The organism is Streptomyces sp. NBRC 109706 (genome assembly GCF_000974485.1).
GTDB lineage: Bacteria > Actinomycetota > Actinomycetes > Streptomycetales > Streptomycetaceae > Streptomyces.
The window spans coordinates 57,672-112,594 of the sequence record NZ_BBOM01000004.1; the positions used below are offsets into that span (position 1 = coordinate 57,672).

Annotated in this window: 55 protein-coding genes, 1 tRNA gene and 1 pseudogene (2 of these 57 cut by a window edge); 35 read left to right on the plus strand and 22 right to left on the minus strand. The window is 71.8% G+C overall.

Annotated elements, in window-relative coordinates; all coding sequences use genetic code 11:
* The 4 genes from AOM46_RS00230 to AOM46_RS00245 all read left to right on the plus strand — a co-directional run.
* Positions 1–579: the end of a UvrD-helicase domain-containing protein gene (locus AOM46_RS00230; RefSeq protein WP_234313569.1), read on the plus strand. Its footprint begins 1,734 nt before the window's first position; only the last 579 of its 2,313 coding nucleotides appear in the window; its start codon lies beyond the left edge, outside the window; its stop codon occupies positions 577–579.
* 108 nt (positions 580–687) lie between these two features.
* Positions 688–1,161, plus strand: a complete 474-nt coding sequence (locus AOM46_RS00235; protein WP_062203785.1) for a carboxymuconolactone decarboxylase family protein — start codon at positions 688–690, stop codon at positions 1,159–1,161.
* Between the two features lie 423 nt (positions 1,162–1,584).
* Complete coding sequence (locus AOM46_RS00240) at positions 1,585–2,988, plus strand: NAD-dependent malic enzyme (RefSeq protein WP_062203788.1); 1,404 nt, start codon at positions 1,585–1,587, stop codon at positions 2,986–2,988.
* A gap of 305 nt (positions 2,989–3,293) precedes the next feature.
* A complete protein-coding gene (locus AOM46_RS00245; RefSeq protein WP_062203791.1) occupies positions 3,294–3,575 on the plus strand; it encodes an HU family DNA-binding protein in 282 nt (93 codons plus the stop codon).
* Between the two features lie 128 nt (positions 3,576–3,703).
* On the opposite strand, the gene murA is transcribed toward AOM46_RS00245, so the two are convergent.
* Entirely contained in the window at positions 3,704–5,023 is a 1,320-nt protein-coding gene (gene murA, locus AOM46_RS00250) for a UDP-N-acetylglucosamine 1-carboxyvinyltransferase (protein ID WP_062203795.1), read from the minus strand.
* 131 nt (positions 5,024–5,154) lie between these two features.
* On the opposite strand from murA, the gene AOM46_RS00255 reads away from it, so the two are divergent.
* From AOM46_RS00255 to AOM46_RS00295, 9 genes are all read left to right on the plus strand, one after another.
* A complete protein-coding gene (locus AOM46_RS00255) occupies positions 5,155–5,712 on the plus strand; it encodes a YqgE/AlgH family protein (protein WP_062203798.1) in 558 nt (185 codons plus the stop codon).
* Between the two features lie 11 nt (positions 5,713–5,723).
* Positions 5,724–6,023: a DUF3039 domain-containing protein gene (locus tag AOM46_RS00260; protein ID WP_062203801.1), complete on the plus strand. Its 300-nt coding sequence runs from the start codon at positions 5,724–5,726 to the stop codon at positions 6,021–6,023.
* Between the two features lie 318 nt (positions 6,024–6,341).
* The gene (locus AOM46_RS00265; RefSeq protein ID WP_062203815.1) at positions 6,342–7,244 is read left to right on the plus strand and encodes a xanthine dehydrogenase family protein subunit M; all 903 of its coding nucleotides are present in this window, start codon (positions 6,342–6,344) and stop codon (positions 7,242–7,244) included.
* Positions 7,241–8,410 carry a (2Fe-2S)-binding protein gene (locus AOM46_RS31295; RefSeq protein WP_067225783.1) on the plus strand — a complete coding sequence of 390 codons (1,170 nt, stop codon included), beginning with the start codon at positions 7,241–7,243 and terminating at the stop codon, positions 8,408–8,410. The genes AOM46_RS00265 and AOM46_RS31295 overlap by 4 nt, the downstream gene beginning before the upstream one ends.
* Positions 8,410–10,767 (plus strand): xanthine dehydrogenase family protein molybdopterin-binding subunit, encoded by a 2,358-nt coding sequence (locus tag AOM46_RS00275; RefSeq protein WP_078856338.1) that lies wholly within the window; start codon positions 8,410–8,412, stop codon positions 10,765–10,767. Before AOM46_RS31295 ends, AOM46_RS00275 begins: the two co-directional genes overlap by 1 nt.
* 92 nt (positions 10,768–10,859) lie before the next feature.
* Entirely contained in the window at positions 10,860–12,356 is a 1,497-nt protein-coding gene (locus AOM46_RS00280; RefSeq protein WP_062203818.1) for an MFS transporter, read from the plus strand.
* A 678-nt stretch (positions 12,357–13,034) separates the two neighbouring features.
* A complete protein-coding gene (locus tag AOM46_RS00285) occupies positions 13,035–14,840 on the plus strand; it encodes a DEAD/DEAH box helicase (RefSeq protein WP_062206153.1) in 1,806 nt (601 codons plus the stop codon).
* A 268-nt stretch (positions 14,841–15,108) separates the two neighbouring features.
* A complete protein-coding gene (locus tag AOM46_RS00290) occupies positions 15,109–15,753 on the plus strand; it encodes an IclR family transcriptional regulator (protein ID WP_062203820.1) in 645 nt (214 codons plus the stop codon).
* A gap of 21 nt (positions 15,754–15,774) precedes the next feature.
* The gene (locus tag AOM46_RS00295) at positions 15,775–16,614 is read left to right on the plus strand and encodes a hypothetical protein (protein WP_234313570.1); all 840 of its coding nucleotides are present in this window, start codon (positions 15,775–15,777) and stop codon (positions 16,612–16,614) included.
* Between the two features lie 70 nt (positions 16,615–16,684).
* Here the strand turns inward: AOM46_RS00295 and hppD are convergent, their stop codons facing one another.
* The gene (gene hppD, locus AOM46_RS00300) at positions 16,685–17,818 is read right to left on the minus strand and encodes a 4-hydroxyphenylpyruvate dioxygenase (protein ID WP_062203823.1); all 1,134 of its coding nucleotides are present in this window, start codon (positions 17,816–17,818) and stop codon (positions 16,685–16,687) included.
* Positions 17,819–17,960: 142 nt separating this feature from the next.
* Here hppD and AOM46_RS00305 point away from each other — a divergent pair, with 142 nt between their 5' ends.
* Positions 17,961–18,581 (plus strand): Lrp/AsnC family transcriptional regulator, encoded by a 621-nt coding sequence (locus tag AOM46_RS00305; protein WP_078856339.1) that lies wholly within the window; start codon positions 17,961–17,963, stop codon positions 18,579–18,581.
* Between the two features lie 111 nt (positions 18,582–18,692).
* Here the strand turns inward: AOM46_RS00305 and AOM46_RS34490 are convergent.
* Positions 18,693–19,118: pseudogene (locus AOM46_RS34490) on the minus strand (SsgA family sporulation/cell division regulator); the annotation flags it as partial.
* 458 nt (positions 19,119–19,576) lie between these two features.
* Here AOM46_RS34490 and AOM46_RS33735 point away from each other — a divergent pair.
* Positions 19,577–21,706 carry an RDD family protein gene (locus AOM46_RS33735; protein WP_158920156.1) on the plus strand — a complete coding sequence of 710 codons (2,130 nt, stop codon included), beginning with the start codon at positions 19,577–19,579 and terminating at the stop codon, positions 21,704–21,706.
* Positions 21,707–21,762: 56 nt separating this feature from the next.
* Positions 21,763–22,437 carry an RDD family protein gene (locus tag AOM46_RS00320; RefSeq protein ID WP_062203831.1) on the plus strand — a complete coding sequence of 225 codons (675 nt, stop codon included), beginning with the start codon at positions 21,763–21,765 and terminating at the stop codon, positions 22,435–22,437.
* 71 nt (positions 22,438–22,508) lie between these two features.
* On the opposite strand, the gene AOM46_RS00325 is transcribed toward AOM46_RS00320, so the two are convergent.
* A complete protein-coding gene (locus AOM46_RS00325) occupies positions 22,509–22,808 on the minus strand; it encodes a hypothetical protein (protein WP_062203834.1) in 300 nt (99 codons plus the stop codon).
* 306 nt (positions 22,809–23,114) lie between these two features.
* Between AOM46_RS00325 and AOM46_RS00330 the strand changes: the two genes are divergently transcribed.
* Positions 23,115–25,529, plus strand: coding sequence for an immune inhibitor A domain-containing protein (locus tag AOM46_RS00330; protein WP_078856341.1), 2,415 nt, complete (start codon positions 23,115–23,117; stop codon positions 25,527–25,529).
* A 217-nt stretch (positions 25,530–25,746) separates the two neighbouring features.
* On the plus strand, positions 25,747–26,067 hold the full coding sequence (locus AOM46_RS00335) for a hypothetical protein (RefSeq protein ID WP_062203837.1): 321 nt from the start codon (positions 25,747–25,749) through the stop codon (positions 26,065–26,067).
* A gap of 20 nt (positions 26,068–26,087) precedes the next feature.
* On the opposite strand, the gene AOM46_RS00340 is transcribed toward AOM46_RS00335, so the two are convergent.
* A complete protein-coding gene (locus AOM46_RS00340) occupies positions 26,088–26,678 on the minus strand; it encodes an isochorismatase family protein (protein WP_062206163.1) in 591 nt (196 codons plus the stop codon).
* A 73-nt stretch (positions 26,679–26,751) separates the two neighbouring features.
* Positions 26,752–28,092 carry a nicotinate phosphoribosyltransferase gene (locus tag AOM46_RS00345; RefSeq protein ID WP_062206166.1) on the minus strand — a complete coding sequence of 447 codons (1,341 nt, stop codon included), beginning with the start codon at positions 28,090–28,092 and terminating at the stop codon, positions 26,752–26,754.
* Positions 28,093–28,215: 123 nt separating this feature from the next.
* Here AOM46_RS00345 and clpS point away from each other — a divergent pair, with 123 nt between their 5' ends.
* The 11 genes from clpS (at position 28,216) to rdgB (ending at position 36,877) form a co-directional block, all read left to right on the plus strand.
* Positions 28,216–28,509 (plus strand): ATP-dependent Clp protease adapter ClpS, encoded by a 294-nt coding sequence (gene clpS / locus AOM46_RS00350; protein ID WP_062203840.1) that lies wholly within the window; start codon positions 28,216–28,218, stop codon positions 28,507–28,509.
* Positions 28,509–29,114, plus strand: coding sequence for a DUF2017 domain-containing protein (locus AOM46_RS00355; protein ID WP_062203843.1), 606 nt, complete (start codon positions 28,509–28,511; stop codon positions 29,112–29,114). Before clpS ends, AOM46_RS00355 begins: the two co-directional genes overlap by 1 nt.
* Positions 29,115–29,172: 58 nt before the next feature.
* Entirely contained in the window at positions 29,173–30,807 is a 1,635-nt protein-coding gene (locus AOM46_RS00360) for a sodium:alanine symporter family protein (protein WP_062203845.1), read from the plus strand.
* Between the two features lie 69 nt (positions 30,808–30,876).
* Complete coding sequence (locus tag AOM46_RS00365) at positions 30,877–31,344, plus strand: Mov34/MPN/PAD-1 family protein (RefSeq protein WP_062203848.1); 468 nt, start codon at positions 30,877–30,879, stop codon at positions 31,342–31,344.
* Between the two features lie 249 nt (positions 31,345–31,593).
* Positions 31,594–31,872, plus strand: coding sequence for a MoaD/ThiS family protein (locus AOM46_RS00370; RefSeq protein WP_062203851.1), 279 nt, complete (start codon positions 31,594–31,596; stop codon positions 31,870–31,872).
* Positions 31,872–32,822, plus strand: a complete 951-nt coding sequence (locus AOM46_RS00375; protein ID WP_062203854.1) for a PLP-dependent cysteine synthase family protein — start codon at positions 31,872–31,874, stop codon at positions 32,820–32,822. Before AOM46_RS00370 ends, AOM46_RS00375 begins: the two co-directional genes overlap by 1 nt.
* 65 nt (positions 32,823–32,887) lie before the next feature.
* Complete coding sequence (gene rodA / locus AOM46_RS00380; RefSeq protein ID WP_062203857.1) at positions 32,888–34,087, plus strand: rod shape-determining protein RodA; 1,200 nt, start codon at positions 32,888–32,890, stop codon at positions 34,085–34,087.
* A gap of 136 nt (positions 34,088–34,223) precedes the next feature.
* Positions 34,224–34,979 carry an MBL fold metallo-hydrolase gene (locus AOM46_RS00385; RefSeq protein WP_062203860.1) on the plus strand — a complete coding sequence of 252 codons (756 nt, stop codon included), beginning with the start codon at positions 34,224–34,226 and terminating at the stop codon, positions 34,977–34,979.
* A 70-nt stretch (positions 34,980–35,049) separates the two neighbouring features.
* A complete protein-coding gene (gene rph, locus AOM46_RS00390; RefSeq protein ID WP_062203863.1) occupies positions 35,050–35,778 on the plus strand; it encodes a ribonuclease PH in 729 nt (242 codons plus the stop codon).
* Between the two features lie 57 nt (positions 35,779–35,835).
* Positions 35,836–36,210, plus strand: coding sequence for a hypothetical protein (locus AOM46_RS00395; RefSeq protein WP_067225788.1), 375 nt, complete (start codon positions 35,836–35,838; stop codon positions 36,208–36,210).
* A gap of 67 nt (positions 36,211–36,277) precedes the next feature.
* Positions 36,278–36,877, plus strand: a complete 600-nt coding sequence (rdgB, locus tag AOM46_RS00400; protein ID WP_062203869.1) for an RdgB/HAM1 family non-canonical purine NTP pyrophosphatase — start codon at positions 36,278–36,280, stop codon at positions 36,875–36,877.
* Between the two features lie 36 nt (positions 36,878–36,913).
* On the opposite strand, the gene AOM46_RS00405 is transcribed toward rdgB, so the two are convergent.
* The 4 genes from AOM46_RS00405 to bcp all read right to left on the minus strand — a co-directional run bounded on the left by AOM46_RS00405 (position 36,914) and on the right by bcp (position 39,811).
* A complete protein-coding gene (locus AOM46_RS00405; RefSeq protein ID WP_062203872.1) occupies positions 36,914–37,594 on the minus strand; it encodes a class F sortase in 681 nt (226 codons plus the stop codon).
* Positions 37,591–38,439 carry a hypothetical protein gene (locus AOM46_RS00410; protein ID WP_062203875.1) on the minus strand — a complete coding sequence of 283 codons (849 nt, stop codon included), beginning with the start codon at positions 38,437–38,439 and terminating at the stop codon, positions 37,591–37,593. Before AOM46_RS00410 ends, AOM46_RS00405 begins: the two co-directional genes overlap by 4 nt.
* Positions 38,440–38,550: 111 nt before the next feature.
* Positions 38,551–39,330 carry an HAD-IIA family hydrolase gene (locus AOM46_RS00415; RefSeq protein WP_062203877.1) on the minus strand — a complete coding sequence of 260 codons (780 nt, stop codon included), beginning with the start codon at positions 39,328–39,330 and terminating at the stop codon, positions 38,551–38,553.
* A 13-nt stretch (positions 39,331–39,343) separates the two neighbouring features.
* Positions 39,344–39,811, minus strand: a complete 468-nt coding sequence (bcp, locus tag AOM46_RS00420) for a thioredoxin-dependent thiol peroxidase (protein ID WP_062203880.1) — start codon at positions 39,809–39,811, stop codon at positions 39,344–39,346.
* Between the two features lie 219 nt (positions 39,812–40,030).
* Here bcp and AOM46_RS00425 point away from each other — a divergent pair, with 219 nt between their 5' ends.
* Both AOM46_RS00425 and AOM46_RS00430 read left to right on the plus strand, forming a co-directional pair.
* Positions 40,031–40,354 (plus strand): DUF3618 domain-containing protein, encoded by a 324-nt coding sequence (locus AOM46_RS00425; RefSeq protein ID WP_062206169.1) that lies wholly within the window; start codon positions 40,031–40,033, stop codon positions 40,352–40,354.
* Between the two features lie 73 nt (positions 40,355–40,427).
* A complete protein-coding gene (locus AOM46_RS00430) occupies positions 40,428–40,730 on the plus strand; it encodes a co-chaperone GroES (RefSeq protein ID WP_062206172.1) in 303 nt (100 codons plus the stop codon).
* Here AOM46_RS00430 and AOM46_RS00435 read toward each other — a convergent pair.
* Together AOM46_RS00435 and AOM46_RS00440 are read right to left on the minus strand one after the other, a co-directional pair.
* Positions 40,727–43,162, minus strand: coding sequence for a transglycosylase domain-containing protein (locus tag AOM46_RS00435; RefSeq protein WP_062203883.1), 2,436 nt, complete (start codon positions 43,160–43,162; stop codon positions 40,727–40,729). The two genes, AOM46_RS00430 and AOM46_RS00435, sit on opposite strands and share 4 nt — an antisense overlap.
* A 227-nt stretch (positions 43,163–43,389) precedes the next feature.
* Positions 43,390–44,661 carry an SGNH/GDSL hydrolase family protein gene (locus tag AOM46_RS00440; RefSeq protein WP_234313571.1) on the minus strand — a complete coding sequence of 424 codons (1,272 nt, stop codon included), beginning with the start codon at positions 44,659–44,661 and terminating at the stop codon, positions 43,390–43,392.
* 205 nt (positions 44,662–44,866) lie between these two features.
* Here AOM46_RS00440 and AOM46_RS00445 point away from each other — a divergent pair, with 205 nt between their 5' ends.
* Positions 44,867–46,204: a DUF445 domain-containing protein gene (locus tag AOM46_RS00445; RefSeq protein ID WP_078856344.1), complete on the plus strand. Its 1,338-nt coding sequence runs from the start codon at positions 44,867–44,869 to the stop codon at positions 46,202–46,204.
* 79 nt (positions 46,205–46,283) lie between these two features.
* A tRNA-Leu gene (locus AOM46_RS00450) sits at positions 46,284–46,368 on the plus strand.
* Between the two features lie 61 nt (positions 46,369–46,429).
* Here the strand turns inward: AOM46_RS00450 and AOM46_RS00455 are convergent.
* The gene (locus AOM46_RS00455; protein WP_062203890.1) at positions 46,430–46,858 is read right to left on the minus strand and encodes an OsmC family protein; all 429 of its coding nucleotides are present in this window, start codon (positions 46,856–46,858) and stop codon (positions 46,430–46,432) included.
* Between the two features lie 140 nt (positions 46,859–46,998).
* On the opposite strand from AOM46_RS00455, the gene AOM46_RS00460 reads away from it, so the two are divergent.
* The gene (locus AOM46_RS00460) at positions 46,999–47,313 is read left to right on the plus strand and encodes an antibiotic biosynthesis monooxygenase (protein WP_062203892.1); all 315 of its coding nucleotides are present in this window, start codon (positions 46,999–47,001) and stop codon (positions 47,311–47,313) included.
* 22 nt (positions 47,314–47,335) lie between these two features.
* Here the strand turns inward: AOM46_RS00460 and AOM46_RS00465 are convergent, their stop codons facing one another.
* The 7 genes from AOM46_RS00465 to AOM46_RS00495 all read right to left on the minus strand — a co-directional run bounded on the left by AOM46_RS00465 (position 47,336) and on the right by AOM46_RS00495 (position 53,247).
* On the minus strand, positions 47,336–48,124 hold the full coding sequence (locus AOM46_RS00465) for an IclR family transcriptional regulator (RefSeq protein ID WP_062203895.1): 789 nt from the start codon (positions 48,122–48,124) through the stop codon (positions 47,336–47,338).
* A gap of 144 nt (positions 48,125–48,268) precedes the next feature.
* Positions 48,269–49,090: an ectoine/hydroxyectoine ABC transporter ATP-binding protein EhuA gene (gene ehuA / locus AOM46_RS00470; RefSeq protein ID WP_062203898.1), complete on the minus strand. Its 822-nt coding sequence runs from the start codon at positions 49,088–49,090 to the stop codon at positions 48,269–48,271.
* Complete coding sequence (gene ehuD / locus AOM46_RS00475; RefSeq protein WP_062203901.1) at positions 49,074–49,727, minus strand: ectoine/hydroxyectoine ABC transporter permease subunit EhuD; 654 nt, start codon at positions 49,725–49,727, stop codon at positions 49,074–49,076. The genes ehuA and ehuD overlap by 17 nt, the downstream gene beginning before the upstream one ends.
* Positions 49,724–50,470 carry an ectoine/hydroxyectoine ABC transporter permease subunit EhuC gene (gene ehuC, locus AOM46_RS00480; RefSeq protein WP_062203904.1) on the minus strand — a complete coding sequence of 249 codons (747 nt, stop codon included), beginning with the start codon at positions 50,468–50,470 and terminating at the stop codon, positions 49,724–49,726. The genes ehuD and ehuC overlap by 4 nt, the downstream gene beginning before the upstream one ends.
* Positions 50,470–51,381, minus strand: coding sequence for an ectoine/hydroxyectoine ABC transporter substrate-binding protein EhuB (ehuB, locus tag AOM46_RS00485; RefSeq protein ID WP_062203908.1), 912 nt, complete (start codon positions 51,379–51,381; stop codon positions 50,470–50,472). The genes ehuC and ehuB overlap by 1 nt, the downstream gene beginning before the upstream one ends.
* A gap of 61 nt (positions 51,382–51,442) precedes the next feature.
* Positions 51,443–52,663 carry a Na+/H+ antiporter NhaA gene (nhaA, locus tag AOM46_RS00490; protein WP_062203910.1) on the minus strand — a complete coding sequence of 407 codons (1,221 nt, stop codon included), beginning with the start codon at positions 52,661–52,663 and terminating at the stop codon, positions 51,443–51,445.
* A 95-nt stretch (positions 52,664–52,758) separates the two neighbouring features.
* Positions 52,759–53,247, minus strand: a complete 489-nt coding sequence (locus tag AOM46_RS00495; protein ID WP_062203914.1) for a MarR family winged helix-turn-helix transcriptional regulator — start codon at positions 53,245–53,247, stop codon at positions 52,759–52,761.
* Between the two features lie 53 nt (positions 53,248–53,300).
* Here AOM46_RS00495 and AOM46_RS00500 point away from each other — a divergent pair, with 53 nt between their 5' ends.
* On the plus strand, positions 53,301–53,690 hold the full coding sequence (locus tag AOM46_RS00500; protein WP_062203917.1) for a hypothetical protein: 390 nt from the start codon (positions 53,301–53,303) through the stop codon (positions 53,688–53,690).
* Between the two features lie 18 nt (positions 53,691–53,708).
* On the opposite strand, the gene AOM46_RS00505 is transcribed toward AOM46_RS00500, so the two are convergent.
* A complete protein-coding gene (locus AOM46_RS00505; RefSeq protein ID WP_078856345.1) occupies positions 53,709–54,449 on the minus strand; it encodes a TrkA family potassium uptake protein in 741 nt (246 codons plus the stop codon).
* A 29-nt stretch (positions 54,450–54,478) separates the two neighbouring features.
* Positions 54,479–54,923 carry the 3' end of a TrkH family potassium uptake protein gene (locus AOM46_RS00510; RefSeq protein ID WP_234313572.1) on the minus strand. Its footprint extends 926 nt past the window's final position, so only the last 445 of its 1,371 coding nucleotides appear in the window; the start codon falls outside the window, past its right edge — the gene reads right to left on this strand; it ends in the stop codon at positions 54,479–54,481.

Genomic DNA, 54,923 nt, shown 5'->3' on the forward strand with positions numbered 1-54,923 from the left:
CCGGCGCAGAGCTCCTGGTCGGCGCCGGACGAGGCGGCCGAGGAGCAGCGGGCCGCGCTCGGCGGACGCTCCCGGCGCAGGTTCGAGCTGACCGTCAACTACCGCAACCCGGCCGAGATCGCCCGGGTCGCCGACGGCGTGCTGACCCGCGCCCTGCCCGGCGCCACGCCGCCCCGCGCGGTCCGAGCCACCGGCGTCGAGCCGCGCTTCGCGGTCGCCGAAACGGCCGAGGCGCTGCCCGAAGCGGTGCGCGCCGAGGCGGAGCGGCTGCTCGCCGAGGTGACGGGCACGGTGGGCGTGGTGGTCGCGATGGGGCTGCGGGCCACCGCCGGACGCTGGCTGGAAGGCGCCGACGACCGGCTGGTGGTGCTGGGCAGCCTGGAGGCCAAGGGCCTGGAGTACGACGCGACGCTGGTGGTCGAGCCGGCCGGGATCGCCGGCGAGTCCCCGGCCGGACACCGGGTGCTCTATGTCGCCCTGACCAGGGCCACCCAACGGCTGACCGTCCTCGCCGGCCCGAACGACGCCCCGGACCAGGACGGCGTCCCCGCGCTGCTCCGGCCGGCGGACGCCCCCTGACGGGGAGACGCGGATCACAGCGCGGCCGCGTCACATCGGGGACCCGTTCGCGCATCCCATGTGTGTCACCGATGTGTGTCACCGAAAGCAACGGCGTAGGAGCACTCCATGAACGCTCGACTGAACCTCTTCTCCACCCCGGACGGGGCCAGGGCCCTCCGGCATCTGACCTCGGCGGGTCAGGTGGTCACGGAATCGACGCTGCCCGCCGCGACCCAGGAGCTGGTGAAGATCCGCGCCAGCCAGATCAACGGCTGCGGCTTCTGCACCGATATGCACACCAAGGAGGCGGCCGAGGCCGGCGAGACCCCGGTGCGGCTCAACCTGATCGCCACCTGGCGGGAGGCCACGGTCTTCACCGAGGCCGAACGGGCCGCCCTGGAGCTGACGGAGCAGGGCACCAGGATCGCCGACGCCGCCGGCGGCGTCCCGGACGAGGTGTGGGAGAACGCGGCCAAGCACTTCGACGAGGACGAACTCGGCGCCCTCGTTTATCTGATCGCGGTCATCAACGCCTTCAATCGGCTGAACGTCATCGTCCGCAACCCGGCCGGCCACTACCGGCCGGGACAGTTCGGCTGAGCGGCCCCCGAGCGGTGCCGCCGACGCCCCCCGGGTGCCGGCGGCGCCCCCGCCGCACCGCGCTGACCTGCGCCAAGACACCGGTTGACCCTCGGGCTCAGTGCGGTAGCCTGGATAACGACACCGGCCCGTTCCATGCCCCCGGGCCCAACCATTGTCGCTACGAGCGACCACTTGCCGCGAGGCGAGCTGGCGGGTCGGTGTCCTTGATCCTCCCCGTTCCTCGCCGATCCTCCCCGCTGCGCTCTCTGACTTTCCGGGATCTCTTCCCGAGCTCTTGACAGCGCTGTTAGCGTCAGGCCGGTCAGCGTGGTCCTGGCTTTGGCCGCTCCGGGCGCCTTTCGTAAGGTGACAGCGGCCGAGCCGGCGGGCGGCCCGTCCCTCGGCCCCCGCGCGGACCAGGAAAGTGAAGGAAGTTCGGCCATGGCAACGGCGCCCAGTGTCTCGTATTCGATGACGGTCCGGCTGGAGGTGCCAGCGAGTGGCACGGCCGTCAGTCAGCTCACCACCGTGGTGGAGTCCTCCGGCGGGTCGGTCACCGGCCTCGACGTGACCGCCTCGGGGCACGAGAAGCTGCGGATCGACGTGACCATCGCGGCCAGTTCCACGGCGCACGCCGACGAGATCGTGCAGAAGCTCCGCGGCATCGACGGCGTCTCGCTGGGCAAGGTCTCGGACCGGACGTTCCTGATGCATCTCGGCGGCAAGATCGAGATGACCTCCAAGCACCCGATTCGCAACCGTGACGATCTGTCGATGATCTACACCCCCGGCGTGGCCCGGGTGTGCACCCAGATCGCCGCGCATCCGGAGGACGCCAGGCGGCTGACCATCAAGCGCAACAGCGTCGCCGTGGTCACCGACGGGTCGGCCGTGTTGGGGCTCGGCAACATCGGCCCGCACGCCGCGCTGCCGGTGATGGAGGGCAAGGCGGCGCTCTTCAAGCGGTTCGCCGGCATCGACGCCTGGCCGCTCTGCCTGGACACCCAGGACCCGGACGCCATCGTGGAGATCGTCAAGGCCATCGCCCCCGGGTTCGCCGGGATCAACCTGGAGGACATCTCCGCGCCCCGCTGCTTCGAGATCGAGGCCAGGCTGCGGGAGGCGTTGGACATTCCGGTCTTCCACGACGACCAGCACGGCACCGCGATCGTGGTGCTGGCCGCGCTGCACAACGCGCTGCGCGTGGTCGGCAAGGAGTTGGGCGACGTCCGGGTGGTGATGTCGGGGGCCGGCGCCGCCGGAACCGCCATCCTCAAGCTGCTGTTGGCGGCCGGCGTCAAGCACGCGGTGGTGACCGACCTCTACGGGGTGGTGCACGCGGGCCGCGACGACCTGGTCGGCGCCGACGGGGACTCCCCGCTGCGTTGGATCGCCGACAACACCAACCCCGATGGTGTGACGGGCACGTTGGGCGAGGCGATCGTGGACGCCGATGTGTTCATCGGGGTTTCCGCTCCCGACGTGCTGACCGGGGACGATGTGGCGACGATGGCAGACGGCGCGATCGTCTTCGCCCTCGCGAACCCGGACCCGGAGATCGACCCGGCGGTCGCCCGGCAGACCGCGGCCGTGGTGGCCACCGGACGCTCCGACTTCCCCAACCAGATCAACAACGTCCTGGTCTTTCCCGGGGTGTTCCGGGGGCTGCTGGACGCCCAGTCGCGCTCGGTCTCCACGGCGATGATGTTGGCCGCCGCGCGGGCCCTCGCCGATGTGGTCGGGGCGGACGAGTTGAACGCCAACTACATCGTGCCCAGCGTCTTCAACGAGCGGGTCTCGGGCGCCGTGGCCGAGGCCGTGCGGCAGGCCGCGGGTTCACGCTGACGTCAACTCCCCGTGCGGGGAGAGCCGCCCCGCGGCGCGCGGGGCGGCGAGTCGGTTGCCGGCGGGCTCCGACTGCCCCTTAGGGTGACCGGGAGGCACGGCCTCGGGCACGTCGCACCTGCGGACTTGGGCGCTCAACAGGCGTCCGACCGGGGGCCTCGGATTGGCCTTCCCGCCACTGGTGAGGGCAGGATGCGTACCCGGGCGTCAGGGAGGACCCCTGGTCCTGGCAGTGTCAGTGGGTCCTGGCAGCATCGGCTTCGATCTCACGCCTCATTGGCAAGATGAACTTGGGAGTACGTAATATGAACCGCAGTGAGCTGGTGGCCGCTCTGTCCGAGCGCGCCGAGGTGACTCGGAAGGACGCCGACGCCGTCCTGGCGGCCCTCGCCGAGACGGTGGGGGAGGTCGTGGCCAAGGGCGACGAGAAGGTCACCATCCCCGGTTTCCTGACCTTCGAGCGCACCCACCGCGCGGCTCGCACCGCCCGCAACCCGCAGACCGGCGAGCCCATCCAGATCCCGGCCGGGTACAGCGTGAAGGTGTCCGCGGGCACCAAGCTGAAGGAAGCCGCCAAGGGCAAGTGACCGTCGGATGACGACCACTAAGGGGTGGCCCCTCCATGGGGGGCCACCCCTTTCACATGTTCGTTCACTCTTCGGTCATCCGTGCCACTCTCGCGTGCCCCGGCGGCGCCGGGGGCGCGGGGAGACCGTCAGGGGCGCTCGACCTTGGCGCCCAACTCCTCAAGTTTGTTGAGGAAGTTCTCATATCCACGGTTGATCAGCTCGATGCCGTGCACCCGTGAGGTGCCCTCGGCCGCCAACGCCGCGATCAGATAGGAAAATCCCCCGCGCAGATCGGGGATGACCAGATCGCCGCCCTGGAGCGTGGTCGGCCCCGAGACCACCGCCGAGTGCAGGAAGTTCCGCTGGCCGAAGCGGCAGGGCGTGCCGCCCAGACATTCCCGGTAGAGCTGGATATGCGCGCCCATCTGGTTGAGCGCGCTGGTGAAGCCCAACCGGGACTCGTAGACCGTCTCGTGCACGATGGAGAGCCCCGATGCCTGCGTCAGGGCCACCACCAACGGCTGCTGCCAGTCCGTCTGGAAGCCGGGGTGCACATCCGTCTCCAGCGCGATCGCGTTCAACGGGCCGCCGGGGTGCCAGAACCTGATCCCCGACTCGTCCACCTCGAACGCGCCGCCGACCTTGCGGTAGACGTTCAGGAAGGTCAGCATCTCCCGCTGGCTGGCGCCGCGCACATAGACGCTGCCCTTGGTGGCCAGCGCCGCGCTCGCCCAGGAAGCGGCCTCAAGCCGGTCGGGCAGCGCCCGGTGGGTGTAGCCGCCGAGGCGGTCGACGCCGGTGATCCTGATGGTGCGGTCGGTGTCCAGGGAGATGATCGCGCCCATCTTCTGCAGCACGCAGATCAGGTCCTCGATCTCCGGCTCCACGGCGGCGTTGGTCAGCTCCGTCACACCCTCCGCCAGCACCGCGGTGAGCAGCACCTGCTCCGTGGAGCCGACCGAGGGGTAGGGCAGCCTGATCTTGCAGCCGCGCAGCCGCTGCGGGGCCTCCAGATACTGGCCGTCGGCCCGCTTCTCGATCACGGCGCCGAACTGGCGCAGCACGTCGAAGTGGAAGTCGACCGGCCGGCCGCCGATGTCGCAGCCGCCGAGGCCGGGGATGAACGCGTGCCCGAGGCGGTGCAGCAGCGGGCCGCAGAACAGGATGGGAATGCGCGAGGAGCCGGCGTGGGCGTCGATGTCGGCCACGTTCGCGCTTTCCACATGCGAGGGGTCGAGCACCAGCTCGCCCGGCTCCTCGCCGCTGCGCACCGTCACCCCGTGCAACTGGAGCAGGCCGCGCACCACCCGCACGTCACGGATCTCCGGCACGTTGCGCAGCCGGCTCGGCGCGCTGCCCAGCAGGGCCGCCACCATGGCCTTGGGGACCAGGTTCTTCGCCCCTCTGACCCGGATCTCGCCCTCGATCGGGGTGCCGCCGTGAACAAGGAGTACGTCGTCGGTCATGGAACTCGCGATCTGTTCGGGAGGGGTGCGGGGGACCACTTCGAATGGTAATGGCCGCATGCCGCCCGGCCCCCGCACCCCGGCCGGGGCCGCCCCTCCCCCCTGGGTCCCGAATACGGAATCATGGGCCCATGCCCGAGGTCTCCTCGTTCACCGGGCGGCTGCTGGTGGCCACCCCAGCCCTGTCCGATCCCAACTTCGACCGGTCCGTCGTCCTGCTGCTCGACCACGACCGGGAGGGCGCCCTCGGCGTGGTGCTCAACCGGCCCACGCCGGTCGGCGTGTCCGAGGTGCTGGAGCCCTGGGCGGCGCTCGCCGGTGAGCCGGGCGTGGTCTTCCAGGGCGGCCCTGTCGCGCTGGACGCCGCCCTGGCGCTGGCCGTGGTGCCGGGCGTCGGGCCGCTGGGCTGGCGGCGGGTGCACGGCTCGATCGGCCTCGTCGACCTGGAGGCCCCGCCCGAGGTGCTGGCCGCCGAGGTGGGCTCGCTGCGGGTCTTCGCCGGCTACGCGGGCTGGGGCCCGGGACAGCTGGAGCGCGAGCTGGAGGAGGGCGCCTGGTATGTCGTGGACTCGGAGCCGGGCGACGTCTCCGCGCCCCGCCCAGAGAGCCTGTGGCGGGCGGTGCTGCGGCGGCAGCACGGCAGTCTGGCGATGCTCGCCACATATCCGGACGACGCCTCGCTCAATTAGGCTAGGTACTCATGAGCACTGTTGAGGAGCCCGAGCGCGGAGCGGGCACCGGCACCATCGTCGAGCCCACCCCGCAGACCACCCACGGTGACGGCGATCACGAGCGGTTCGCCCACTATGTCCAGAAGGACAAGATCATGGCGAGCGCGCTGGACGGCACGCCCGTCGTCGCGCTCTGCGGCAAGGTCTGGGTCCCCGGGCGCGACCCGAAGAAGTATCCGGTCTGTCCCACCTGCAAGGAGATCTACGAGTCCATGGGCTCGTTCGGTGGCGGCAACGACGGAAAGGGCGGCAAGGGCGGCAAGAAGTAGCCCGCGCGAGGCCCCGCCGGGGCCGCGAGGGACCGAGGCGCGACGCCCTGGGATTCGGCCGGGGCGGCGTCCGGTCGTGCCCGCGCGGGCGGCGGTCGGGCGGTGGGTCGGCGGCGTGTTCCCCGGTGTCCCGATCCTCGTGTGCCCTGATCGTGTGAGCCTGTTCCCAACCCGCCTCGAAGCGCCCGCCGTTCCTCGGCCGAGTTGACCGCCCCGCGCGTCTGCGGAGGCGAAAAATGTGCCAGAGTTGCCACCTCCGGGCCCGGAGCACGTACCGTACGGCTCGGCAGCCGGGACAACCGGAAAGGGGCAGCTGGATTGAGCACGCACGCACCGGCACCACGGACGGCCCAGCTCGTCGCGCTGCCGGCCACGCTGGATGACGCGGTGGCCGCGCTGGCCGATGTGCCGGCGGCCGTGCCGGTCGCCGGCGGCACCGATCTGATGGCGGGCGTCAACGCCGGGCTGCTGCGCCCGGCGGCCCTGGTGGGGCTCGGCCGGCTTGCCGAGCTGCGTGGCTGGGCGTACCAGGACGGTCACGCGCTGTTGGGCGCCTGTCTCACCCACTCCCGGATGAGTCGCCCCGACTTCGCCGCGCTGATCCCCGCGCTGGCCACCGCCGCCCGCTCCGCCGGCCCTCCGCAGGTGCGCAACGCCGGCACGCTGGGCGGGAACATCATCTCCGCCGCACCTTCGGGTGACACGCTGCCGGTGCTGGCCGCGCTGGAGGCCACGCTGCTGATCGCCGGCCCGGGGGGCGAGGGCAGACAGATCCCGGTCAGCCATCTGCTGGCCGGCCGCGACCGGTTGAACCCCGGCGAGCTGGTCGCCCATGTGCGGGTGCCGCTGCTGCACGCCCCGCAGACCTATCTCAAGGCCACCGCGCGCACCGGCCCCTCGCGCGCGGTCGCCTCGGTCGCCGTGGTGCTCGACCCGCTGCGCCGCGAAGTGCGTTGCGCGGTGGGCGCGGTGGCCCCGATGCCGCTGCGCCCGTTGGACGCCGAACGCTGGGTGGCCTCGCTGGTCGACTGGGACGGTCAACGCGGGCTGGCGCCCGAGGCGCTGGCCGCCTTCGGGGACTATGTCGGCATGGCGTGCATCCCGGACCCCGCGCCCGCCAAGGAGGGCGCCGAACCTGCCCAACTCCCGCGCGCCCTACTGCACTTGCGGCGTACCGTGGCAGCACTGGCCCGCCGTGGACTCGGAAGGGCTCTTCGATGAGCAACGAGCAGCAGCCCGACCCCAACGCCCAGGCGCCGCAGCCCAACTGGGGCGGCGAGTACGACGCGGAGGCCACCGGCTTCCTGGAGCTGCCGGGCGACTTCCCCCGGCAGGGCGGGAGCGAGCCGCTGGCCGCGCCGGGCCAGGGGTACCAGCCGCCGGTGATCGAGCCGAGCGCGCCGCCCGCCACCGCCGAGCCCAGCGTCGACCCCGGCGCCACCGGGCAGTGGACGATGCCGTTCGCCTTCGGCGAGGCGCCGGCCAGGCCCGAGGGCGCCGAGCCGCCCACGCCGGCCGAGACTCGGCACGCAGCCCTGGGGCAGGGCGCGGCGGCCGCGCTGGCCGGCTCCTTCGAGGGCCGCTCCGAACTGCGCGAGCCGACGGACGGCCATCAGGCCGAGCCCTGGCGGCCGCCGGCCGACGAGCCGGGCGAGCCGGCGGCGCCCGCGCCCTGGTCCGCGCCGGCGGCGGGCGAACCGCATCCGGCGGAGCCCGAGGCGGCGGCCGACGCGCCGGACGGCGATCCGGCGCCTGTGGTCAGCAGCAGCGAACACCCCGAGGTCTCCTATGTGTTGCGGGTGAACGGGGTCGAGCGGCCGGTGGCCGGCGCCTGGATCGGCGAGTCCCTGCTCTATGTGCTCCGCGAACGGCTCGGCCTGGCCGGCGCCAAGGACGGCTGCTCGCAGGGCGAGTGCGGCGCCTGCTCGGTGCAGGTGGACGGCCGGCTGGTGGCGGCCTGTCTGGTGCCGGCGGCGACGGCGGCCGGCAGCGAGATCCGCACCGTCGAGGGCTTGGGCACCGCCGAGGAACCGTCCGATGTGCAGCGGGCGTTGGCCGGCTGCGAGGTGCAGTGCGGGTTCTGCCTGCCGGGCATGGCCATGACGGTGCACGATCTGCTGGAGGGCAACCACGCCCCCACCGAGCTGGAGACCCGACGCGCGCTGTGCGGCAACCTCTGCCGTTGCGGCGGCTACCGGGGGGTGTTGGACGCGGTTCGCGAGGTGGCGGCCGAGCGCGGCGCGCGGGCCGCCAGGGCGGCGGCCGAGGCGGCGGAGGCCAAGGCCGCCGGCGAGGCGGCCCAGGGCGTCGAGCCGCTGCCGCCGCGCATCCCACACCAGGCGGGTCCGCCGGCGGCCGGCGGGTTTCCCCAGGCAGGAGGCATGTGATGGCGGAAGCGAACGGGCCGGCCGATGTCACAGCCGTCACGGCCCATGTGACGTCCGGCGTGGCGGGCACCGCCGGCGGTGCCGGGCGGAGCCGGCGCGGCCAGTACGGCATCGGCGCCTCGTTGGCCCCGGCGGACGCCGGCGCCAAGGCCACCGGCACCTTCCCCTACACCGCCGATCTCTGGGCCGAGGGGCTGCTGTGGGTGGCGGTGCTCAGGGCGCCGCATCCGCGCGCCCGGATCAAGGACATCGACACCGCCGACGCCCAGGCCATGCCGGGGGTGCGCGCGGTGGTCACCCACGCCGATGTGACGGGCGACGGTCTGCTGGGCCGGCGGGTCACCGACCGGCCGGCGTTCGCCTCCGACGAGGTGCGGTACCACGGGGAGCCGGTGGCCGCGGTGGCGGCCGACCATCCGGAGACGGCGCGGCTCGCGGCCGCCGCCATCGCCGTCGACTACGAGCCGCTGGAGGCGGTCACCAACGCGCAACGCGCGTTCGAGGCCGATCCGTTGCATCCGGACGGCAATGTGATTCGGCATATCCCGCTGCGCCACGGCGATCCGACGGCGACCGGCGAGGTCGTGGTCGAGGGCCTCTACCGGATCGGCCGGCAGGACTCCGCGCCGATCGGCGCCGAATCGGGCCTGGCCGTGCCGCGCCCGGACGGCGGCGTGGAGATCTATGTGGCCGCGACGGACCCGCATACCGACCGGGACCGGCTGGCCGGCTGTCTCGGGCTGACCACGGAGCAGGTCAAGGTCTATGTGACGGGTGTGCCCGGCTCGTTGGGGGACCGGGAGGACCAGGGCTTCCAACTGCCGCTGGCGCTGCTGGCGATCCGCACCGGCTGCCCCGTCAAGCTGGCCGCGACCAGGGAGGAGTCCTTCCTGGGGCACGCCCACCGGCATCCGACGCTGCTGCGGTACTGGCATCACGCGGACCGCGAGGGCCGGCTGGTCAAGGTCGAGGCGCAGCTGCTGATGGACGCCGGCGCCTACGCGGACGAGTCGGCCGAGGCGCTGGCCGCCGCCGTCTCCTTCGCGGGCGGCCCCTATGTGGTGCCCAACGCCGTGGTGGACGGCTGGGCGGTGCGCACCAACAACCCGCCGGCCGGCTATCTGCGGGGCGAGGGCGCCATGCAGGTCTGCGCGGCCTACGAGGGGCAGATGGACCAGCTGGCGGCCCGGCTGGGGATGGACCCGGCCGAGCTGCGCGCCCGCAACGTACTGGCCACCGGCGACACCCTGCCCACCGGGCAGGCGGTGACCTGCCCGGCGCCCGTCGCCGAGCTGCTGGCCGCCGTGCGCGAGGCGCCGCTGCCTGCGCTGCCCAAGGACGGCCCGATCGAGGACTGGCTGCTGCCCGGCGGCCCCGACGGCGCCGGCGATCCGGCGGCGGTTCGCCGGGGCGTCGGCTACGCCCTCGGCATGGTGCATCTGCTGGGCGCCGAGGGCACCGACGAGGTGTCGACGGCGACGGTGCGGGTCGAGGGGAACGCCGACGGCTGTACGGCCACCGTGCTGTGCGCCGCCGTGGAGACGGGGCAGGGCTTCGCGACCCTGGCCCGGCAGGTGGTGCAGGAGGTGCTGAACATCGACGAGGTGGTGGTGGCGCCCGTCGACACGGACCAGCCGCCGGCGGGCCCCGGCGGCCGGGGCCGGCACACCTGGGTGTCGGCCGGCGCCGTGGAACGGGCGGCCCGGATGGTGCGCACCCAGCTGCTGCAGCCGCTGGCCGCCAACTTCGGGATGTCGGCCGAGCTGTTGACCATCGAGGACGGCAAGATCACCTCGTACGACGGGGTGTTGAGCACCACGGTGGCGGAGGCGCTGGAGGGCAAGGAGCTGTGGGCCACCGCCCAGTGCCGGCCGCACCCGACCGAGCCGTTGAACGAGTCGGGGCAGGGCGACGCCTTTGTCGGCCTGGCCTTCGCCGCGGTGCGGGCGGTGGTCGACGTCGATGTGGAGCTGGGCGCGGTGCGGGTGGTCGAGATGGCCGTCGCGCAGGATGTGGGCCGGGTGCTCAACCCGCGCCAGCTGCGGGCCAGGATCGAGGCGGGCGTCACCCAGGGCATCGGCGCCGCGCTGACCGAGCATCTGCGGGTGGTGCGCGGCGAGGTGCGGCACGCCGACCTCGCCAAGTACGCGCTGCCGACGGCGCTGGACACACCCGAGGTACGGATCGTGTCGCTGCTGGAGGAACGTGACGTGGTCGCGCCGTTCGGCGCCAAGTCGGCCAGCGCGCCGCCGCTGGTGGTCTCCCCGGCCGCGGTGGCGGCGGCGGTGCGCGCGGCCACCGGACAGCCGGTGAACCGTCTCCCGATCAAGCCCCAGTTCGCGGTCGGCGCGGGTTAGGGCCTGGGACTTTGGCCCTGGTCCCCCGGGACCAGGGGGTACCGGCGGTAAGTGCATAGGCATCAGGTGGGTTCGGTCCTTACGGTGGTGGCATGAAACATGCCGAGGCCGCGCAACCCGACGCCGAGCCGGACGAACCGGCCCGGTCTGTCGGCCCCGTCCGTCCCTCCCCGCCCGCCGAACCCGCGGGCGGGGTGCTGAGCGCCTCCTATCGCGCGTTGACGCTGGGGTGCGTGGCCACGGTGCTGTTGATCGCCTTCGAGGCGATGGCGGTCGGCACCGCGATGCCGGCGGCGGCCGACGCGTTGAACGGCGTCTCGCTCTACGCGTTCGCGTTCTCCGCCTTCTTCACCACCAGCCTGCTGGGCATGTCGGTGTCCGGGCAGTGGTGCGACCGGTCGGGGCCGATGGCCCCGGTGGTGACGGGGATAGCGGCGTTCGCCGCCGGGCTGCTGCTCTCCGGGGTGGCGCAGGCGATGTGGGTCTTCGTGGTGGGCCGCGCGTTCCAGGGGGTGGGCGGCGGGCTGGTGATCGTGGCGCTCTATGTCACGGTCCGACGGGCCTATCCGGAGCGGCTGCGTCCCGCCGCGCTGGCGGCGTTCTCGGCGGCCTGGGTGGTGCCCTCGATGGTGGGTCCGGTGATCGCCGGCACCATCACCGAACACTTCGGCTGGCGTTGGGTGTTCCTCGGCATCACCGTCCTGGTGGTGCTGCCGTTGCTGGTGCTGCTGCCCGAGCTGCGCCGCGCCGCTTCGGGTCCGCCGGACGGGGTGGCGCGGGCGATGGACCGGCGGCTGCTGCGGCTGGCCGTCGCGGTCGCGGTGGGCGCGGGACTGCTCCAGTACGGCGGGCAGGAGCTGCGTTGGCTCTCGCTGCTGCCGGTGCTCGTCGGCCTCGCGCTGCTGGCGCCCTCGGCGCTGCGGTTGCTGCCGGCCGGAACGTTCCGGCTCCGCCGCGGCCTGCCGTCGGTGATCGCGCTGCGTGGCGTGATCTCGGCGGCCTATCTCTCCACCCAGACGTTTCTGCCGCTGCTGCTGGTGACCCAGCGGGGCCTGTCCTACACCCAGGCCGGGCTCTCGCTCGCGGCCTCGGGCGCGAGTTGGGCGGTGGGCTCCTGGGCCCAGTCCCGGCCCTGGGCTGAACCCCACCGCTTCGAACTCGTGCGCGCCGGCACGGTGTTGATCGTGCTGGGCGTGGGCACCACGCCGCTGGTGCTGCTGGACGCGGTGCCGGTCTGGCTGCCGGTGCTGACACTGGGCGTGGGCGCCTTCGGAATGGGCCTGGTGGTGTCCACGGTGGGTGTGCTGGTGCTGCGTTTCTCGACGCCGAAGGAGGCGGGCGGCAATGTGGCCTCGCTGCAGCTCTGCGACTCCCTGGCCAATGTGGTGATGCTCACCACGGTCGGCTCCCTCTTCGCGGCGCTGGGCGGCGACGCGACGGCCGCCTCGGCCCACGCGGCCGAGACGGCCACGGACACGACGGTCGGCCCCGCCGCGTTTGTCGCGGTCTACGCCGCGGCCTCGGCCGCCGCCCTCCTGAGCGTCCTGGTCGCCACCCGGCTCCACGAACGCCCACCGCCGACCGACTGACCGTCGGCGCGGCTGAAGGTCTGCCGGACGTGGTCGCCCGTGCAGGGGGCCGGACCCGCGACGGCGGGGACGGTGCCCCGGGGCGGGGGATCGGGCGTGGCCGACCAGCGAGCGACGTCAGCCCGTCCCGCCGGCTCGGCCCCGGGCGTCGGGGATCCTCGTCCGGTGCCTCTCCCCGGGGTCGGCGGTGGCCGACGCGGCCCGGAACAGACGTCACCGTACATGCGCGTGGGCACGACGCCGCTGCGTCCGATCAGGCGTGGCCTCCCTCACGCCGCAGGCCCTCCCGCCCACGGGGCCCCTGTTCGGCGTCGCCGGGGCAACCGGCATCACCATCCGCTGGTTGTTCCCTGTCCGTTCCCCGGCCCTTTCGGCGCCGCCCGCAGGGCGCCCCGTCCCCTGCGGCCCGGTTGGACCACGGCATGGCCCCTCCGCCCGTTCCCCTCGCCCGGCCATCGTGCCGGGACAGCCGTCCCCCCCCCCGGACCGGCCGCGAAACGAGCCCGCTGTCTCTCCAACCCGGCCCCGCCGCCCGCAGGGCGAATACCGGCCGTCCCCCGGCGGTGCGGGCGCCGAGCGCCCGCACCGCCGGGGGACGGCCGGCGGCCCGGCTCCGCGCAGCGGATACGCTGGGGAGCGTTGCCGACCGACCGTCTCGACGAGACCGCACGGGAGATCGTGAGTACCACCGCCTCTTCCTCACCGGCCACTCCGGCCCCTTCGTCCCATCTCTCGCCGGCCTTTCCCGGCCGCGCGCCCTGGGGTACGGCGAACAAGCTCCGTGCCTGGCAGCAGGGCGCGATGGACGAGTATCTGCGGACGCAGCCACGGGACTTCCTGGCCGTCGCCACGCCCGGTGCCGGCAAGACGACGTTCGCCCTGACGTTGGCCTCCTGGCTGCTGCACCACCATGTGGTGCAGCAGATCACGGTGGTCGCGCCGACCGAGCATCTGAAGTCGCAGTGGGCGGAGGCCGCCGCCCGGATAGGCATCAAGCTGGATCCGGAGTACAGCGCGGGCCCGGTCGGCCGCGAGTACCACGGGGTCGCCGTCACCTATGCGGGCATCGGGGTGCGGCCCATGCTGCACCGCAACCGCAGCGAGCAGCGCAAGACGCTGGTGATCCTGGACGAGATCCACCACGCGGGGGACTCCCGCTCCTGGGGCGAGGCATGTCTTGAGGCGTTCGAACCGGCCACCAGACGGCTGGCGTTGACCGGTACCCCGTTCCGTTCGGACACCAACCCGATCCCGTTCGTCGCCTATGCGGAGGGCAACGACGGGGTGCGGCGCTCCGTCGCCGACTACACCTACGGCTATGGCAACGCGCTGGCGGACGGCGTGGTGCGGCCGGTGATCTTCCTCTCCTACAGCGGCAGCATGCGCTGGCGCACCAAGGCGGGGGACGAGGTCGCGGCGCGGTTGGGCGAGCCGATGACGAAGGACGCCGTGTCGCAGGCGTGGCGTACCGCGCTCGACCCCAGGGGCGAGTGGATGCCGGCCGTGCTGCGCGCCGCCGACCGGCGGTTGCACGAGGTGCGTCGGTCCATCCATGACGCGGGCGGCCTGGTGATCGCGAGCGATCAGGAATCGGCCCGGGCCTATGCCAAGTTGATCAGGGAGATCACGGGGGAGTCCGCCACCCTGGTGCTCTCCGACGACTCCGGCGCCTCGGGCCGGATCGAGGAGTTCCGCACCTCGGACGACCGTTGGATGGTCGCGGTGCGGATGGTGTCCGAGGGGGTCGACGTGCCCCGGCTGGCCGTCGGGGTCTATGCCACCACCATCTCCACGCCGCTGTTCTTCGCCCAGGCGGTGGGCCGTTTCGTCCGCTCCCGCCGGCGTGGCGAGACCGCGTCCGTCTTTCTGCCGACGATCCCCTCGCTGCTGGGCTTCGCGCACGAGCTGGAGCTGGAGCGCGACCATGTGCTGGACAAGCCGAAGAAGGCCGAGGAGGACCCGTACGCCGAGGAGGCCGAACTGCTCGCCGAGGCCGAGCGGGAGCGGGACGAGCCGGACGGCGAGGAGCAACTGCCCTTCGAGGCGCTGGAGTCGGAGGCCGTCTTCGACCGGGTGATGTACGACGGCGCCGAGTTCGGCATGCAGGCGCATCCGGGGAGCGAGGAGGAGCAGGACTACCTCGGCATCCCGGGGCTGCTGGAGCCGGACCAGGTGCAGATGCTGCTCCAGAAGCGGCAGGCGCGGCAGATCGCGCACAGCAGGCGCAAGCCCGACGAGGAGGCCGATCTGATCGAGCTGCCGGCCGAACGTCGTCCGGTGGTCTCGCACAAGGAGATGATGGAGCTGCGCCGCGAGCTGAACTCCCTCGTCGGCGCCTACTCCCACCAGTCGGGGAAGCCGCACGGGGTGGTGCACACCGAACTGCGCCGGGTCTGCGGCGGACCGCCGACGGCGGAGGCCACCCCAGGGCAGTTGCGGCAGCGGATGCTCAAGGTGCGGGAGTGGGCCACGAAAATGCGGTGACCGGTCGGCCAGAAACGGGAGTTGCGGCAGATAGCGGCACCAATCGCCCGCGAACTGCTCGGAATCTGGACAGCCTCTTCCGCTGAGCGGTAACGCTCGATACATTTCCGGACACGCGTACACCCGGGTGGCAGAGCCGCCTCCGGGGAGTGCAGCCGGCTTCTGCTCCTTGGCAACCGCGACCGTTGGCCCACGCGCGCGCCGCGGCCGGGTCGGGAGTTTCGCGGTGCCGAGTGGGATCTGCGGGCTCACCTGAGAAGGGGGCGTCGTGACCACCGAGACCTCTCAGACGCTCGACCGGGGCCTTCGGGTCCTCAAACTCCTGGCCGAGACCGACCACGGGCTGACCGTGACCGAACTCTCGCGCCAGATGGGCGTCAACCGAACCGTCGTCTACCGGCTGCTGGCCACTTTGGAACTGCATTCCCTGGTACGACGCGACGCCAGCGGCCGGGCCCGCGTCGGCATCGGCGTGCTGGGCCTCGGCCGGCAGGTGCATCCGCTGGTGCGGGACGCGGCGCTGCCGGCGCTGCGCACGCTCGCCGAGGAGCTGGGCGCCACCGCCCACCTCACCGTCGTCGACGGCACCGACGCGCTGGCCGTCGCCGTCGTCGAACCCAGCTGGACCGACTACCACGTGGCCTACCGCACCGGCTTCCGGCATCCGCTGGAACAGGGCGCGGCGGGCCGTGCCATCCTCACCGGACGCTGCAAGGACATCGACAACGAGGACGGATTCGTCGCCACCCAGGGCGAGTTGGAGGCCGGCGCCAGCGGCGCCGCAGCGCCGCTGCCGGCCGAGTGCGGCATCGAGGGCAGCGTGGGCGTGGTGCTGCTGAGCGATGTGGTGCCGCCCGAGGTGGGACCCCGGGTGATCAGGGCGGCCCGGGAGGTGGCCGACGCGCTGCGCTAGCGCTGCGTTAGATTCGCTGCCATGCCCGCAGCGCCGGCCGCGAAGACGGCCACCGACACCCCCGCCGACCGGCCGTCACCCGAGCGCCGCAGGCGCCGCGTGCTGGCGTCCTGTGGCGCGGCGTTCGCCGCGCTGCTCGCGGTCACCGCGCTGGCCCCGCTGCCGTTCGCGGTGACCGAGCCGGGGATGACCGCCGATGTGCTGGGGGAGCACAACGGCGAGCCGGTGATCCGGATCAGCGGCGTCGAACCGCTGCCGGTGGCCGGCGAGCTGCGGATGACCACGATCAACGCCACCTCGCCCGACGCCACCATCCGGCTGGCCGACGTGGTCAGCGGGTACCTCGCCGACGACCGGGCCGTCCTGCCGAGGGACTCGGTCTATCCGGTGGGCAACTCGACGCAGGAGATCAGGGAGCACAACGCCGAGCAGATGCGCGTCTCCCAGGACGCGGCGGTGGCCGCCGCGCTGGGCTATCTGGACCGCGCCGACGAGGGCATCGAGATCGAGCTGAACCTCAGCGATGTCGGCGGTCCGAGCGCCGGGCTGCTGTTCTCGCTCGGCGTGGTCGCCCTGTTGGACGGCGACGGGGAGGGCGGCGACCTCACCGGCGGCCTGGTCGTCGCCGGCACCGGCACCATCGACGCCGACGGCACGGTGGGCGCGGTCGGCGGCGTGCCGTTGAAGACCCACGCGGCGCGGGCGGACGGCGCCGAGGTGTTCCTGGTGCCGCGCGACGAGTGCGACGCGGCGGGCGGCAACGCGCCGGACGGGCTCCGGCTCGTCCCCGTCGAGACGCTGGGCGACGCGGTCGAAAGCCTTCGTTCCCTGGCCACGGACGGCTCGGCGCCCTCCTGCTGAGGCGCGGCCCCGGAACGGAGACCGCCCCCGCGAGTGCAGGTCGCGGGGGCGGCTGTGGGGGGTGGTGCTGTTACAGATTCCCCCGTCGCGCCTGTTCACGCTCGATTGCTTCGAAGAGAGCTTTGAAGTTCCCTTTTCCAAACCCCAGCGACCCGTGCCGTTCGATCAACTCGAAGAAGACGGTCGGCCGATCCTGTACGGGCTTGGTGAAGATCTGCAACAGATAGCCGTCCTCGTCCCGGTCGGCCAGCACCCGATGCTTCCGCAGCGTGTCGATCGGCACCCGGGTCTCGCCCACCCAGGACCCCAACTCGTCGTAGTACGAGTCCGGAACGTCCAGGAACTCGACACCAGCCGCGCGCATCGCGTCCACCGTCCGGACGATGTCGTTGGTGGCCAGGGCGATGTGCTGCACCCCGGGGCCGCCGTAGAACTCCAGGTACTCGTCGATCTGCGACTTCTTCCGGCCCGGCGCCGGCTCGTTGATCGGGAACTTGACCTTGCGCGAGCCGTCGGCGACCACCTTGGACATGAGCGCGGAGTACTCGGTGGCGATGTCGTCGCCCACGAACTCCTTCATATTGGTGAACCCCATCACCCGCTGGTAGAACTCCACCCACTCGTTCATCCGCCCGAGTTCGACATTGCCCACGCAGTGGTCGACGGCCTGGAAGAAGCGTCGTTCGGGGGGCGCCACCAGGGGGCGCGCGGGCTGGTAGCCCGGCAGGTAGACGCCCTTGTAGTCGCCGCGTTCCACCAGGGTGTGCCGGGTCCCGCCGTAGGTGGCGACGGCGGCCAGCACCACCGTGCCGTCCTCGTCGGAGATCTCCTCCGGCTCGCGCAGCGGTCGCGCGCCCTGGGCGGTGGCGTGCGCGAAGGCGGCCCTGGCGTCCGGCACCTCGATCGCCAGATCGATGATCCCGTCGCCGTGTTCGGCGACATGCCTGGCCAGCGCGTGCCCCTCCTCGCTCGCCGCCCGGATCACCGAGGTCAGGACGAACCTGGCGCCGCCCGACTCCAGTACATAGGAGGCGAGTTCCGGGCTGCCGTGCTCCGGGCCACGGTAGGCGACGAGGGTCATCCCGAAGGCCGTGGCGTAGTAGTGGGCCGCCTGTTTGGCGTTGCCCACGGCAAAGACGACCGCGTCCATGCCCCGCACGGGGAACGGGTCGTCCACGCTGTGTTCACGTCTTTCCGCAGTCATGTCCGCAGGGTGCGCCTCCTCGGCACACTGTGCAATAGTTGGCGTTTTCTCTGGGCATGTTGTACGGCTGAACGGGGAGAACGCCGGTCAACCTGCACAGGTTGCCCAGGGTCCGACGGGCGGTGTTACGGGAGGGGACGACATGGCCATCGAGGGGCCGGCCGAAGCGGCCATCGACACGCTGGACGCGCGGCTGATCGAGTTGCTGGCGCACGAGCCGCGGATAGGGGTGTTGGAGGCGTCCCGCCGGCTCGGCGTGGCCAGGGGCACGGCCCAGGCGCGGCTGGAGAAGCTCCGCGCCCGGGGCGTGATCCGTGGCTTCGGCCCCGAGGTGGACCCGGCGGCCATCGGGTTCCCGGTCACCGCCTTCGTCACCCTGGAGATCACCCAGGGGGTCGGCGAGCGGGTCAGGCTGCATCTGCGCCGGGTGCCCGAGGTGTTGGAACTGCACACCATCACGGGCCACGGCGATCTGCTCTGCCGGCTGGTGGCCCGCTCCAACGAGGATCTGCAGCGGGTGATCGACCAGGTGGTCGGGTTCGCCGGGATCGTCCGCTCGTCCACGGTGATAGCGCTCTCCAACCCGGTGCCGCTGCGGACCATCCCGCTGGTGCGTCACGCCGCCGCCGGTTCAGCCGGCCGCCTCCCCGGTGTCGTCGAACCGACCGCCGAGGTCGGTGCGTTCGGGAAGGTCGGCCAGGTCGGCGAGGCCCCCGAGGTCGGCGGGCCGGTCGCGGGCGGAGAGCCGCCCGAGATCGGGTAGTTCGGCGAGATCGGTCAGATCGGAGACCTGGGACAGCCCCGGCAACTCGGGCCGGCCCGGCCGCTCGGCCGCGCGGTCGTGCCGCTCCTCCACCTCGGACCGGCCGCGCGCGTCGGCGAACGGGGCGGCCAGCAGCGCCGAGAGCTCGTCCGTGATGTCCCAGTCGCGGCCCTCCCGCCCGGGGGGCACCACCCGCATCGTCCGCTCCAGCCAGGCCGCGACGGAGTGCGCGGGGATGCGCAGCAGCGCGTCTCCGTCGGGGGAGCGCAGCGAGAGGCAGATCGCGCCGCCGCGCTGCTCCTCGGGCAGATCGGGCCAGACCCGCACATCGCCCTGCCCGGCCGGCCGGAACACGCCCTCCACCAGCAACTCCCTGGCGAACGTCCACTGCACGGGCGCGTCCGAGCCGACGTGGAACGTGATGTGCACCGCATAGGGGTCGTCCGAGCGGTAGCTGAGCCGGGCCGGGATGAGGATGCTGCGCTCCGGGGAGAGCACCAACTGAACGTCCAACTCCCGCTCGATGATGGTCTGCATGACAAGACCCCCTTCTTCTGTGGTCACTTCACCCACGTTGGTGCCGTCTGGGGGAGGAGAGTGGGGTGATGGCCTCCTATTACGCGGGTTGCCGAACTTTTCCCGGGGTGGATTGTCAGTGCCGGCGAGTACCTTCGTCACCATGAGTGAGCAATCCATGGAGAAGCGAACCGCGTGTGAGCGAAACACCTGTGAGGGAACCATGTGGGAGCCGGGGGCGCGCGGGGTTTTCCGCTGGCGCGCGGTGGGCCCAAGAGCGCGGTGGGCGCGGCGGGTTGGGCGGCCCGGGGCCCGGCCGCCGGGGGCTGTGCCGCCTCGGCTCCCCGCGGTCGGCCGCTGTTCGTTAGGGTCCTCGTACAACAGACTGACTCGGGGTATCGCCGCACCCGCGGCGACGTAACATCGTATCCCGCAGAGACCATGAGCAGGATGTACGGACGAGGGGATTCGGCCCGCCTATGAGCCTCCCACCCGCAGGAAACGCCAGCGGCCCGGGGCCCAACTGGTATCCCGACCCGTCCATTCCGGGCTATATCCGGTACTGGGACGGTCAGACCTGGGTTCCCGGCAGCAGCCGGCCCGAGCCACGGGAAGGCGAGCCCATGCCGACGCCCCCGGCGGCGGGGTCGGGCGCCGCCGCCCTGCCCGAGCGGCAGGGGCGCGCCGAGATCGCGCCCGGAGGGGACCAACGCGGCGGCCCCTGGCGCCCCGACGAGGATGTCAGCACCTCCCCGGTGGCGGCGCCGGGCCGGGGCGACCCCCGGGGACAGTTCCAGCGCACGCCGTCCGAGGGCTCCGAGCCGCCGGCCTCTCCCCAGCCGAAGGCGGCGCCGGCCGAGCCGGCCGGGCCGGCGGGGTCCGGCCCCCCGCTCGGCCTTTCCCTCCCACCCCAGCGGAGTGCCTCCGGCGGTCAGGCCACCCCGCCGGCGGGCGCGGACGCCCCCGGCGCCCCGGCCGGCGGCGCCAACCCCCAGCCGGCCGGGCCTGGTTCGTCCTCCTCCCCCGCGGGCGGCCTCCCGGGCCAGCCGGGTGCCTCCGGCGGTCAGGCCAGCGCGCCGGCTGCCGCTGGTGGTCCTCCTGGTCTTGGTTTGCCGGGTCAGTCCGGTGGTCCCGGTGGTGGTGGTTCGCCGGCCCCGGCCGGTGGTCCTCCTGGCTTCGGCCAGCCCGGTGCGGGTCCCGCTGGTGGTGCGTCCGGTGGTGCCAACTCGCCGGCGGCTGCCGGTGGTTCGTCGGCTCCCGCTGGTGGTCCTCCTGGTCTTGGTTTGCCGGGTCAGTCCGGTGGTCCCGGTGGTGGTGGCTCGTCGGCCCCGGCCGGTGGTCCTCCTGGCTTCGGCCAGCCCGGTGCGGGTCCTGCGGGCGCTGCTCCTGGCCAGCCGAGCGCCGGTGGTTCGTCGGCCCCTGCCGGTGGCCCTCCCGGTTTCGGTCAGCCCGGTGCCGGTCCCGCTGGTGGCCCACCCGGCCTTGGCCTCCCGGGTCAGCCGGGTGCCTCCGGCGGTCAGGCCGCCCCGCCGGCGGCCGCGGGCGGCGCCAACCCGCAGGTTGCCGCCGGTGGTTCGTCGGCTCCGGCCGGTGGTCCTCCTGGCTTCGGCCAGCCTGGTGGCCCGGGGGGTGCGTCCGGTCAGCCGGCCGCAGGTCCCGGCGGGGCTGGGTTCCCCGGCCAGCAGGGTGGTCCAGGTGGTCAGCAGGGTTACGGGTTTCCGCCGGCCTCGGGTGCGGCCGCGCCCGGGCAGCCGGCCCCCGCCGGCGCGGGTTTCCCGGGCCAGCCGGGGCAGCCCGGTGGTCCGGGCGGGCAGCAGGGCTATGGGTTCCCCCAGCCCGGGCAGCCCCAGCCCGGCGGTCATGGCCAGCCGGGCCAGTCCGGCTACGGCTTCCCCCAGCAGGGCGGCGGCCCCGCCGCCGGGCCGCAGGGCGGCTACGGCTATCCGCCGCCCGCGCAGGGCTCCGGCGGCTACGGCTACCCGCCGCCCGCGCAGGGCTCGGCGCAGGGCCCGGGCGGCTCCCAGTCGTCGTATCTCCAGTCCCACGAGGGCGCTCCGCTCACCATGATGGGCAAGCTGGCCGAGCCGGAGCAGAAGTACCCGGCCACGTCGGGGCGCCGGCTCACCGCCCGGTTGCTGGATCTGATCCTTCCGCTCGGCGGTGCGATCGCGCTGGCCGTGCCGCTGCTCGGGGACGCCAGGGACCACATCAGCGACCGGATCGACTCGATCGAGCATGCCGGCGTCAACGAGCAGATCTGGTTGATCGACGGCACCACCGGCGGCTATCTCGGCATGGTGCTCGGGGTGTTCTTCGGCGTGGGGCTGCTCTTCGAGGTGCTGCCCGTCGCGCTCTGGGGCACCACCCTGGGCAAGGCCGTCTGCGGGCTCCGGGTGTTGGACATGCAACGCCAGGAGACGCCGTCGTTCGGCGCCGCGCTGTTGCGCTGGTTGGTCTACAACCTGCTGAGCGTGGTGTTGGTCGGCATCGTCAACATGATCCTCGCCGTACGGGACCGGCCCTGGCGGCAGGGCTGGCACGACAAGGCGGCCAAGACCTTCGTGGCGACGAAAAAGAAGCCGGCTGACCCGGTCGGACCAGCTCGGTAGCCCATCCGCCGGCCGTCCGGATGCGGTCGCGTCGGGGCCGGGGTGGACTCGCTGCCATGAGCACCGAGCAGCCGCGCCCAGGCCCCGGCGACGAGCCGGAACGCGATTGGCCCGTCGACCCCACCCTCCGCGACGAGTCCGGGTTGCCTCCCGCGCCGCCTCCGCCGACCGCCGGCGGCGTCCCGCCCGGCGGCGGTGTGCCCGGCGTCGGCGGTCCCACGGGCGGCGACCGCTATGGCGCCAACCCCTACGGCGACGCCAGCGGCGCCGCCGACCCGCTGGCCGGCATGCCGCCACTGGCCGCGCTCTGGCGCCGGTTGGTGGCGCGGATCATCGACATAGTGATCATCGCGGTTCCGGTGACGCTCATCCTCTGGCCGTTCGCCGGCGGCTACGACTTCGACAACAACGACGGGGGCGGCGGCTCCTACGGGCGGCAGGCCGTGGTGCTGCTGGTCTACTTCGTCTACGAGGCGTTGATGCTCAGCGCCCGCGGCCAGACCCTGGGCAAGATGGCCATGAGGATCCGGGTCGCGATGCTCGCCGACGGGGCGGTGCCGCACGGCAACCCGGCGTGGTTCCGGGCGGGCGTCTACTCGCTGCCCCAGCTGCTGCCCTGCGTCGGCTTTGTCTTCTGGCTCGTCAACGTGCTGTTCTGCACCTGGGATCGCCCCTACCGCCAGTGTCTGCACGACAAGGCGGCCAGGACCCTGGTGGTCTCCACCGGGTGAGCGTTTCCCGCGCCGCCGCCCCGTCGCCCGCGCCGCCCGGTCGCCCGCGCCGCCGCCCGGGCCGTCGTCGATCAGACGCGCGCCTCGGAGCGTTTCCCGACCGGCGCCAGGCGCTCACGCGGCGCGGCCACCGGCGCCGCCGGGACGGCGGCCGAACGCGGCGCCGGCGCGGCCGAGGCCGAGGCCGAACGGGAGCCGGCGGAACGGGCGTTGACGAACAGGGCCACCCCGGTGCCGGCGGCCAGCGCGCCGCAGGCGATCGCCAGCGCGACGGGCAGGGAGTCGGCGGGGACCAGGACCAGCATCAGGAACGTGAGGGTGATGACGGTGACCGAACCGTAGACGATCTGCACGGGGGTCGGGTGCGGCATGGCGGTATCCGTCCTCGGATGGAGAGCTGTAGCCGTCGGGAAGGCGAGGGGGTGTCCTTCCCATCGAACGACTCTACGAGCCTCGATGCCCGTCCCGCGAGTCGGGTAAGCGTGCCGGGCCGGGGGCTCGGGAGCACGGGGGGCGCATCGGTTCATCCGCGCAGGGGTCACGGGCTGATCGCCCGGATCGCGGGAGCGGGATCGGCCGTCGCTTCGCTTGACGGAAGGCTGACAGGCGCCTGCAAAACGTTAGTTGGCCCCTGAGTTTGAATCAAGGTCTGTCTTTTTCTGTCTTACTCATGTCAAATGCGTCCCGATAGATCACTGCGTGCGCAGGGGAGGACTGGCGAACAGGTGAAGCTAGGAAAGAGATCCACAAGATCCACAACCGTCGCCGTGGCCACGGCCATTGCCGCGTTGGGCGCGGCGGCTCTGGTGCCGGTCGGTACCGCGCAGGCCAACACGCCGGCGGACGACATCGACGTTCCGGTGGAGGACCAACGCTTCGGCGCCGCACCGGAGTTGGAGAACCCGCTGGCCGAGAAGCGGGAGGCGCAGAAGCAGCAGGCCTTCCAGGCGCTGATCGCCGGTGACGCCAGCGCTCAGGCCCTGGCCGGCTCCGAGGTGGTGGAGCTGTCCGACGGTGAGTTCGTCGAGGTGGCCACCACCGGCACCGACAAGATCTTCACCGTGCTGGTGGAGTTCGGCGACGAGGTGCACCCGGTCTACGGCGGTGAGCCGGGCCCCCGGGTCAACGAGATCGCCGAGCCGGACCGGGAGCACGACAACACCACCATCTGGCAGGAGGACTTCGGCCGCGAGTACTACGAGGACATCTACTACTCGGAGGACCCGGACGTCCCGTCCGTCAAGCAGTACTTCGAGGCGCAGTCCTCCGGCCGTTACACCGTCGACGGCCTGGTCACCGACTGGGTCCGGGTGGACTACAACGAGGCCAGGTACGGCACCAGCATCTGTGGCAGCAACGTCTGCCAGGAGGTGTGGGACGTCGTCGCCCACGGCGTGAACGCCTGGTACGAGGACCAGCTCGCGGCCGGTGTGCCCGAGGAGGAGATCCGGGCGACGCTCGCCGAGTACGACGTCCAGGACCGTTACGACTTCGACGGCGACGGCGACTTCAACGAGCCGGACGGCTATCTGGACCACTTCCAGATCGTGCACGCCGGCGAGGACGCCTCGGCCGGCGGCGGCGCGCAGGGCGACGACGCCATCTGGGCGCACCGTTGGTACGCGTACGCCGACCAGATCGGGCTCAACGGGCCCGAGGACAACCCGGCCGGCGGCACCCAGATCGGCGACACCGGCATCTGGGTCGGCGACTACACCATCCAGCCGGAGAACGGCGGAGTCGGCGTCTTCGCCCACGAGTTCGCCCATGACCTGGGGCTGCCCGACCTCTACGACACGGCGGGCGGCGAGAACGGCACCGCCTTCTGGTCCGCGATGTCCTCCGGCTCCTGGCTGGGTCTCGGGGACGGTGCCATCGGCACCCTGCCCAACGAGATGGGCTCCTGGGAGAAGCTGCAACTCGGCTGGCTGGACTACGAGGTGGCGCAGGCCGCCACGCGGTCCACGCACCGGATCGGCGCGTCCGGGAACCAGTACCCGGAGGCGCGGCGCGGCCGCGGCGACACGCAGGCCGTGATCGTCGAGCTGCCGTCGAAGACCGTCACCCACGAGATCGCCGAGCCCGCCGAGGGCGAGGCGCAGTGGTGGAGCGGCTCGGGCGACGACCTGAGCAACACCCTGACCCGCACGGTCGATCTGACCGGCGCGGAGACCGCCTCGTTGGACCTCACCGGTTGGTACAGCATCGAGGAGGGCTACGACAACCTCTATGTCGAGGCGTCGACCAACGGCACCACCTGGACGCCGATCGACGGCACCGCCGACGGTGAGCCGCTGCCCCAGGACAGCGCCGGCCGCACGGTGATCACCGGCGTCTCGGACGGCCATGTGGCCCTGTCCTTCCCGCTGGACGCCTACGCCGGCGACAGCGTCGACATCCGGTTCCGCTACCAGACGGACGGCGCGCTGACCGAGATCGGCTTCACCGCCGACGAGATCACGATCAGCGTCGACGGCGAGGTCGCCTTCAGCGACAACGCCGAGGACGGCGAGGGCGATTGGGAGGCCAACGGCTTCTCGATCGTGGGTGCGTCGATCACCGACGACTACCCGCAGTACTACATTCTGGAGAACCGCCAGTACACCAACTTCGACGCGACGTTGGAGAACGGTCCCTACAACTTCGGTTGGATCACGGACCGGCCGGACTGGGTGGAGCACTACTCCTACGAGAACGGCATGTTGGTGTGGCTGTGGGACACCTCGCAGACCAACAACAACACCAGCCAGCACCCGGGCGAGGGCCTGATCCTGCCGGTGGACGCGCATCCGACCTCGGAGAACTGGGCCGACGGCTCGACCATCCGTAACCGGATCCAGTCCAGGGACGCCACCTTCGGCCGCTCCGCGACCGAGAAGCTGACGCTCCATCTGGACGGCGAGCCCACCACGCTGCGCAGCCAGCGCGGGGAGCGGACCTTCGACGACCGTCGTGGCGAGTACTGGGACGAGAGCAACCCCGGCAACAGCGTGATCGTTCCGGACACCAACACCAAGATCACGGTGCTCTCGGAGCCGCGCAACGGTTCCCAGCCGATCACCGTCCGGGTGGGTCCCAGCGGTCGCCGCTGAGTCCCACACGGAACGTGGTCATCCGTTGGCCTTCCGTCGATATCTGACGGCTGCTGATGTGACCCACTAGAAAACCGCAGGTCAGAGTACGTATCGGCCGCCGCCCCTCGACGGGCGGCGGCCGATGGCGTAAGGATTGGCTGTAAGAATTGGCGGAAGGATCGGCGGAGGGATGCTGAGTCCATCCTCGAAGGAGAACGACCGGGAAAGGTGTCTGATGGCCGACGGAGGGTTTGTGCGGCTGCCCGATGGCAGCGTCGTCGTCGCGCTCACCGTGCCCAGGCCCGACGCGTCGGGCCGGCCGGTGCGCGTGCTGGTCCACGCGGTGAATCGCCCCAGGGCGCTGACCCGGCTGCGTAACCTCGGCCTGCGCGCCGTCTACCTGCGGGGCAACGCCGCCCCGCCGACCCCGGACGAGATCTCGGCCGTGCTGCACCATCCGGAGGGCGTGGTGTGGCGTTCCGCGCCCTGCGATGTCACGGAGCGCTGGCATCCGATGACGCATCTCTTCCGCCGGCCCAGCCGGCTGGCCTCCTGAGGCCGGGGGCGGCCCGGGGCTCAGGAGCGCACCGTCGGGGTGCCGGTCAGCTCCACGCCGGCCTCGGCGAGCTGGGCCAGCGCCTGGTCCACGGTGGGCTGGGCGACGCCGGCCGTCAGGCTCAGCAGCACCCGGGTGGTGAACCCCTCGCCGGCCGCGTCCAGCGCGGTGGCCCGGACGCAGTGGTCGGTGGCGATGCCGACGACGTCCACCTCGGTGATCTCCCGGGCGCGCAGCCAGTCGGCCAGCCCGGTGCCGGACTCATCGTGCCCCTCGAAGCCGCTGTAGGCGGCCTCGTAGGCGCCCTTGTCGAAACACGCCTCCACGGCGCCGGAGGCGACCGCGGGGGCGAAGTTGGGGTGGAAGCCCACGCCCTCGGTGCCGGCGACGCAGTGCCGCGGCCAGGTGTTCTCGTAGTCGGGCTGCTCGGCGAAGTGGTTGCCCGGGTCGATATGCCGGTCCCTGGTGGCCACCACATGGCGGTAGCCGGCCGTGGCGGCGCCGATCAGGTCGGTGATCGCGGCGGCCACATCGGCGCCGCCGGCGACGGCGAGGCTGCCGCCCTCACAGAAGTCGTTCTGTACGTCGACGACGATCAGTGCGCGGTGCATCGAGACCACCTGTCCATCCCCGTGCGGTTGCCCTTGTGATCCGGTCGGCCCGAGCCTACTGGGCGGCGTGCGGTCATGCCTTCGGCGTGCGGTAGTGCGTCGGCAGCACGGGGTCGCCCTTGGAGAGCTGGGTGGCCGAGAGCGGCAGCCGGGCGCGGGCGCGGACATGGCGTTCCCTGGCCGCGTCCAGCGGTTCGGCGCCCACCGGCTCCCCGTCGCGCATCAGCTCCACACCCAGCCGGCTGTCGGCCAGTTCGGCGGGGATCTCGCCGGTGCCGATCACCTCGGCCTCGGCGACGCCCTGGGCGTCCGTCGGCCGGGCGGCCCATTTGACGCCGGCCACCGACAGCTTGCCGCCCAGCGACTTCTTGGCCACCGGACGCATGGGGGCGTCGGGGCCCTCGCCGTCGGCCCTGGCGACCAGCTTGTAGACCATCGAGCAGGTGGGGTGCCCGCTGCCGGTGACCAGCTGGGTGCCGACACCGTAGGAGTCGACGGGGGCGGCGGCCAGCGAGGCGATGGCGTACTCGTCGAGATCGCTGGTGACCACGATCCGCGCGCCCGTCGCGCCGAGGCGGTCCAGCTGCCGCCTGACCTGGTGGGCGACCACCAGCAGATCGCCCGAGTCGATCCGCACCGCGCCCAGCGCCGGCCCGGCCACCTCGACGGCGGTCGCCACGGCCTCGGCCACGTCGTAGGTGTCCACCAGCAGGGTGGTGCCGGCGCCGAGCGAGTCGACCTGGGCGACGAAGGCGTCGCGCTCGCTGTCGTGCAGCAGGGTGAACGCGTGCGCGCTGGTGCCCACCGTGGGGATGCCGTAGCGGAAGCCGGCGGCCAGGTTCGAGGTGGCGGAGAAGCCGCCGACATAGGCGGCCCTGGCGGCGGCGACGGCGGCCAGCTCATGGGTGCGCCTGGCGCCCATCTCCATCAGCGGCCGGTCGGCGGCGGCCACCGCCATCCGGGAGGCGGCCGCGGCCACCGCCGAGTCGTGGTTGAGGATCGAAAGGATCACGGTCTCCAGCACCACGCACTCGGCGAAGCTGCCCTCCACCTGGAGGATCGGGGAGCCGGGGAAGTAGATCTCGCCCTCCGGGTAGCCGCGCACGGAGCCGGTGAACCGGAAGTCGGCCAGCCAGTCCACGGTGCGGCGGTCCACCACCTGCTGGCGGTCGAGGAATTCCAGCAGTTCGGGCTCGAAGCGGAAGTTGGTCACCGCGTCGAGCACCCGCCCGGTGCCGGCCACCACGCCGTAGCGGCGGCCCTCGGGCAGCCGGCGGGTGAAGACCTCGAACACCGAGCGCCGGTGCGCGGTGCCGGCGCGCAACGCCGCCTGCAGCATGGTCAGTTCGTACTGGTCGGTGAAGAGCGCGGTGGAGGGCACCGCCACCTGCGGGCTCTGGTGCCTACGGTCCATGACGTCCATGACGCCAGCGTACCCCAGGATCTCGTCAAACTGACGATATCTGTCCGGCGGGCCGCTGCGCAGGGCGTTTGGGTCCGGAGGCGGGGGTGGTGGCAGCATGGGGGCGTGACTGCCATGCCCGTGGAGATCGAACGCACCGAGGAGCGCGCGGCGCCCGACCAGGCGCCCACCCCCGACGTCCCATGGGTCACCGTGGTGCACAACGACCCGGTGAACACGATGACTTACGTGACCTATGTCTTCCAGACGTATTTCGGCTATGCGAAGGACAAGGCCAAGGAACTCATGCTCGATGTCCATCACAAGGGCCGCGCCGTGGTATCCCAGGGCACCCGCGAGGAAATGGAGCGGGACGTGCAGGCGATGCACGGATACGGCCTGTGGGCGACGCTCCAGCGGGACCGCTGATGGCCGGCTACTTCGAGCCGGTGGGCGGCGACGAACGCGGCGCGGCGATCGCTTTGGACGAAGTCGAATGGTCCATTCTGCGGAGCGTCTCGGTGCAGGTTCTGGAGTTGATCGGCCCGGGCCCCGAGGAGGAGGAAGGCGCCGACCCACTGGCCGCGCTTTTCGCCGAGGGGCCGAGTGAACCGCCCAGCGATCCCGCGCTGGCGCGGCTTTTCCCGGACGCCTATCAGACTCCGGACGGCCCGCCGGACGCCGAGGGGCAGCGGCTCTCCGCCGAGTTCCGCCGCTTCACCGAGGGCGATCTGCGCACCCAGAAGAGGGAACGCCTGCTGGAGGTCGTGCGCACCCTCGACACGGCCCGCTCCACCGCCCCCACCGGCGCCGACGGGCTGCTGCTGACGCTGCGCCGGGAGCAGTCGGAGCGCTGGGTCGGCGCGCTCAACGACATCAGGTTGGTCATCGGCGCGCGGCTGGAGATCGAGGACGACTCCACTGTCGAAAAGCTTTTCGAGCTGCCGGACGACGATCCCCGTAGACCCATGGTGTTGGCCTTTCTCTGGCTCGGCGGACTGCTGGAGTCGCTGGTGGAGACTCTTCTGCCGTAACTCGGATTCCCGGATAACCTGACGGTGTTTTCATTTCCTGCACCGTCAGGGGTCTGCCATGGCGAGCGAACACTCCTGGACCGATGAGATCGATCAGACGGTCAACAATCTTTTCGAACCGGTCAGTAACGCGTTGACCCGAGTGGTCTTCTACGAAGTGGGTATCCTCGGCGCCGATTTCCCGCTGATCGTCGCCTGGCTCGCGGTCGCCGGACTGGTCTTCACCGTGGCCTTCGGATGCGTGCAGGTGCGACATCTGCCCCTCGCGCTCCGCATCGTCAGGGGCCGTTACGAGCAGCCCGACGCGCCGGGCGAGGTGAGCCACTTCCAGGCGCTGACATCCGCCGTCTCCGGCACGGTCGGCCTGGGCAATATTGCGGGCGTGGCCATCGCGGTCTCGATCGGCGGGCCGGGGGCCACCGTCTGGATGATGCTCTGCGGATTCCTCGGGATGGCCAGCAAGTTCGTCGAGTGCACCCTGGGCGTCCGCTACCGCGACATCGACGAGCACGGGCGGGTGTCGGGCGGCCCCATGCAGTACCTGCGCAAGGGCCTGGCGGAGCGCGGGCTGCCCAGGCTCGGCGGTGCGCTGGCGCTGCTGGCCGCGGTGATGATCCTGTTCTTCGCCTTCTTCGGCGGGAACCTCTTCCAGGTCAACCAGAGCCTGGAGCAGCTGGTCGCGGTCACCGAGGACCACACCTCGTTCTTCGCCGATTCGGCCGGCGCCCTGCTCTTCGGCGTGGTGGTGGCGCTGCTCGCCGGGCTGGTGCTGGTCGGCGGCATCCGGGCGATCGGCCGGGTCACCAGCCGACTGGTCCCGGCGATGTCGATCCTCTATGTCACCGCCTGTCTGGTGGTGATCGGCTGCAACGTCACCCAGGTGCCGGACGCGGTGGCCACCATCTGCCGGGAGGCGGTCAGCCCGGCCGGCGTCACCGGCGGCCTGGTGGGCGCGCTGATCGTCGGCTTCCAACGGGCGGCGTTCTCCAACGAGGCCGGCGTCGGCTCGGCGCCGATCGCCCACTCCGCCGTCAAGACCAGACGCCCGGCCACCGAGGGCCTGGTCGCGCTGATCGAGCCCTTCCTCGACACCGTGGTGATCTGCACCATGACGGCGCTGACCATCGTGGTGGCCGGCGGGCCGCTCTACGAGGAGGCCAGGGAGCGGGCCGTCTCCGGCGCGGAGGTCGAGGGCAACGCGGTGGGCATCTCCATCACCTCGGACGCCTTCGAGACCGCCCTGCCCGGCTTCCCCGTGGTGCTGACCCTGGCCGTCTTCCTCTTCGCCTTCGCCACGATCATCACCTGGGGCTACTACGGGCTGAAGGCCTGGACCTATCTCTTCGGCGCCGGCCGGCTGGCCGACGGCAGCTACAAGGTGCTGTTCTGCCTGCTGGCCGTCGGCGGCGCGCTGCTCTCGCTCGGCACCCTGGTGGACCTCGCGGACGCCTTCCTCTTCCTGGCCGCCGTCTGCAACATCATCGGCCTCTATCTGCTGACCCCGGTGGTCCGCCGTGAACTGCGCCGGGTGCTGGTCTACGTACGACGCCGCGACGCGGGCGAGAGCGACGCGGCGATCGAGGCGGACGAGCGGGCCCAGGACGAGCGGGCCCAGGACGAGAACAAGGGCGGGGACGAGGGCAGGGACGAGGACGAGGCCGACCCGACGGACGGGATCACCCTGGCGAAGTGAGTCCCGGAACACCTCGGCTGCCGGCGCCCGCCTCCCGGTCGGCCCCGAGGGCGTCCTATGGTTGGCCGCATGCTGACCATCACGGCGGAACTGCGCGACCAGATCGTGGCCCACGCCCGGGCCGACCACCCGGACGAGGCCTGCGGGGTCGTCGCCGGACCGGCCGGCACCTCCCGCCCGGAGCGCTTCATCCCGATGCTCAACGCCGCCCGCTCGCCCACCTTCTACGAGTTCGACTCGGGCGATCTGCTCAGGCTCTACCGGGAGTTGGACGACCGGGACGAGGAGCCGGTGGTCATCTACCACTCGCACACCGCCACCGAGGCCTACCCCTCGCGCACCGATATCGCCTACGCCAACGAGCCGGGTGCGCACTATGTGCTGGTCTCCACGGCCGAGTGCGGCAACGACGAGGGGCCGGTCTCCTTCCGCTCGTTCCGCATCGTGGACGAGGTGGTCACCGAGGAGGAAGTGCGGGTCGTGGCGAGTTATCCCCCGGGATCGGACGAGGATCACGCCGGCTCGACCACTGGCTGAACGTCCTCGTTCGCATGCTGAACGCTCTCGATCGCCCAATCGGGAATCGATACGATGACGCCATGGTTCTCCCGGACGTGAGCGGCAGCCGATCACCCGCGCCGCGCGAGGCATGTCCGTACTTCGAGCCGTGTCGTCTCGGTCCGTGTCGCGTGGTGGGCTGACCGGCTGGTCGATCGCACACCGCCGAAGCCGTCCAGCGACGTCCGCCGGACAGACCCCAAGCCCGTCTCTCGTTCTGGAGTCCCCATGGCCATCGAGGTCCGCATCCCGACCATTCTCCGCACCTACACCGACGGCCAGAAGGCCGTCTCCGGCAGCGGGAAGACCATCGACGAGCTCTTCGCCGACCTGGACGCCAACCACCCCGGCATCAGGGAGCGCCTGGTCGACGGGGCCGAGCTGCGCCGCTTCGTCAACGTCTATCTCAACGACGAGGACGTGCGGTTCCTGGACGGCATCTCCACGCCGCTGAGCGACGGCGACAGCGTCACCATCCTCCCGGCGGTCGCCGGGGGCATGCGCTGATGCGGTTCGACCATGCGCTGGCCTCGGTCGGGAACACGCCGCTGGTGCGGCTGCCCCGGCTGTCCCCCGACGAGTCGGTGCGGATCTGGGCCAAGCTGGAGGACCGCAACCCGACCGGCTCCGTCAAGGACCGGCCGGCGCTGTACATGATCGAGCAGGCGGAGAAGGACGGCCGGCTCGTCCCCGGCAACACGATCCTGGAGCCGACCTCGGGCAACACCGGGATCTCGCTGGCCATGGCGGCCCGGCTCAAGGGCTACCGGATCGTCTGTGTGATGCCCGAGAACACCTCGGTCGAGCGACGTCAGCTGCTGTCGATGTGGGGCGCCGAGATCGTCTCGTCGCCGGCCGCCGGCGGTTCCAACACGGCCGTCCGGGTGGCCAAGGAGATGGCCGCCGAGCACCCCGACTGGGTCATGCTCTACCAGTACGGAAACCCGGACAACGCGGGCGCGCACTACGCCACCACCGGCCCCGAGATCCTGGCCGACCTGCCGTCGATCACCCATTTCGTGGCCGGCCTCGGTACCACGGGCACCCTGATGGGCGTCGGCCGCTATCTGCGGGAGCAGCGCCCCGGCGTGGAGATCGTCGCCGCCGAGCCGCGCTACGACGATCTGGTCTACGGACTGCGCAACCTGGACGAGGGCTTCGTCCCCGAGCTGTACGACGACTCCGTGCTGACCACGCGCTTCTCCGTCGGCTCCGAGGACGCGGTGCGCCGGGTGCGGGAGCTGCTGCACCAGGAGGGCATCTTCGCCGGCGTCTCCACCGGGGCCGTGCTGCACGCGGCGCTCGGCGTCGGGCGGAAGGCGGCGCGCGCGGGCGAGACCGCCGATATCGCGTTCGTGGTCGCCGACGGCGGCTGGAAGTACCTCTCCACCGGGATCTACAACGCGGCCAGCACCGAGGAGGCGGTGGCCGGGCTGCACGGACAGCTCTGGGCCTGATCCGGCGACGCCGCCGACATCCGCGTTGACGCTCCGGAGTGGGGTGGACACGTAAGGTCATTTGTGTGACCGTACGCAGCTACCCCACTTCCGTTCCCCCGGCGGGTGAGCAGAGTGTCTGGCGCATCCTCACCGCGCGGGGCTCGCTCGCCAGGCGGCTGGACTGGCCGCTGTTGCTGTCCGCCCTGGTCCTCACCACGCTGGGCATCCTGCTGGTCTACTCGGCCACCAGGAACCGCACCGATCTGAACAACGGCGAGCCCGAGTTCTTCCTGATGCGCCAGCTGCTCAACGTGAGCATCGGCCTGGGCCTTGCCGCGCTGATCGTCTGGTACGGCTATGTCCGGCTGCGGGCCGCCGTGCCGCTGCTCTATCTGCTGTGCGTGGTCCTCTCCCTGCTGGTGCTGACCCCGCTGGGCTCCACGGTCAACGGTTCCCGCAGCTGGCTCCAGCTGGGCGCCGGCTTCGCGTTCCAGCCGTCCGAGCTGGCCAAGATCGTGGTGATCCTCGCCATGGCGCTGCTGCTGGCGGCGCCGGGGACGAACGAACGCCGGCACGGTCCCGACCACCGCACCGTGCTCCAGGCGCTGTTGGTGGCCGCCGTCCCCGCGGCGCTGGTGATGCTCACCCCCGACGTGGGCCAGACCATGGTGCTCGCCGTGATCGCGCTCGGCGTGCTGGCGGCCTCGGGCACCGGCCGGTCCTGGATCGTCGGCCTGGTGACGCTCGCCGTGGTCGGCGCGCTGGCGGTCTGGCAGCTGGGCCTGCTGGACGAGTACCAGATCAACCGGTTCGCCGCCTTCGCCAACCCGGCCCTCGACCCCTCGGGTGTGGGATACAACACCAACCAGGCCCGGATCGCGATCGGCTCCGGCGGGCTCACCGGACAGGGCCTCTTCCACGGCAGTCAGACGCTCGGTCAGTTCGTGCCGGAGCAGCACACCGACTTCATCTTCACCGTCGCCGGCGAGGAACTGGGCTTTCTGGGCGCCGGGTTGATCATCGTGCTGTTGGGGATGGTGCTCTGGCGCGGCTGTCGCATCGCCAGGGACGCGCCCGACCCCTACGGCACCATCGTCGCCGTCGGGGTGGTGGCGTGGGTCGCCTTCCAGACGTTCCAGAACATGGGGATGGCGCTGGGGATCATGCCGGTGACCGGACTGCCGCTTCCGTTCCTGTCCTATGGCGGCTCATCCATGTTTGCCATTTGGATCGGAGTTGGGCTGCTGCTAGCCATTCGTATTCGAACTCTCACCAGAATGTGATCGAAAGCCCCGAGCTGGCCTTTTGTGGCCGCCCACCGGGCTGGTGATTCCGCCCACACCCGGGCCCGGGCCAGGCACCGCCGGCCGGATCGCGACTTAGAGTCGTTCGAACCCCACAGTGGAGGTTCCCCCCTATATGAAGCTCACCGTCGTCGGCTGTTCGGGCTCGTTTCCGTCCGCGGAATCGGCCTGTTCCAGCTATCTCATCGAGGCCGAGGGCTACCGGCTCCTCCTTGACCTGGGCAATGGCGCCCTCGGCGAGCTACAGAAGTACTGCGGGCTCTATGACGTCGACGCCATCGTGCTCAGCCACCTCCATCCCGACCACTGCATCGACATGTGCGGCTACTTCGTCGCCCGCTACTACCGGCACGAGGGCGGCCGACCCGAGCCGGTGCCCGTCTACGGACCGAGCGGCACGGAGCAGCGGCTGGTCACCGCCTACGACGACACCCCAGACGAGTCCTCCATGCGGGAGGTCTTCGACTTCCACACCCTCAAGGCCGACACCACGCTGGCCCTGGGGCCGCTGACCCTGCGCTCCGCGCGGGTGGCCCACCCGGTGGAGACCTACGGGTTCCGGATCGAACACGACGGCCGGTCGCTGTGCTACTCGGGCGACACCGGCAGCTGCGGCGCGCTCACCGAACTCGCCGCCGACACCGACCTGTTCCTCTGCGAGGCGTCCTTCATCCACGGCAAGGAGGACGCCCCCGGGGTGCACCTCAACGGACTGCAGGCCGGCGAGTGCGCCCAACGGGCCGGCGCCCAGCGGCTGGTGCTCACCCATATCCCACCGTGGACCGACGCCCAGGTGAACCTGCGGGACGCCAAGTCCGCCTTCGAAGGACCGGTGGAACTCGCCCGCCCCGGCGCGGTCTACGAACTCTGACACCGCCGCCCCGGACCACCGTCCTGTCACCGGGGAACGGCGCAGGCAGCGGGGCACTAGGCTCGTCGTCATGTCTCGCATCGATGGCCGGACGGCCGATCAGCTCCGCCCCGTGGGAATCGAACGCGGCTGGAGCAAGCACGCCGAGGGCTCCGTACTGGTCTCCTTCGGCGACACCCGGGTGCTGTGCACCGCCAGCGTCACCGAGGGAGTGCCCCGCTGGCGTCGGGGCAGCGGGGAGGGCTGGGTCACCGCCGAGTACGCGATGCTGCCGCGCGCCACCAACACCAGGGGCGACCGGGAGTCGGTGCGCGGCAAGATCGGCGGCCGCACCCACGAGATCTCCCGGCTGATCGGCCGTTCGCTGCGCGCCGTCGTCGACTTCAAGGCGCTGGGCGAGAACACCGTGGTGCTGGACTGCGATGTGCTGCAGGCCGACGGCGGCACCAGAACCGCCGCGATCACCGGCAGCTATGTGGCCTTGGCCGACGCGGTCGCCTGGGCGCGCCGCAAGAAGCTGGTGAAGGGCAGGAACGAGCCGCTGACCGGCGAGGTCTCCGCCGTCAGCGTCGGCATCGTCGACGGGGTGCCGCTGCTCGACCTCGCCTACGAGGAGGACGTCCGCGCCGAGACCGATATGAACGTGGTCCGCACCGGCGACGGCGGCTTCGTCGAGGTGCAGGGCACGGCCGAGGGCGCCCCGTTCCGGCGGGACGAGTTGGACGCCCTGCTGGATCTCGCCGTCGTCGGCTGTGACCAACTGGCCGAGGCCCAGCGCGCGGCGCTCGCCGAGGGGTAGCGAGGGGTAGAAGGTGAGGGCCGGCGGAGGGGCCGCCGGCGGGAGGGGAGAGGGACGATGAAGACCATACGGATGGGCGTCGCCGGCACGCTGCTGGCCGGCGCCGCCGGGCTCGGCACCCTGGGCTGCGATGTCCAACGCGCCCTGGACTGCGCACAGTTGGCCCTGGAAGTGACCAGCAGCGTGGACGCCCTGTCGCGGGCGGTCGACTCGGGCGACCCGGTCGGCTTCTCCGACGCGGCGGACGCCGCGCAGAACGATCTGGACGAGCTGCGGGACGGCTTCTCCGACACCGATGTCAGCGCGGCGGCCGATTCGGTCGCCGAGGCGATCGACAACATCGCCCAACAGCCGGCCGGCAGCGCGCCGGACCTGTCACCGCTCAACGACGCGGTGGGCGAGCTGACTTCGGCCTGCGCCGCGGGCGACTGACGCCGGGCGAGGCGCCGCCGGCGGCCCGGCTCCCGGGCCCCGGTGGCGATGGTCGATAATCGCCGCCATGCAGCGTCTCGTTCTCGCCACCCGCAATGCCCACAAGATCACCGAATTGCGCGCCATCCTGGCCCAGGCCGGGCTCGCGCTGGAACTGCTCGGCGCCGACGCCTTCCCCGAGGTGCCCGACGTCAAGGAGACCGGCGTCACCTTCGCCGAGAACGCGCTGCTCAAGGCGCATGCGCTGGCCCAGGCCAGCGGACTGCCGGCCGTCGCCGACGACTCGGGGCTCTGCGTGGACGTGTTGGGCGGCGCGCCCGGCATCTTCTCCGCCCGCTGGGCCGGCCGACACGGCGACGACCAGGCCAACCTCGATCTGCTGCTGGCCCAGCTCGCCGACGTCCCCGAGGAACACCGCGCCGCCAACTTCGCCTGCGCGGCGGCGCTGGCCCTGCCCGACGGCACCGAACGCGTCACCGAGGGCCGGCTGCACGGCACCCTGCGGTACGCCCCCAGCGGTGCCGGCGGCTTCGGCTACGACCCGATCCTGCAGCCGGTCGACGAGACCCGCACGGTCGCCGAGCTGACCGCCGAGGAGAAGAACGCCATCAGCCACCGGGGGCTCGCGTTCCGCGCGCTGGCCCCCCTCGTCGGCGAACTCCTGTAGGGACGAACTCCTGTGGGACGGGCCGCTGTTGGGGCGTCAGCCGACGCCGGCGCGGGGTTCGACGCCCGTCAGATCGGCCGAGACCACCACATTGGCCGAATAGCCGCCGCGCTCCCGGTCGTAGACGCCGCCGCAGGTGATCAGCCGCAGCTCAGCCGTTCCGGGGGCGCTCGGACCGTAGACCGTCTCCGGGTCGAAGTCCGCGCGCTCCACCAGCGCGACGTCCCGCACGGTGAAGACGGCCACCGAGCCGTCCGCCCGTTCCACCAGGACCGGGTCGCCGGCCTCGACCTCGGGCAGCGCGTGGAACACCGCCGGCGCGCTCTCGGTGTCCACATGGCCGACCAGCACGGCGGCCCCGACGGCGCCCGGCGTCGCGCCGCCCGCCCACCAGCCGACCGCATCGGCCGCGTCGAACGGCGGCGGCTCGACCCCGCCGTCCTCGTCCAGGCCACGGGGCAGCACCTCGGCCGCGACGCCGACGGAGTCGATCCGGACGGTGCGCGGCGGCGCGTCACCGGGGAGCGGCGCCACCGCGCCCGACGGCCCCTCGGCGCTCCGCACCTCCTCCTGCCGGTCGTGGAACGCCAGCCAGGGCAGTCCGGGGCCACCGGTCAACTCCCGTCCCCAGAACCAGAACACGCTCAGCACCAGGGTCCACACCAGCAGCGGGGTCAGCACCCCGGGCGGCCGGGCGCCGTGCCAGGGGCGGCTCACCGGGAGGCTCGGACGCGCGACCGCAGCCGCCGCACGGCGAGCACCGTTACCGCGCCACCGCCGGCCAGCACCGCGAGACCCGAGGGCCTGAACCCCTCGGCGGTCAGCGGCTCGGCGCCGGCCGCGCCACCGCCACCGGCGCGCACCGGCCCGGTCGGCCCGTCCGGCCGATGCCCGCCACCGCGCTCGCAGCGGTCCCCGCCGCCACCCGCGCCACCCCGCTCGTGCTCCGGTTTCTCGGGCTTCTCGGGCCTCTCGTGACCTGGTCTGTCATGCCCCGGCTTCTCATGTCCCGGCTTCTCGGGCTTCTCGTGGCCCGGCCGCTCCGGGGGTTCGGGCCGGTGCGACTCCCGACCGCCCCGGTGGCACGGATCGCCATGGCCCGGACCCTCGCCATGGTCGCCGAAGGTGCCCGGCTCGCCGAAGGTGCCCGGTTCGTCGCCGCCGCCGACGCTGTCCGCCCAGGTGGTCGGCTCACCGCCGCCGACCGAGACCAGTCCCGTCAGCGCCCCGTCCGGATGGCCACAGGTCACCTGCACGGGATGGTCCCCCGGCGGGGTGGTGGAGCTGATCAGCGCCTCGCCGTAGAGCCCGCCGCCGGTGCCCGTGGGAGAGAGCCGCACCTCGGCGGCGAACGCGGCGGAGACGGCGGTGCCCGAGTCGCCGGCGCAGTCCGGCACCCAGAGAGCTACCTCATCGCCGGGGAGCGGCGCCACCGGGGTGACGAGGACCGTACCGCCCTCCGCCGGCCGGCCGTCGGCGGCGCCCGCCGGCGTGACGCCGACGGTGGCCGCCACGGCCGCCGCCGCGCAGAGGGTGAGCGGAAGAGAGCGGGTGATGCCCATGTCGAACCTCCGGGGTGGCTACCCGTCGAAGGTCTCCCGGGGCGTCGCCCACCGCATCCGCTGCCGGCCCGCCTTGGGCCGCTCGGGGGAGAGTTCGCGCCTGTCGGCGGCTCAGATGCGGTCCACCAGATCGGCGATCGAATCCACCACCACCGAGGGCCGGAACGGGAACCGGTCGATCTCGCCCGGCTCCGTCAGCCCCGTCAACACCAGGAACGTCTCCATCCCGGCCTCAAGACCGGCCAGCACATCGGTGTCCATCCGGTCGCCGACCATCGCGCTGGTCTCCGAATGGGCGCCGATCATGTTGAGCCCGGTGCGCATCATCAGCGGGTTGGGCTTGCCCACGAAGTACGGATCGCGGCCCGTCGCCTTGGTGATCAGCGCGGCGACGGAGCCGGTGGCCGGCAGCGCGCCCTCGGCGGACGGTCCGGTGTGGTCCGGGTTGGTCGCGATGAACCTGGCGCCGCCGTTGATCAGCCGGATCGCCTTGGTCAGCGCCTCGAAGCTGTAGGTCCTCGTCTCGCCGAGCACCACATAGTCCGGGGACACATCGCTCAGCACATAGCCCACGTCGTGCAGCGCGGTGGTCAGCCCCGCCTCGCCGATCACAAAGGCGGAGCCGCCGGGGCGCTGGTCGTCCAGGAACTGGGCGGTGGCCAGGGCCGACGTCCAGATGGCGTCCACCGGGACCTCAAGGCCCATCCGGGCCAGCCGCGCCTGGAGGTCACGCCTGGTGTAGATGGAGTTGTTGGTCAGCACCAGGAACGGCATGCCGGAATCCCGCAGCCGCCGGATGAACTCCTCGGCGCCCGGGATCGGCACCCCCTCGTGGATGAGCACCCCATCCATGTCGGTCAGCCAGGACTTGATCGGCTTTCGCATCGACACGCCGCACGACTCCTTAGAGGTCCAGATCCTTGATCAGCTTGGCCACATGGCCCGTGGCCCGCACGTTGTACAGCGCCCTGGCGACCCGGCCCTCCTCGTCCACGATCACCGTGGAGCGGATCACGCCGGTGACCGTCCTGCCGTACAGCTTCTTCTCGCCGAAGGCGCCGTACGCCTCCAGCGTGGCCTTCTCCGGGTCGCTGACGAGGGTGACCCGAAGATCCTCCTTGCCACGGAACTTGGCCAGCTTCTCCGGCTTGTCGGGGGAGACCCCGATCACGTCGTAGCCGGCGTCGGCCAACAGGTCGAGATTGTCCGTGAAGTCGCACGCCTGCTTGGTGCAGCCGGGGGTGAGCGCGGCCGGGTAGAAGTACACGATGACCTTGCGGCCGGCGTGGTCCGCCAGCGAGACCGGCTTTCCGTCGGCGTCGGGAAGGGTGAACGCGGGGGCGACGTCCCCGGGTTGCAGACGCTCACTCATGGCGCGGCTCCTCAGTGTTTCGGCACCGGTCGGGTCGAGGTGTTCCCACGGGGCGCCGATGTGTTCCGGCGGGTTTCGCCGGCTTCCAACGGCTTCCAGAAGGATTGTGCGCCACCCAGCCTAATCGGGGGATCCGACAGGCATCGCCCCGGTGGAGCTGACACACTGTGCCGTAACCCAAGGGCCGTTGACACCCGTGTGGACGATGGAGGCAGCAAGGTGCCGGAAGCAGCCAGGACAGCAGCGGAGATCGAGGAGCGGATCGCCCGCCGGCGCGAGAGCCTCGCCGTGACCCTCGACGAGATCGCGGTCCGGGTGCACCCCAGTACGATCGTCGGCGACGCCAAGGCGCGCGCCGCCGGTGCCGTCGACCGCACCGTCGGCAAGGCCGCCTTCGCGGTCTCCCGGGGCGCCGAGAACGTCCGCGCGCAGCTGGTCTCGGCGGAGGGCGGGCCCCGTCTGGACCGGGTGATCCCGGTCGCCGCGCTGGCCGTCGCCGTCACCGGGCTGCTGGTCCTCTCCTCCCGTCGTCGACGCCGGTAGTCGGCCGGCGTCGACCCTGAGATACGGTCGCCTTGTGAGTTCGCATCCCACCCACGACAAACTGCCCATCCGCATGCTGCACGACCGGGTGTTGGTCAAGGTCGAGAGCGCCGAGGGTGAGCGCCGGTCCACCGGCGGCATCGTCATCCCAGCGACCGCCCAGGTCGGCCGGCGGCTCAGCTGGGCCGAGGTGGTCGCCGTCGGGCAGAACGTCCGCACCGTCGAGCCCGGGGACCGGGTGCTCTACGACCCCGAGGACCGCGCCGAGGTCGAGGTGCGCGGCGTGATGTACGTGCTGATGCGCGAGCGCGATGTGCACGCGGTGGCCGCCGAACGGCTCCAGGGCTCAGACGACTCCACCGGGCTCTACCTCTAGACCTCCGGCTTCTGGGCAAGGTCCTCGTCGGACCCGGGCCCTGGTGTCGGCTCGGTGGCGGGTTCGGTCGTCGGCCCGGCCGTCGGCTCCTCCTCGGCTCCCGTTCCCTCGGCCGCCGCCTCGACGGCGAGCGGTGGCGGGTTGTCGTCCCCGCCGGGCGGGGCGCTCTCGCTTCCGGACGGCTGGCCCGTCGAGGGCGTCGGACGGTCGCTCGCCCCCTCGTCCGGGGTGTTCGGCGACGAGGGCGACGAGGACGGGGTGCCGCCCTCGCCGGTGCCCGGTCCGGTCGACGCGTCCGGGCTGTCGGTGCTGTCGGTGCTGTCGGTGTCTTCGGTGTCGTCCGCGTCGTCGGCGTCGTCCGAATCCTGGTCCTCGTCGCTGTGTTCGCGGCGTTCCGGCTCCCGCAGCTCGAAGGCGGTGGCCGGCTCGCCCTCCAGCGCCGCCCTGGTGTACTGGCCCCAGATGCGGGCCGGGAAGCCGCCGCCGCTGATCCGTTCAAGCCCGGCCGCGCCGTACAGCTCGCGTTGGGCGCCGGTCTCCGGGTCCTGGCCGAAGACGGCGACCACGGTGGCCAGTTCGGGGGTGAAGCCGGCGAACCAGGCGGCCCTGTCGTTCTCCGCCGTGCCGGTCTTGCCGGCGGCCGGCCGGCCGGCGCTGGCCGCCGCCGTTCCGGTGCCGCCGCGCACCACGGCCTCCAGCATCGCGGTCGTACCGTCGGCCGCCTCCCGGGAGATCACCTGGCGGGTCTCGGACCCGGGCAGCTCCAGCGGTTCGCCGTCCCTGGTGATCTCGGAGACCAGCACCACCGGGCGGTGCTCGCCGTGCCGGGCGAGCGTGGCGTAGGCGCCGGCCAGGTCCAGGGTGCTGGGTGTCGCGGTGCCGAGCGAGATGGAGGCGTCGGCCTCCGTCAGCCCCGGGGTGGACTCGGGCAGGCCGAGGGCGACGGCGGTCTCCGCGACCAGCTCGGCGCCGACGTCGACGCCCATCTGCGCGAAGACCGCGTTGATGGACTTGTCCATCCCCTCGCTGACCTTGACGGTGCCGTAGGAACGGTTCTGCTCGTTCTCCGGGGACCAGCCGGTGCCCCGGCCGTCGCGGCCGACCACCTCGCGGCCGCTCTTCCCGTCGTACTCGGTGGACGGGCCGATCAGCTCGCCCTTGTGGGTGCGGGAGTCGTTCTCCAGCGCGGCGGCGTAGACGAACGGCTTGAAGGTGGACGCGGCCTGGTAGTCCCTGCGGGTCGCGTTGTTCACATACTGGTCGACATAGTCCCGGCCGCCGTACATGGCGACCACATGCCCCGTCCCGGTGTCGACGGAGGTCGCGCCGGCGCGCACCCAGGCGTCCCGTTCGCGGTCCTCGCTCAGCGCGCTCTCCAGCTGTTCGTCGACCGCCTGGGTGAGGGCGCGCTGTCGTTCGGGCTGGATGGTGGTGGTGATCCGGTAGCCGCCGCCGCCCAGTTGGTCCTCGTCGACGATGTCGTTCTCGGCGAGGTAGGCGCGCACCGCCTCCACCAGATAGCCGCGTTCGCCGTCGAGCCCGGCGGAGACGTTCGCCTCGTTGGGCTCGGGGAAGTCGAGGCCGGCGCGGTCCCGTTCGTCGAGCCAGCCCTCGGAGACCATCCCGTCCAGCACGTACTCCCAACGGGCCACCGCCCGGTCGTGGTTCTGCGGGTTGCTGCGGACGTCGTAGGCGTTGGGGGAGTTGAGCAGCGCGGCCAGATAGGCGCCCTCGGCCTCGGTCAGCTCCTTGGCGGGCTTTCCGTAGTAGGCGTGTGCGGCAGCCTGGATGCCATAGGCGTTGCGGCCGAAGTAGCTGGTGTTGAGGTAGCCCTCCAGGATTTCGTCCTTGCTCACCTCGCGATCGAGCTTGACCGCGATAAAAAGCTCCTTGACCTTTCGGGTTACGGTCTGTCGCTGATCGAGGTAGTAGTTCTTCACATACTGCTGGGTGATGGTCGATCCGGACTGCCGACCGCCGCCGCGCAGCATGTTCCAGCCGGCCCGCACCATCGCGGAGACGTCCACCGGGGGATCGTGGTAGAAGTCGCGGTCCTCGGCGGCCAGCACGGCGTTTCTGACGTGCTCGGGCACCTCGGCGAGCGGCACGTTCTCCCGGTCGATCTCGCCGACCCTGGCCAACTGGCTGCCGTCCGCGTAGAGATAGACATTGCTCTGGGCCGCCGCCGCCGACTTGGGTTCGGGGATCTCCACCAGCAGATAGCCGGTGATCAGCGCGCCGATCAGGACCACCGTGCCGACGCCGGCCGTCACCAGCGCCAGGCGCCAGCCGGGCAGCAGCCGGCGCAGCCCGGTGCGTGGGCGCGCCGGTGGGACGCCGGCCGGGCGAGGCGCCCAGCCGGGCCACCGACCGGGGCGGGGCGGGTCGGCGGCGGAGTCGTCGCTGCTGGTGGGCGGGCTGTCGTCGCTCATGGGGCCCTCGTCACGACCTGGTGCGGTACGTTGATCTGCCTTGCTGCCATGCTGAGGCACTGTGGGGGGTAACCACTCTCGCACCGTGCGTAACGATGTGCCGGGGTCGGCCATACCGCCGGCGCGTCCGCTGTCCCCCGGACGGGGGCGCCGACTCACCCGTTAGCCCCGCGTACGTGCCCTCCCGCGCGGGTCGTTCGCGGGCGCCGCGCGGTCCTCGGGGCAGCTCAGAGCGCCTGGGCGTCCGCCTCGGTCACCAGCAGGTCGGACAGTTCGACGGCGTCGGCCATGGCCCGGAAGCCGTGGTCGTTGGGGTGCAGCCCGTCGCCCGAGTCGTAGTCGGACAGCAGCAGCTGAGGGGCGGTCGGATCGCTGAGCGCCGCGTCCAGATCGATGACCGCGTCGAAGATCCCGCCGGCCCTGATCTCCTGGTTGACCTGTTGACGCACCGCCTCCGCCTCCGGCGTCCAGCCACGGTGCCCGCCGAACGGGGCCAGCGTGCTGCCCAGCACCCGCAGCCCCTGGGCCCTGGCCTCCTCGGCCGCCTGGCGCAGGCCCCGCACCAGCACCGCCGGATCGGTGACCCGGGGTTCGAGCAGGATGTCGTTGATGCCCAGCTGCAGGACCAGGGTGCTGGCGCCGGGCTGCGGAAGGGCGTCGAGACCGAGCCGCCGCAGTCCGCTGATGCCGTTGTAGAGCCGGTCGGGGGCGCCGTCCCTGAGCAGTCGGTTGCCGCTGATGCCCTGGTTGAGCACCGCGAGTTCCGGCATGTCGGGCTCCGCGCGGAGCCGGCTCGCGAGGAAGTCCGTCCAGCGGCGGTTGGCGCCCGGCGTCGAGGTGATGCCGTCGGTGAGGGAGTCGCCCATCACCACCACGGCGCCGTCGGCGCGGGAGGTGAACACCTGCACGCCGGTGAGATAGCGCCAGACGTCGGCCGACCGGGTGAAGTCGGTCCCGGAGAGCTGGCCGCTGCGGTCGCCGGCGGCGAGATAGCCAGGCTGCTGCGCCATCCGGTGGTAGGTGACCGGGCCCGACGCCTCGGGCGTGTAGAGCGAGACCAGCAGATCGGCCGCGTCGGGCGTCTCCAGCGGCGTCGCGTCGCTGATCGCGGATCCGCCGGGCGGTATGGTCACCCGGGTGCTGTCGCCGAACGTCACCCGGTGCATGGTGCCCTGGTGGGCCGCGGGACCGCCGAGCGCCGACGACAGCGCGACGGTGACGCCGGTGAACGTGACGGGCGCGGTGCCGTAGCGGTTCGACAGCTCGATCCGCACCCCGCTGCCGCCCACCGAGGTGCGCACCACGTTTCTGATCGTCTGGTCGGCCAGGCCGTCCCTGGTGCCCGGCTCGGCGCCGGTCGGCGGGGCGGACCAGGTGCCGACCCAGCCGCCCTGCGTCGCCGGCACCACGTTCGGCGCCGGCGTGGGCGCGGGCGCGGCGATCTCGACCCGTTCTCCCCGCCCCGTACCGATGGCCAGCGCCACCCCCAGCAGGACCACAAGTGCACCCGCGAGTAGGCCGAAAAGCCCTCGCCTGCTGACCTCTCCCACCCGTCGATGATCCCATGCGTCACCCGGGCGGGCGCACCGTCCCGGGGTGGGCCGGGCCACACCGGGCCCACAGCGGGCGCGCCACCCGCCACAATGCGGGGGGAACGACGCGCCGGGTGCTCACCGTCGCGCACGGCGGACGCGGAGGGAGCGGATGACGATTCGGACGCAGGAATCCACGGCGGACGAAGGGGCCGAGGGGGCGGGAGCCGGCAGGAACCCGGGGCCGCTCGGCACGCTCACCCCGGCCGACGAGCTGAAGCGGCGCGGTCTGCGCCGGATGAAGGGCGTGGCCACCGGGCTGCTGGTGCTGGTCGCCGTGGTCTACGCGCTGGCCACCTGGGCGGAGCACAGCGGCGCCGGCCCCTGGGCCGGCTATGTGGCGGCGGCGGCCGAGGCCGGCATGGTGGGTGCGCTGGCCGACTGGTTCGCGGTGACGGCGCTCTTCCGCCACCCGCTGGGCCTGCCCATCCCGCACACCGCGATCATCCCCACCAAGAAGGACCAACTCGGCGAGTCGTTGGGGGAGTTCGTCGGGGAGAACTTTCTCTCCGAACAGGTGGTCAGGGACAAGCTGCGCTCCGTCGAGCTGGGGCAGCGGCTCGGCGACTGGCTGGCGGAGCCGGACAACGCCGACCGGGTCACCGCCGAGTTGGCGACGGCGGTGCGCGGCGGCCTCACGGTGCTGCGCGACGCGGACGTTCAGGAGGTGCTGGCCGAGTCGATCACCCGGCGGGCCGGGGAGACGGAGATCGCGCCGGCGCTGGGCCGGCTGCTGGAGAAGACCATCGCCGACGAGGGGCATCGCCGGCTGGTCGACCTGGTGTTGGACGCCTCGCACAGCTGGCTCACCCGGCACCGGGACGCGGTGCTGGACGCGGTGGCCGGCGGCTCGCCCGGCTGGACGCCGCGCTTCGTGGACCGTCGGGTGGGCGAGCGGGTCTACCGGGAGCTGCTGCGGTTCGTCTCGGAGGCGCGGCAGCAGCCCGACCACGCCGCGCGGTCGACGGTCGACCGGTTCCTGGCCGATTTCGCACAGCAGTTGCAGCACGATCCGGAGACCAGGGAGCGGGTGGAGCGCCTGAAGCGGGACTTCCTGGCCAGGCCGGAGGTGCGGGAGCTGATCGCCTCCACCTGGGGCACGCTGCGCTCCATGGTGCTCACCGCCGCCGAGGACGAGCGCAGCGAGCTGCGGCTGCGCGCCCGCGCGGCGGTGCTCGGCGTCGGCGCGCGGCTGGCGTCGGACGAGCGGCTGCGCGCCAAGCTGGACGGGTGGGTCGCCGACGCCACCATCCATGTGGTCTCCGGCTACCGTTCGCAGATCACCTCGCTGATCACGGACACCGTCGCGGCCTGGGACGCGCCCACCACATCCCGCAAGATCGAGCTGCATATCGGCCGTGACCTGCAGTTCATCCGGCTCAACGGCACCGTGATCGGCGCGCTCGCCGGGCTGGTGATCCACACCGTCACCCGGGTTCTGGGCGGCTGAGGGGCACCGAACGGGACGTTCCCCGTCAACTCGGGGCAGGGGGCCGCGGCCGGCGCGGCCGGTAGAATCACCCGGGTGCGCGGCCGTGATGGAACTGGCAGTCATGCTGGGTTTAGGTCCCAGTGCGCTCTGAGCGCGTGAGGGTTCGAATCCCTCCGGCCGCACGACACGGCGGGGCCCCCGCCGCCCCTGACGGAGGGGTGGCGGGGGCCCCGAACGCGGTGCTCAGCTGAGGAGTTCGGCCTCAAGGGTGATGGGGGCGCCGGCCAGCGCCTTGCTCACCGGGCAGTTCTCCTTGGCGCCGGCGGCGGCCTCCTGGAAGCCCTCCGCCGTCAGCCCGGGGACGCGGGCCTTGACCTTCAGCACGATGCCGGTGATGCCCTGCCCCGGCTGGAAGGTGACGTCGGCCTCGGTGTGCACCGACTCCGGCGGGGTGCCGGCGCCGGCCAGGCCGTGCGAGAGCGCCATCGAGAAGCACGCCGAGTGCGCGGCGGCGATCAGCTCCTCGGGGCTGGTGCGCCCCTCGGGAGCCTCCGCGCGGGACGGCCAGGTGAGCTCGAAGGTGCCGAGCCCGGACGAGTCCAGGTTCACCTTGCCGGCCCCCTCCATCAGGGAGCCTTCCCAGTTGGTCGTCGCGGTGCGTGTGGTTGCCATGGGCGATCCTCCGGAGGAAAACCAGATTGTGGGTCCCCCACACGCTATCGCTGTCGGGTCGCCGAACGGGAAACCCCGGCGGTCAAGCAGACTGCTCCTGAAGGGGGTTTCCCCGTTATGTCGAAGTCGAGGTGGTTGGAATGTCCGTGGTGAAGATCAATGTGTTGACCGTGCCGGCGGAGCAGCGGGAGGAGTTGGAGCGCAGGTTCGCAGGCCGGGCCGGCGCGGTGGAGCGGCAGGACGGCTTCGAGTGGTTCGAGCTGCTGCGGCCCGTGGAGGGCTCCGACCGCTATCTGGTGTACACCCGCTGGCGCAGCGAGGAGGACTTCCAGCGCTGGTCCGAGGGCCCGTCGCGGCAGGCGCACGGCGGCAACGAGGGGAAGCGGCCCGCGGCGAGCGGCGCCGAGCTGTGGTCCTTCGACGTGGTCCAGCAGGCGGGCCCCCCGGCGAGCTGAACCTCCCGGCCCGGCGCCGCTCTCAGATGCTGAGCGAGAGCAGCGCCGAGGCCGCCTGGCGGTTCAACTCCTCGGCGGCACGGCGCAGTCGGTGAGCCTCGCCGATCGGCAGCGAGAGCGCCAGACAGCCCACCGTGGCCCCCGCGGTCAGCGGGACGGCCGCGCACAGCGTGCCCACCGCGTATTCCTGGAAGTCCAGTACGGGCACGGTGGGCGGCTGCCGATCCAGCGCGCTGAGCAGCACCCGGCGGTCGGTGATGGTGCGTGAGGTGAGCCTGGCGGCCCGGTGTCTGGCCAGATGGTCCTGTCGGCCGTCGTGGTCGAGCTGGCTGAGCAGGCATTTGCCGATGGCCGTGGCATGGGCCGCCGAGCGGAAGTCCACCCACTCGTTGACGCCCGGGGCGTCGGGGGTGTCGGAGATCCGCGGCACCTCAAGCTCGCCGTCCGCATAACGCGCCAGGTAGACAGGGGCGTTGAGGGAGTCCCGCAGGGCGTCCAGGGCCCGTTGGAGGCGTTCCTCACGGAAGCGTCGCCGGCCGTCCTCGCCCTCGTCGCCCTCGCCCGAGGAGGGGCCGCCGCTCAGCATCAGCAGCGTCTCCCCGGGGGCGAAGACGCCCTCGATGGGCTCTCGCGCATAGCCCTCGGCGACCAACATGCGCAGCAGCTGGTCCTGTTGGTTGGGCGGGAGTCCGGTGGCCTGCCCCAGCTCGTCGACGCGTATGCCGTCCGGGTGCCCGGCGATCGTCTCAAGCAGCCGCAGTGCGTACCGCACTGAGTGGAACGGGGCCGTGCGCCCGGGCGGTGTCGCCACGTCGTCCTCCTGCCAGCGTTCATGGGATCACGCATGTGCGCCAAACGTCTCCCAGCGTAGCGAGAACGACCCCGGCGGCGCGCCCTGTTCACCAGGAACGGCGCCCCACCGGGGTCGGTCGTCACGGCCGGGGACCGGCCCCGGTCACAGCACCGTGGACAGGAACTCCTTGGTGCGGTCGTGCTCCGGCTCGCTGAAGATCTTGTCCGGGGATCCGGACTCCACGATCTTCCCCCGGTCGAACATCAGCACCGAGTCCGAGATGTCCCTCGCGAAGGACATCTCATGGGTGACCACCAGCATGGTGATGTCGGTGCTGACCGCGATGTCACGCAGCACGTCCAGCACACCGGCGACGAGTTCCGGGTCCAGCGCGGAGGTGACCTCGTCCAGCAACAGCACCTGGGGGCGCATCGCCAGGGCCCTGGCGATGGCGACCCGCTGCTGCTGGCCGCCGGAGAGCTGGCTCGGGTACTTGTCCAGCTGCTCGGAGAGCCCGACCAGCTCGATCAGTTGCTTGGCGCGCTGCTCCGCCTCGTCCTTGGAGAGCCCCAGGACATGCACCGGGGCCTCCATCACATTGCGCAGCACCCGCATGTTGGGGAAGAGGTTGAAGTGCTGGAAGACCATGCCGATCTTCTTGCGCACCTCCCGCACATGCCCCTCGGACGGCTTGACCAGCCTGCCGTTCCGCTCCTGGTGGGTCAGATAGTCGCCGTCCACCTTGATGGTGCCCTCTTCGGGCGTGAGCAGGGTCATCAGCAGCCGCAGGATGGTGGTCTTACCCGATCCGGAGGGGCCGATGAGGGTGACGTGCTTCCCGGTGTCCACCGAGAAGTCCAGCTGGTCCAGGACCGTCACGTCGCCGAACCGCTTGGTGACCTTGTCGAACCGCACCAGCTCGCTACCGGTGGCGCGGCTGCCGTTGGTGGTTTCGTTTCTCGGGGTTTCAGCTGGTGAGGGCAAGACGACGCTCCAGAACTCGGATCAGCAGAGAGGCCGGGTAGGCGATGACGAGGAAGGCGATGCCCACGATCGTGTAGGCCTCGGTGGTGAAGGTGGTGTTGCTGAAGTTCTCGGCCTCTCCGAGCATTTCCATCGCCCCGATGACCGCGATCATGGGGGAGTCCTTCAGCATCGCGATGACATAGTTGCCCAGCGCCGGCACCACACGGCGGATGGCCTGCGGCAGGATCACCGCGAGCCAGGTGCGGGAGCGCGGCAGGCTGAGCGCCGTGGCCGCCTCCCACTGGCCGACCGGCACGCCGCCGATCCCCGCCCGGTAGACCTCGGCGGTGTAGGTCGAGTAGTGCAGGCCGAGGCCGATGATGCCGGTGGTGAGCGCCGACATCGAGGGGCCCCACTCGGGCACCACGTAGTAGAGGAAGAACAGCTGCACCAGCAGCGGGGTGTTCCGGATGAACTCGGTCAGCGCGGTCACCGGCCAGCGCACCCAGGCGAACGGCGCGCGCTGGGCCATCGCCCAGACCAGGCCGAGGCCGAAGGCGATCAGCGAGCCGAGCACCAGCGCCTGCAGGGTGACCGCGAGCCCGTCCCAGAAGACGGGCATGAAGTCACTGACAACGTCCCAGTCCCAGTTCACTTGGCCGCACCTCCCGTGGTGAGCGCGCCCGAGCCCTCACCGGCGCTCTCCCGCAGGGAGAGCTTGGCCAGCAGCCCGCGACGGGGCTCGGGCCGGCCGACGTTGGCCTTGGCGTGCCGCTCCAGGACGCGCATGCCGCGGGTCATCACAAACGCCAGCGCGAAGTACAGCACCAGCAGCAGGGTGTAGACGGGGGCGCTCTCGTTGCTGCCGAGGCGCACCAGGTTGCCCGCGTAGGTCATGTCGGCGACGGTGATGGTGGAGACCAGCGCCGTGCCCTTCAGCAGCTCGATCAGCAGGTTGTTGAACGGCGGCACGATCTCGGGCCACGCCTGTGGGATCTCGATCCGTCGCAGTCGTTGCATCCGGGTGAAGCTCAACGCGATCCCCGCCTCGCGTTGCCCTTCCGGCACGGCGGCCAGCGCGCCGCGCACCACCTCGGATCCGTACGCGCCATAGGTGAGGCCCAGGGCCAGCACGCCCGCGTACATCGGCGCGAACTGCCACTGGAACAGCAGCGGCACCGAGAAGACCAGCCAGAACATCAACACCAGCGACGACATGCCGCGGAAGATCTCGAAATAGACGCCGGCGACAAACCGTACGATCCACAGCCGGGAGGTGCGCAGGGTGCCGACGGCGAACGCGACCACCAGGGCCAGGGCCGCGCTGTAGAGGGTCACCTGGACCGTGATCCAGATGCCCGGCAGAAAGTAGTTGTTGAACATCCCCTCGGTCATCATCAGCAAAGCTCCTCAGCGGTGAGCTCGGTCATCTCCGCCTCGGTGAACCCGAAGGGCGCGACGATCTCCAGCAGCTCCCCGCTCTCCTTGATCTTGTGCAACTCCTCGTTGAAGGCGTTGCGCAGGTTCTGTTCGGAGAGCCGGAACGCGAAGGCGCCGGCGCCGTAGGCCGGCTCGCCGTTGACGATCGGCACGAACGCCTCGGTCGCCTCGACCCGGCTGTTGCCCTCGACCACGCCCATGACCGTGACATTGGTCCCGGCGAACGCGTCGGCGCGCCCCTGGACGACGGCGTCGAGCCCCGCCACCTGGTCGGGCAGGATCAGCAGCTTGCCGTTGGGCACGCCGGCGGCCAGCGCGTAGTCGATCTCCGCGTAGGCCTGGCCGGTGGCCAGGGTGAGGCCCTGCTCGGCGATGTCCTCGTATTTGGTGATGCCGTTGGGATTGCCGGCCGGCACGATGAAGGAGTCCGGCATCTGGTAGTCGGGATCGGAGAAAAGGACCTGGGCGCATCGCTCAGGGTTGATGTACATGCCGGCGGAGACCACGTCGAAGGTCCTGGCCTTGAGCCCGGGGATCAGCGCGCTGAAGTCGACCGGCACCGGTTCGACGTTGTCGACGCCCAGCCGTTTGAAAAGGACCTTGGCGATCTCCGGGGCCTCGCCCGTGGGCTCGCCGTCGTCGTTGATATAGCCGAAGGGGGGCTCGTTGGCGATGCCGACCTTCACGGTGCCCTTGTCGCGCAGCCGCTCCAGCAGATCACCCCCCTCCACCTTGCCCTCGGCGGGGACCCGGCTGCAGCCGGCCGCCGCCAGGCCGCCGAAGACGGCGGCGCCGGCCAGCAGCGATCGACGGCTGAGGCCGGCTCGCCGGTGTCTGTCGCTCGGAAACTCTCTCTCTGGTGGAGCCATGGCCGCGCGGCTACCCAGACTCATCGCATCTATGCGGGGCTCTCCGTGTGATGGGTCTCGTTTAGGTCACGGCGGAGTGGGACGGCGAGGCCGCCTCCCGCAGCCGGGCCCGACCGCGCAGCGTGAGCACGACGGAGGCGCAGCCGGCGGCCAGCAGCGAGGCCAACAGCACGGCCACCTTGGCGTGTTCCTCCACCGTCGGGTCGTCGGCGAAGGCCAGCTCGGTGATCAGCAGCGAGACGGTGAACCCGACGCCGGCCAGCAGCGCCAGGCCGGCGATGTCCGGCCAGCGCAGCGTCGGGGCGAGCCGGGCGCGGGTGAACCGGACCAGCAGCCAGCTCGCGCCGAAGATGCCCAGCAGCTTGCCGAGGAAGAGGCCGGCGACCACCCCGGCCGCCTCCGGCTCGCCGGCCAGCTTGCCGACGGTGCCGGGCGAGACGGAGACCCCGGCGGCGAAGAGCGCGAAGACCGGCACGGCGATGCCGGCCGAGAACGGCTGCGCCAGCTGCCCGACGCGTTCCGCCGGCGCCTCGGCCTCGCCGTCCCCCGGGGTCGCCCGCAGCAGCATGCCGAGCGCCACACCGGCGACGGTGGCGTGCACCCCGCTGTGGTAGGTCAGCACCCAGACGGCCAGGGCCAGCGGAACGTACCAGTACCAGCCGCGCACGCCGCGCCCGTGCAGCAGCCGGAAGAGCGCCAGGCCCGCCGCCGCGCCCAGCAGCGCCAGCGGGTCGAGGCCCGAGGTGAAGAAGACCGCGATCACGAGGATCGCGATCAGGTCGTCGACGATCGCCAGGGTCAGCAGAAAGGTGCGCAGCGCGCTCGGCAGATGGCGGCCGACGACGGCCAGCACGCCGAGCGCGAACGCGATGTCGGTGGCCATCGGCACCGCCCAGCCGTCGGGCGCCCCGCCCCGGGGCACGGCGACCACCAGATAGACCAGCGCCGGGGTGACCATGCCGCCGATCGCCGCCACCACCGGCAGCGCGGCAGCCGCCGGGCGGCGCAGCTCGCCGACGGTCAGCTCGCGCTTCAGCTCGGTGCCGGCGACAAAGAAGAAGACCGCCAGCAGCCCGTCCGAGGCCCAGTGCCCGACGGAGAGGTCGAGGCCGAGGAACGGGATCCCCAGATGGTGGTCGCGCAGCTCCGTGTAGCCGTCGCCCAGCGGCGAGTTGGCCAGCAGCAGCGCCAGCGCGGCGGCGGTCAGCAGCAGCAGCCCGCCGGTGACCTCAAGCCGGAGCAGTTCGGCGAGGGAGCGACGGCGGCGGGTGGGGTGTGACATGGCGGGGCCTCTCGGTCCTTCGGGCGGGCAGGGCGAACACCTCGCCGACCAGACTTCCCGGCACACCGCCGCCCACCGTACCCGCTGCCGAGCGGCTATTCCTCGGTCCCCTCGCTGAGCGCCGCCTCATAGGCGGTGAACGCCCTTACCACGGCAGCGCGTTCGGCAGGTTGGAGCGGCGCGAGCGCGGTGCGCCAGGCGCGGGCGCCGGGGGAGAGCCAGCGTTCCAGCACCGGACGTTTGGCCTCGGGGACGCTGACGATGCGCCGCCGCCGGTCCCGTTCGTCCTCGCGCCGGTCCAGCACGCCCTTTCTGCTCAGCTCGCCGACCAGCAGGCTCGCGGTGGTCGGCGCCACCTCAAGGCGGTCGGCCAGCTCCCTGACCGTCATCGGGCCGTCGAGCAGCAGGAAGGACAGCAGCGACAGATGGCGCGGGGCGAGCGCCATCTCCCGTAGTTCCTCGGGCACTTCCATGCGTTTGATCCGGCCGACGGCCCGGGGCAGGACCAGCAGCAGGGTGCGGATGGCGGCGTCGAGATCACCGCCGTCCGCCGGATCGGACTGGACGGGGGGCGCAGCGGCCATTATGTTTGCTTCCAAATCTATTTTGTCTCCAGTAACAGCAGCAGGAGTGAAGTATGCCGCACTGCACCGTCACCCTCGCCGAGGAACTTCTGGACGGCACCGCCGAGCAGCGGCTCGTCGACACCCTCACCGACGCCGTGGTCTCCGTCTACGGCGACTGGGCCCGACCGCTGGTGGTCATCTCCTTCCAGGCCGTCCCCACCGCGCGGTTCGCGGTCGGCGGCCGGCTCGGCGCCGCGCCGGCCCCCGCGGTCCGGCTCGAAAGCCGCGCCGGGATCTATGAGTTGGTGCCGGACGCCGCGCCCCGGCTGGCGGCCGGTCTCACCGACGCCGTCGTCGCCGCGCTCGGCGAACGGTTCCGCCCGGATATCGCCGTCACCCTGGTCGGGGTGGCGGACGACCGCTCGGCGGTCGGCGGCACGCTCTTCGCCGACCAGTCCTGAGGAGCCTCCCGTCGAGGCTCAGGTCATATCGGCGAAGGTCTCCACATCGCCGGTGCGCCCGGTCACCACGATCACATCGCCCGGTTCGATCACCGTCTCGGCCGTCGCGTGGGTGAACTGCCGGCCGGGCCGTTTGACGCCGACGACGGTGACGCCATAGCGCCTCCTGACCCCGCTCTCGCCCAGCGGCATCCCCGTCGTCCTCTCCGGCGCGACCGTCTTGACCAGGGCGTAGTCGTCGTCGAACTCGATGAAGTTGAGCATCCGGCCGGTCACCAGATGGGCGACCCGCTCGCCCATCTCGTGTTCCGGCAGGATCACATGGTGGGCGCCCAACCGCTCCAGGATCTTGCCGTGTTGGCGGCTGATCGCCTTGGCCCAGATATTGGGCACGCCCTCCTCCAGCAGATTGGAGGTGACCAGGATGCTCGCCTCCACATGGGTGCCGATGGCGACCACCGCGCGGCTGAAGTCGCGCACCCCGAGCTGGCGCAGCACCTCCTCGTCGGTGGCGTCGGCCTGTACCGCGTGGGTGAGGACGTCGCGGTGCTGACGCACCAGCCGTTCGTCGGCGTCGATGCCCAGCACCTCCCAGCCCCGGCGCATCAGCTCCTCGGCCAGCGAGGTGCCGAAGCGCCCCAGGCCGATGACGGCGATCCGCTGCTCCTCCCTGGTCGGGCGGCCGGTCCGGTGCTCGGGCTCGTCGGGTCCTGTGTGCTTGCCGCGCCTGCGGCGCAGTGCGTGCAGATGGCTGCTCATGGGGCTCCAAGGTCATGCCGATGGTTCGGTCAACCGATGATCGGCCGTTCGGCGGGGAGGCGGTACCGCTGGGGCCTGACCCGCAGGGCCAGCGCGGAGACCAGGGTGATGGGGCCGATCCGGCCGACGAACATCAGCGCGATGATGATCAGTTGGCAGCTCGCCGGGCTCTCCCCGACCAGCCCCGAGTGCAGCCCCACGGTGCCGAAGGCCGAGACCGTCTCGAAGATCACCAGCTCGGCCCTGGCCTCCAGCGTCGCCATCAGCGCGATGGCGGAGACCGTCACCAGGACCGCGCTCAGCAGCGTCACGGTCAGCGCCTGCCGCACCACCTCGGGGGTGAGCCGGCGGCCGAAGAGCTGGGCCTCCCGTTGACCGTTCACCTCGGCGAGCACGGCGGCGCCGAGCACCGCGACCGTGGTCACCTTGATGCCGCCGGCGGTGCCCGCGCTGCCGCCGCCGACGAACATCAGC

Excerpts from the sequence above, each read along its gene's own strand:
- AOM46_RS00395 (WP_067225788.1), top strand. The coding sequence starts at position 35,836 with ATGAAGACCATACGGATGGGCGTCGCCGGCACGCTGCTGGCCGGCGCC.
- AOM46_RS00435 (WP_062203883.1), bottom strand. The coding sequence starts at position 43,162 with ATGAGCGACGACAGCCCGCCCACCAGCAGCGACGACTCCGCCGCCGAC.
- AOM46_RS00460 (WP_062203892.1), top strand. The coding sequence starts at position 46,999 with ATGTCCGTGGTGAAGATCAATGTGTTGACCGTGCCGGCGGAGCAGCGG.
- AOM46_RS00245 (WP_062203791.1), top strand. The coding sequence starts at position 3,294 with ATGAACCGCAGTGAGCTGGTGGCCGCTCTGTCCGAGCGCGCCGAGGTG.
- AOM46_RS00360 (WP_062203845.1), top strand. The coding sequence starts at position 29,173 with ATGGCGAGCGAACACTCCTGGACCGATGAGATCGATCAGACGGTCAAC.
- AOM46_RS00355 (WP_062203843.1), top strand. The coding sequence starts at position 28,509 with ATGGCCGGCTACTTCGAGCCGGTGGGCGGCGACGAACGCGGCGCGGCG.
- AOM46_RS00445 (WP_078856344.1), top strand. The coding sequence starts at position 44,867 with ATGACGATTCGGACGCAGGAATCCACGGCGGACGAAGGGGCCGAGGGG.
- clpS (WP_062203840.1), top strand. The coding sequence starts at position 28,216 with ATGCCCGTGGAGATCGAACGCACCGAGGAGCGCGCGGCGCCCGACCAG.
- AOM46_RS00385 (WP_062203860.1), top strand. The coding sequence starts at position 34,224 with ATGAAGCTCACCGTCGTCGGCTGTTCGGGCTCGTTTCCGTCCGCGGAA.
- AOM46_RS00255 (WP_062203798.1), top strand. The coding sequence starts at position 5,155 with ATGCCCGAGGTCTCCTCGTTCACCGGGCGGCTGCTGGTGGCCACCCCA.
- AOM46_RS00340 (WP_062206163.1), bottom strand. The coding sequence starts at position 26,678 with ATGCACCGCGCACTGATCGTCGTCGACGTACAGAACGACTTCTGTGAG.
- AOM46_RS00335 (WP_062203837.1), top strand. The coding sequence starts at position 25,747 with ATGGCCGACGGAGGGTTTGTGCGGCTGCCCGATGGCAGCGTCGTCGTC.
- AOM46_RS00325 (WP_062203834.1), bottom strand. The coding sequence starts at position 22,808 with ATGCCGCACCCGACCCCCGTGCAGATCGTCTACGGTTCGGTCACCGTC.
- AOM46_RS00235 (WP_062203785.1), top strand. The coding sequence starts at position 688 with ATGAACGCTCGACTGAACCTCTTCTCCACCCCGGACGGGGCCAGGGCC.
- AOM46_RS00505 (WP_078856345.1), bottom strand. The coding sequence starts at position 54,449 with ATGAGCAGCCATCTGCACGCACTGCGCCGCAGGCGCGGCAAGCACACA.
- ehuC (WP_062203904.1), bottom strand. The coding sequence starts at position 50,470 with ATGATGACCGAGGGGATGTTCAACAACTACTTTCTGCCGGGCATCTGG.
- AOM46_RS00500 (WP_062203917.1), top strand. The coding sequence starts at position 53,301 with ATGCCGCACTGCACCGTCACCCTCGCCGAGGAACTTCTGGACGGCACC.
- AOM46_RS00345 (WP_062206166.1), bottom strand. The coding sequence starts at position 28,092 with ATGGACCGTAGGCACCAGAGCCCGCAGGTGGCGGTGCCCTCCACCGCG.
- ehuB (WP_062203908.1), bottom strand. The coding sequence starts at position 51,381 with ATGGCTCCACCAGAGAGAGAGTTTCCGAGCGACAGACACCGGCGAGCC.
- AOM46_RS00375 (WP_062203854.1), top strand. The coding sequence starts at position 31,872 with ATGCGGTTCGACCATGCGCTGGCCTCGGTCGGGAACACGCCGCTGGTG.
- murA (WP_062203795.1), bottom strand. The coding sequence starts at position 5,023 with ATGACCGACGACGTACTCCTTGTTCACGGCGGCACCCCGATCGAGGGC.
- AOM46_RS00305 (WP_078856339.1), top strand. The coding sequence starts at position 17,961 with ATGGCCATCGAGGGGCCGGCCGAAGCGGCCATCGACACGCTGGACGCG.
- bcp (WP_062203880.1), bottom strand. The coding sequence starts at position 39,811 with ATGAGTGAGCGTCTGCAACCCGGGGACGTCGCCCCCGCGTTCACCCTT.
- AOM46_RS31295 (WP_067225783.1), top strand. The coding sequence starts at position 7,241 with ATGAGCAACGAGCAGCAGCCCGACCCCAACGCCCAGGCGCCGCAGCCC.
- rph (WP_062203863.1), top strand. The coding sequence starts at position 35,050 with ATGTCTCGCATCGATGGCCGGACGGCCGATCAGCTCCGCCCCGTGGGA.
- AOM46_RS00295 (WP_234313570.1), top strand. The coding sequence starts at position 15,775 with ATGCCCGCAGCGCCGGCCGCGAAGACGGCCACCGACACCCCCGCCGAC.
- AOM46_RS00260 (WP_062203801.1), top strand. The coding sequence starts at position 5,724 with ATGAGCACTGTTGAGGAGCCCGAGCGCGGAGCGGGCACCGGCACCATC.
- AOM46_RS00280 (WP_062203818.1), top strand. The coding sequence starts at position 10,860 with ATGAAACATGCCGAGGCCGCGCAACCCGACGCCGAGCCGGACGAACCG.
- nhaA (WP_062203910.1), bottom strand. The coding sequence starts at position 52,663 with ATGTCACACCCCACCCGCCGCCGTCGCTCCCTCGCCGAACTGCTCCGG.
- AOM46_RS00455 (WP_062203890.1), bottom strand. The coding sequence starts at position 46,858 with ATGGCAACCACACGCACCGCGACGACCAACTGGGAAGGCTCCCTGATG.
- AOM46_RS00495 (WP_062203914.1), bottom strand. The coding sequence starts at position 53,247 with ATGGCCGCTGCGCCCCCCGTCCAGTCCGATCCGGCGGACGGCGGTGAT.
- AOM46_RS00275 (WP_078856338.1), top strand. The coding sequence starts at position 8,410 with ATGGCGGAAGCGAACGGGCCGGCCGATGTCACAGCCGTCACGGCCCAT.
- hppD (WP_062203823.1), bottom strand. The coding sequence starts at position 17,818 with ATGACTGCGGAAAGACGTGAACACAGCGTGGACGACCCGTTCCCCGTG.
- AOM46_RS00410 (WP_062203875.1), bottom strand. The coding sequence starts at position 38,439 with ATGGGCATCACCCGCTCTCTTCCGCTCACCCTCTGCGCGGCGGCGGCC.
- rdgB (WP_062203869.1), top strand. The coding sequence starts at position 36,278 with ATGCAGCGTCTCGTTCTCGCCACCCGCAATGCCCACAAGATCACCGAA.
- AOM46_RS00240 (WP_062203788.1), top strand. The coding sequence starts at position 1,585 with ATGGCAACGGCGCCCAGTGTCTCGTATTCGATGACGGTCCGGCTGGAG.
- AOM46_RS00370 (WP_062203851.1), top strand. The coding sequence starts at position 31,594 with ATGGCCATCGAGGTCCGCATCCCGACCATTCTCCGCACCTACACCGAC.
- AOM46_RS00430 (WP_062206172.1), top strand. The coding sequence starts at position 40,428 with ATGCTGCACGACCGGGTGTTGGTCAAGGTCGAGAGCGCCGAGGGTGAG.
- AOM46_RS00320 (WP_062203831.1), top strand. The coding sequence starts at position 21,763 with ATGAGCACCGAGCAGCCGCGCCCAGGCCCCGGCGACGAGCCGGAACGC.
- AOM46_RS33735 (WP_158920156.1), top strand. The coding sequence starts at position 19,577 with ATGAGCCTCCCACCCGCAGGAAACGCCAGCGGCCCGGGGCCCAACTGG.
- AOM46_RS00330 (WP_078856341.1), top strand. The coding sequence starts at position 23,115 with ATGCGTCCCGATAGATCACTGCGTGCGCAGGGGAGGACTGGCGAACAG.
- AOM46_RS00365 (WP_062203848.1), top strand. The coding sequence starts at position 30,877 with ATGCTGACCATCACGGCGGAACTGCGCGACCAGATCGTGGCCCACGCC.